The organism is Providencia sp. PROV130, assembly GCF_028482225.1.
In the GTDB taxonomy this organism is placed as follows: domain Bacteria; phylum Pseudomonadota; class Gammaproteobacteria; order Enterobacterales; family Enterobacteriaceae; genus Providencia; species Providencia rettgeri.
Genome location: NZ_JAMPQC010000019.1, coordinates 1 through 57,671, shown reverse-complemented (window position 1 = coordinate 57,671; position 57,671 = coordinate 1). Strand labels below are relative to the sequence as shown.

Sequence of the window (57,671 nt, the reverse complement as noted above, 5' to 3'; positions counted from 1 at the left end):
AGCTACCGAAAGAGGCTGACTATCGCAAAGCACCACTGTGCAGTGGTGACCCTGATGACCTCATTTTGAGCCTTGATGCAATGGAAGGTGAAAAGGTTGCAAAGGTAAAAGTTGGGCTCTATGAAGCTGTGCGTGATGGCATGGTGGTTAACTTATTGTTAGAGGCAGTTCCAGAATTGAAACTGCGCTTGGATGCGAATCGCAGTTGGACTCGAACAAAAGCCGACGGTTTTGCCAAGTATGTTAACCCAGACTATCGTGACCGTATCGCATTCTTAGAAGAGCCGTGCAAAACCCGAGAAGAGTCACTGCAATTTGCAGCGGATACTGGCATTAGTATCGCTTGGGATGAAAGTGTACGAGAAGAAGGCTTTATGGTTGAGGCACAGAAAGGCGTTTCTGCGATTGTGATTAAACCAACACTGACAGGCAGCTTGTCTTATTGTCGCTACTTAGTAGAAGAAGCGCATCGCTTAGGATTACAAGCCGTGATCAGTTCATCCATTGAAAGTAGCTTTGGTTTAACGCAACTTGCTCGTGTAGCACATTGGCTAACGCCAAATACCATTCCAGGCTTAGATACGGTATCACTTATTCAATCTCAACTGATACGGCCTTGGCCACAATGTGATATTCCGCTCCAGCAGTTAGAAGATTTAACGCTTGTATGGCAGAACTAGATAACTTTAAAGATTGGCCTTGGCAACACTGGGCCAATCTTCGTCCCAACTCCATCGCCCTAATAACTGAGTCCCAAAGTATGACTTGGGAAAGCGTAAGCCAACAAGTTACAGACCTCAGAACTTACTTTTCAATGCAAGGCGTAACGCAAGGGCAGTGTATCGTTTTGCGTGGGAAAAATTCAGTTGAATTATTACTGAGTCAACTGGCTCTTATTGCGTGTGGTGCTCGTGTTTTACCGTTAAATCCCCGTCTCCCAGAACGGTTGTTAGCAGAATTACTGCATCATCTTAATGTTAGCGCAGCCATTGATTTTACTGATGAATCAAATTTATTAGCCAATTATCGTCATTTAGATTATCAACTCTATGATCATTTTATTGGTGATGAAGAGGTTGCTCCGGTTGTTTTTCAAGAGGCTATTCAGCAGCCTGCCACGTTGATTTTAACATCGGGGTCGACAGGTCTACCTAAAGCCGCCGTTCATTGTGTTGCTGCTCACCTCAATAGCGCTGCCGGTGTTGTTAATATGATGAATTACCAGCAAGATGATTGTTGGTTACTCTCGTTGCCGTTATTCCATGTGTCTGGTCAGGGCATTGTTTGGCGTTGGCTTTTGCAAGGCGGCGCACTTGCGGTAAAAAATCTCCCTTTAGCTCAGGCATTACATGAGGTGACTCATGCCTCTTTGGTGCCGACCCAGCTATGGCGTTTATTGAATGATAACTCAATGGCGAATATCGCGTTGAAAGCCGTTTTATTGGGCGGAGCCAGTATTCCTTCAACACTCACGGATTTGGCACAACAACATGGAATTGCGTGTTGGAGCGGCTATGGGATGACAGAAATGGCTTCTACAGTTTGTGCTAAACGTGCAGATAGCAAGAAAGGCGTCGGTTTACCCTTAAAAGGTAAGCAAATTCGTCTTGTGGATGATGAAATTCAAATCCAATCAGACAGTCAAGCGCTTGGTTATTGGTTTGATGGGCAAATTCACCCTTTAAACTGCCTAGATAACTGGTTTAAAACCAACGATAAAGGGGCATTTGTCGATGGTGAATATCAGATCCTTGGTCGTTTAGATAATTTATTTATCAGTGGTGGGGAATGTGTTCAACCGGAAGATATCGAGTCAGTCATCAATTCACACACTGATGTCAGCCAAAGTTTTATTATTCCCATTGATGATGAGCAATTTGGGCAACGCCCTGTTGCGGTTATTGAAGCAAATGAGTCAGTGGATTTGCATCAGCTGGCGGGTTGGCTAAAAGATAAACTCGCGCCATACCAATATCCTATGGCATTTTATTATTTAGACCCTGAATTAAAAGCAGGGGGAATAAAAGTGTCAAGGCAACAAGTGAAAAAGTGGCTGTTAGCTAGAATGCAGGAATAGGGTGAAATAGTGGTGGGTTATCCCCACCACTTAATGAATTACACTATTTTAGTGCTTTTAATGCATTTTCAACACCAGCGCCATATTCTGGGTGAACTTGTTTAAATAGCTCGATTTGGCGCACTTGAGTGGCTTCTGTCGCGTCAATCAGTTCTCCCGCAATACGCTTAAACATACGTTGGTGCTCGGCATCATCTAATAACTCATATAATGCACGTGGTTGGCTGAAATAATCTTGGTCTTCGCGGTGATCCCAATGGTCAGCGGCACCTTCAATAGATAATGGCGGTTCGCTGAAGTCAGGTTGCTCTTGGAATAAACCGGCTTCATTTGGCTCATAGGTCACATGGTTGCCGCTATTACCGTCAACGCGCATTGCGCCATCACGATGGTAATTATGGAATGGGCAACGTGGGGCATTCACTGGGATTTGGTGGTGGTTAACCCCAAGGCGATAACGGTGGGCATCTCCATAGGAGAATAAACGGCCTTGTAGCATTCTATCTGGTGAGAAGCCAATACCTGGAACTACGTTAGCAGGGCTAAACGCCGCTTGTTCTACGTCAGCAAAATAGTTGTCTGGGTTACGATTAAGTTCAAAATAACCGACATCAATTAACGGATAATCTTTGTGCGGCCAAACTTTGGTTAAGTCAAATGGGTTATAAGGAACTTGGGAGGCCTCTTTCTCTGGCATAATTTGTACTTGCAAATTCCAGCGCGGGAAATCCCCATTTTCAATGGATTCAAACAGATCACGCTGTGAACTTTCTCTATCTTTACCCACTAATTGCTCAGCTTGTTCATCAGACAGATTCTGAATACCTTGTTGGCAACGGAAATGGAATTTAACCCAGAAGCGTTCATTATCACTGTTGATGAAGCTATATGTATGGCTACCAAACCCATGCATATGACGGTAACTTTGTGGGATACCACGGTCACTAGCATCAATGGTTAACTGGTGTAAAGATTCTGGTAATTGAGAGAAAAAGGCCCATTTGTGTTCCATTGTACGTAGGTTAGAGCGAGGGTCGCGTTTAACTACGTGGTTTAAATCAGGGAATTTTAATGGGTCGCGAAAATAGAACACAGGGGTGTTGTTACCCACCATATCCCAGTTACCTTCTTCAGTATAAAATTTTAATGCAAAGCCACGAATATCTCGTTCTGCGTCGGCAGCCCCGCGCTCACCTGCAACGGTAGAGAAGCGAGCAAACATTTCTGTTTTTTTCCCCACTTCAGAGAAAATTTTTGCACGGGTGTAGCGGCTAATATCATGCGTTACGGTAAATGTACCGAAAGCACCTGAACCTTTTGCGTGCATGCGTCTTTCAGGGATCACTTCACGGTCAAAATGGGCAAGTTTCTCTAAAAACCAAACATCCTGTAATAACATTGGGCCACGTTTACCTGCTGTCATCACATTATTATTATTGGCGACCGGGGCGCCAGAGGCGGTAGTAAGGCCTTTCTTTTTCATCACAATGCTCCTTTTTGGATTAAATGACTACACAAACCTAACTAATAAGTTAATTTTTTGTAAAAAAATAAAAATATGACTACAATGAACTTATAATTCAGTATAGTTATTATGGGATTGATTATCTAATTAATATAACCAATTACTGTGATTACCCGTGAAAAAAACGGTATTTATCGCACTTTTTCGCACTAAAATTTTTGATTTGTGAAATTTTGTAATGAATAAAGTCGGCTTTTATAGCAGCTATAGCGTAAATCTAGGTAAGAATGGCTGAAAATAGGGTGAAATTCGCGTAGTATCCATAGGTAATAATATCAAGAGGATAAAATAATGCGCAAATTATTATTATTAGCAGCAGCGATGTCACCATTGTTCGTAGGGACTGCCCATGCAGTTTCAGTCAGTGCACAAGCGGGTGAACATTTTACTGAGCTGTCTGCGGGGTTAGGTAACCAAAATGCAGGGTTAGCATTTAACGGTTCTTGGGCTCGTAGTGACCATGATGGGCAAACGGGTAGTATTGGTGCCACATTTGGCTTACCAGTCGGGCCTTTCTCTGCATTTGTAGGGGGTAAGGGGTTATATTTATCACCGGATCACAATAGTAGTGGTGCTGCATTAGCGGTTGGCGGTGGGTTAAATTGGCAGGCTATGCCTTCATTAAATATTTATGGTGAAGCCTATGGTGCTCCTGAGTCATTGACCTCAGGTAGCAAGTCTTATGTCGAAGCGAAAGCGGGTGCACGTTATACCGTATTTAAACCTTTATCTATTGATGCAGGTTATCGTTTGATTGAAATGAAAGGAACCCATGGCAATAGTAGCGATAAAGTTGCCGATGGCTGGTATGTAGGGGCTGGCCTTTCATTCTAATAGGGTTATCTTGTTCATGTCGCCCTTAGTTGCGTACATTAAATGTACGCCTAGGGCGAATTCTATGATGTAAACCTAGTTGAATATTTTTTAAATTAATAGGTTAAACTTCTAACTGCTTATCCACGCTATTCACTTTAGTTTTCATTGCATCACTGTAGTGACGTCAACTCATCAGGGCTCAATCCGGTACTTTTCATAATAATTTCAGGGCTAACACCATTTTTCAATAAATTACGGGCTAAGGTAGCTTTAGTTTTTTGAATGCCTTCTTGAATGCCTTCTTGTTTGCCTTTTTGAAGCCCCTCGAGAAGACCCTCTTGGTGGCCTTTATTATGTAAGCGTTGTGCGATATTCATAATCGTTTCCTTGTGTATTTCTGTTTGCGCTTCTAATGTGTAGATAAATTTTTCAAAATTAGTTGAGTCTAAAGCAGAAAATAGGTAATTGATGATAGTGATCACATCACTGTCGCTATTATAGTGTTGATTGAGCGCTTGTGCCAACAAAGGGATCACATGGTGAAACTCATCTCGCAACCGTTTATGTTTCATCGCTAATTCCATAACAGCAATTTTGCGATGATTAACTAATTCATCATCGTCTATGACAGTGATATCAACCAACGGGAATGGTTGTGTATATAACGTATTTGCTAGCTTGGGCAGAGGAAAACAATCTGTCCATAACTGAGTGTAAGGGTAAGGTGAACGAGTCCCGTGGTAGAAAAGAATAGGAACAACTAGAGGTAATAAGGTGTTTCCTTGCTGCATATGCTGATTCATTGCTAAAAACGCATAGTGCATTAAGCGCCACGCCATGAGCTTATCAGGGGTAGATTGATGTTCTACAAGTAGATAAATGTATCCTTGGCCTTGTGCTGTTTGTACGGAATATAAAACATCCGATAAGCGTGAACGTAACTGCTTATCAATGAATGATGAGTTAGTCAGCTTTAACGTAGTGAAATCACATAATGATTTTATGTGTTTTGGTAAGTGAATCTCAAAAAAGTCACGTGCACTGTCTATGTTTGTCATAAAACCTTTAAATGCAGCATCATGGGTAGCAGAAACATTTTTCCCTTTCATTCAACTCAATCCCTTAATTTACCTCTCAACAACAATAAAGCAAGCAGATAGAGATGTCATTTCGGTATTATTTACTATTTTATGATGCGACTAAAGATGTATATATTAAATGATGTGCAAATAATATGCATATATAGAATTAGTGGGAATGCTAAGTGATTGTTGATTGATGGCAGATATCAAACTATGAACGACAGTGGCTGGGAGGAAGGGGGAGTTAATTTCAGTTAAACAAAAGCCGCAATTTGGAGTTACCCAGATTGCGGCTTAATTTATCAATTTGTTAACCGACGTTTGGTAAAAATCCGGCAACAATCGAAAATTGGATGGCGATTACGGCAATACCACATACTAATACTAAGGCTAAAATAGGGGTACCGCCTTTAACTTGATACCCATCTTGAGTTTCTAATTTACGTACACGCAGTGTTAACAGTGCAGGAATAATCAGTGCTAAGACTGAGAGCGCGACAGCAGCATAAGTTAATGCTTGTACGAAACTACTAAAGAATAGGGCGGCCAATAATGGTGGAACAAAGGTAAGCAAGCCTGTTTGTACACGACCGATAAATTGATTACTCCGTTTGAACAAATCTGCGAGGTAATCAAATAAGCCCAATGCAACACCTAAGAAGGACGTGGCTAACGCTAAATCCATAAATAGGCTGACGGCAATATTGACTCGAGGTGTTGCGACAACATCGCGAATCGCGGTAAGTAACCCATTAAGGCCAGACTCTTGCGCTAGGATCCCGATAAAGGTGTGTGATGGAATAGACCCTAACGTTGCGATTTGCCATAGAATATAAGCTACTAAAGGAATTGCGCTTCCGGTAATGAAAATCATACGTAATTTACGTACATCTCCATTCATATAGTTAACTAAACTCGGCACGCTACCATGGAAACCAAAAGAGGTAAAAATAACGGGTACTGCGGCCAAAACAAGGCCTTTTTCAATCGGCATAGTGCTTAAGTTTACCGCTTCAGCATGCGGCATCATCACGACGAGCATGATGACCAAAAAAATCGTTTTTGCTGTAAATAAAATTCGGTTAATAAAATCGACTGAATGTGTGCCAATGCACACAACTGCACCACCAATAATAGTAAATGCGATAATGGCAGTGTTGGTTGAAATGTTAATTCCCCACCAAGAAGATAGGCTATCGGAAATTAATACGCCAGCCCCTCCGATGTAAGCGGTTGTTAATGCGTACATTAATAGCAGCATGCTAAGCCCAGTCACTATTTGACCAACAGGTCCAAGGTATTTTTTAGCGACAGAGCCTAGGCCCATATTCGCAGGGTTATGCTGATACACTTCGACTAATAGTAATGAGGTATAGCTCATTAACATCCATAATCCAACAAGCAAACAAACGATGCCTGTGAAACCGACTCCCGCAGCGGCAAGTGGCATTGCCAACATCCCTGCACCTATTGTTGTCCCTGCAACGATTAACACACTGCCAAGCGTACGATTCTTCACAAGTTCCTCTGATTGAATTTGAATAATTAACAAGTGATGCAGATTATGCGATCGCAAGTTCACTGTCAAATGTAAATTACAGATAGTGTAATTATAAGTTTACATCAATAATCAAGTAGATAGCGAAACTGAAGACAATAAGCAGGGTTAATTAAGTGAAGAAAAAATGATGATTTATGGTGACTAAAGGTAAATTTATATGGGATGATTTGTTAAAAATGGTATGGTAATCAGTTGATTTTTATTGAAATGATAGCTAACCGTACAGTATGTCAGTTACTTAATATAAATTATGTGATGAGGTCAAAATAAAAGCATAAAAAATAAAAGTAAATTGATTTTGAAGTTATCATAAATCAAATTAATGCTTGAAAATCATCCCGATAATATATGCAAACATATATATAAAGGATGGAACTATGGACTTTATGATTCAACTCGCCATTATCCTTGTTTGCTTATTCTATGGAGCAAAAAAAGGGGGAATGGCACTCGGGCTATTAGGTGGTGTTGGCCTAGTTATCTTAGTTTTTGGTTTTGGCTTACCGCCGGGAAAACCGCCTGTTGATGTTATGCTTGTTATCATTGCTGTTGTTGCCGCATCAGCGACGTTACAAGCATCAGGCGGTTTAGATGTCATGCTGCAAATTGCAGAACGACTACTGCGGAAAAACCCTAAGTACATTTCTATTGTGGCACCTTTTGTGACATGCATCTTAACCATTTTGTGTGGTACAGGGCATGTGGTATACACGATTTTACCTATCATCTACGATGCGGCGATTAAAAATAATATCCGTCCAGAAAGACCGATGGCCGCAAGTAGTATTGGCGCACAAATGGGGATTATCGCCAGTCCAGTTTCAGTCGCAGTTGTTTCATTAGTGGCAATGCTAAACGGCGTGACAATCAATGGTCAGTCCCTTGAATTCCTTGATTTATTAGCAATTACTATCCCATCAACATTAATTGGTATTTTAGCTATTGGTATTTTCAGTTGGTTTAGAGGTAAAGATCTCGATAAAGACCCTGTATTCCAAGAGTTTATCTCAGTCCCTGAAAACCATGATTATGTTTATGGTGACAGTGTGACACTGCTGAATACAAAATTACCGAAAATTAACTGGGTAGCGATGTGGATTTTTTTAGCCTCTATCGCAGTTGTCGCACTACTTGGCGCATTCTCTGAACTAAGGCCGCTAGTTAATGGTAAGCCGTTATCTATGGTTTTAGTCATCCAGATGTTTATGTTATTAGCGGGTGCGCTAATTATCATTATCTGTAAGACCAATCCTGGGCAAATTTCAAAGAATGAAGTATTCCGTTCAGGGATGATTGCTATCGTGGCGGTGTATGGTATCGCTTGGATGGCGGAAACCATGTTCGGCGCACACATGGATGAAATTAAAGGAACGTTAGGTTCTTTAGTGAAAGATTTCCCTTGGGCTTATGCCGTCATCTTGTTATTAGTTTCTAAGTTTGTTAACTCTCAAGCGGCTGCACTAGCCGCTGTAGTACCAATTGCATTAGGTATTGGTGTTGACCCTGCTTATATTATCGCTTCTGCACCTGCGTGTTATGGGTACTACATTTTACCAACTTATCCAAGTGATCTTGCGGCAATTCAATTTGACCGTTCTGGAACAACGCGTATTGGTAAATTTGTTATCAACCACAGTTTCATTCTACCGGGGTTAATTGGGGTGGGCGTGTCTTGTGTGTTTGGCTGGGTATTTGCAGGTTTATATGGTTATTTATAATCAATAAAGTAAGTGAATAAAAAGTGATTGCACAGGTAACGGATAAACCGCTGTGCAATCACCTATTTTAGATTAACCAATTTCAATATCCGATAGCGGATGGCAACAGCAAGGCAGAATCTCGCCATCTTGCACAAATGCGATAGGTTTTTGTTTATAACCCACTTTCCCACGTAATAATGTCACTCGGCACGAACCGCAGTAACCTTCACGACATTGGTATTCTACAGGGATACGACTGTCTTCTAAAGCTTCCAACAAACACGAATGAATGTCGGTATGGTAGGGGACTTGAACACCCTGCGTTAGCCGCAGGGTGATTTTATGGCTTGCCATGATTACAGTTCGAAGTCGCTCAAATCGTCGGTATCGACTTGAGAGTCAATCTGGCCGACTAAATAAGAACTCACTTCAACCTCTTGAGGCGCAACTTGTACGTTATCAGACACCAACCATGCGTTGATCCATGGAATTGGGTTTGAACGAGCTTCAAATGGCAATTTCAGGCCAACAGCTTGCATGCGAATGTTAGTAATATATTCAACATATTGGCATAAAATATCTTTATTTAAACCAATCATAGAGCCTTCGCTGAATAGGTAGTCAGCCCACTCTTTTTCTTGCTCTGCAGCTTGAACGAACAGGTCATAACACTCTTGTTCGCACTCTGCCGCTATTTCGGCCATTTCTGGGTCATCTTGCCCTGAGCGCAACAGGTTCAACATGTGTTGTGTTCCCGTTAAGTGCAGCGCTTCATCACGTGCGATTAGCTTGATGATTTTAGCATTTCCTTCCATGAGTTCGCGTTCAGCAAACGCAAATGAACAGGCAAAGCTAACATAGAAACGAATGGCTTCGAGCGCATTAACGCTCATTAGGCACAGGTACAGCTGTTTCTTCAATTGACGTAGAGAAACAGTGACTTGCTTGCCGTTGCAAGTATGCGTGCCTTCACCAAACATATGATAGTAATTGGTCATTTCGATCAGGTCATCGTAAAAACCAGAAATATCTTTAGCACGCTTTAAAATTTCTTCATTTTCAACGATGTCGTCAAAAATAATGGCTGGGTCATTCACGATATTACGAATAATATGCGTGTATGAACGTGAGTGGATCGTTTCAGAAAACGCCCACGTTTCTACCCAAGTTTCCAGTTCAGGAATCGAAATCAGCGGCAATAATGCCACATTAGGGCTGCGGCCCTGAATAGAGTCCAACAGCGTTTGATATTTCAGATTACTGATAAAAATATGTTTTTCGTGATCTGGCAGCGCATTATAATCAATACGGTCGCGAGATACGTCAACTTCTTCAGGGCGCCAGAAAAACGACAATTGTTTTTCAATCAGCTTTTCAAAAATAGGGTACTTTTGCTGATCATAGCGCGCCACGTTAACTGGTTGGCCGAAAAACATCGGCTCCAGCATTTGGTCATTTTTTTTCTGTGAAAACGTTGTATATGTGTGTGACATAACAATTCCTATTAAATTTTACACGCGCCGCCTTCGCAATCGGAATCCGCTGACTCAACAACTTCTTCCAGATCGCCCTGAACATCTTCCGCCCCATCGCGGGTGTTATGGTAGTAAAGTGTTTTCACACCAAACTTATAGGCGAGCAATAAATCTTTTAGCAATTGGTTCATTGGCACTTTGCCGCTCTCAAAACGAGTTGGGTCATAGTTTGTGTTAGCAGAAATCGACTGGTCGATAAATTTCTGCATGATACCAACGAGTTGTAAATAGCCACTGTTTGAAGGCATTTGCCATAGTAGCTCGTATGCGCCTTTCAGATTTTCGTAATCTGGCACCACTTGGCGCAAAATACCATCTTTAGAGGCTTTAATACTGATATAACCACGTGGTGGCTCAATACCATTGGTTGCGTTAGAAATCTGTGATGATGTCTCTGAAGGCATCAATGCAGACAGTGTCGAGTTACGCAGACCATGTTGTTTAATATCTTGGCGTAAGGCTTCCCAATCGTAATGCAAAGGTTCATTAGTTAACTTATCGAGCTCTTTTTTATAGGTATCGATAGGTAAAACGCCTTGTGCATAAGTTGTTTCATTGAACCATGGGCAAGCACCTTGCTCTTTTGCTAACTCATTCGAGGCTTTTAATAGATAATACTGAATGGCTTCGAATGTTTTGTGCGTTAAATTGTTCGCACTACCGTCAGAATAACGAACACCGTGCTTCGCGAGATAATAAGCGTAGTTAATCACCCCAATACCGAGTGTACGACGCCCCATTGAGCCTTGCTTCGCCGCAATGATTGGGTAATCTTGGTAGTCAAGCAGTGCATCAAGAGCACGAACAGCTAATATTGCCAGCTCTTCTAATTCATCTAGGCTATCAATCGCCCCTAAGTTAAATGCCGATAATGTACACAGCGCAATTTCACCGTTCTCGTCATTAATGTTGTTTAATGGCTTAGTTGGTAGTGCAATTTCTAAACATAAATTTGACTGACGAACAGGGGCAACCTGTGGGTCAAATGGGCTATGTGTATTACAGTGGTCAACGTTTTGAATATAGATTCGGCCAGTAGATGCACGTTCTTGCATCATTAATGAAAATAGCTCAACCGCTTTAACACTGGATTTGCGAATATTTTCATCTTGTTCGTATTTCACATATAAACGTTCAAATTCGTCTTGATCAGCGAAAAATGCATCATAAAGACCTGGAACGTCTGATGGGCTGAATAATGTAATATCTTGGTTTTTAATCAAACGCTCATACATTAGCTTGTTGAGTTGCACACCGTAATCCATATGGCGAACACGGTTACCTTCAACCCCACGGTTATTTTTCAGTACCAATAAGCTTTCAACTTCAAGGTGCCAAATAGGGTAGAACAAGGTTGCAGCACCACCACGAACACCCCCTTGCGAACAAGATTTAACCGCAGTTTGGAAGTGTTTATAGAACGGAATACAGCCAGTGTGGAACGCTTCACCACCACGAATTGGGCTGCCTAATGCACGAATACGGCCTGCATTTACCCCAATACCTGCACGCTGCGAGACATACTTCACAATTGCGCTTGAAGTGGCATTGATGGAATCTAAGCTGTCACCACACTCAATCAGTACACAAGAGCTGAATTGACGTGTAGGAGTACGTACCCCCGCCATAATTGGCGTAGGTAATGAAATTTTGAATGTTGAAACGGCGTCATAGAAACGGCGAACATAATCGAGGCGCGTCTCTTTTGGGTAATGTGAAAACAGGCAAGCAGCAACTAAAATGTATAAAAACTGTGCGCTTTCATAAATTTTACCAGTAACACGGTTTTGAACTAAATATTTTCCTTCAAGCTGTTTTACCGCAGCATAGGAAAAATTCATATCACGCCAATGGTCTATAAAGCTATCCATTTGCTCGAACTCTGCTTCAGAGTAGTCTTCCAGCAAATGCTTGTCATATTTCCCCATTTCGACGAGGTGTTTAACATGCTTATATAATGCAGGCGGTTCAAACTGGCCATAGGCTTTCTTGCGTAAGTTAAAAATAGCAAGACGTGCAGCTAAGTATTGGTAATCAGGTGTATCACCCGTAATTAAATCTGCTGCTGCTTTGATCATCGTTTCGTGAATGTCAGAAGTTCTGATCCCATCATAAAACTGAATCTGTGAACGTAACTCCACTTGAGAAACGGATACGTTACTTAGGCCTTCCGCGGCCCAGGTTATTACCTTGTGGATTTTGTCGAGATCAATGCGTTCTTTATGTCCATCACGCTTTGTGACTAACAGACTCTGGTTCATGAGCAAGTACACCTTGGTTGAACTACAAATGGGTTAAAAAAACATAAAAAAGCTCATGGTGTAATGCCATGAGGCTAGTAGTGTTATGTTTGCTTGTACCACTATATGTAGTAGTTTGTTTAGAATACCATAACAAGATAATGTTAATATGTGATTTTATCAAGTGAACAAATTAGAGGGATCTTGTGGATAACTGGTTGGATAAGAAAACAGATCATGTCGGTAAGCTGCATGGTAAAAGGCATTAATAAAAAAAATGCTTCCGACATGAGGACTAAAATAAATTTTGTAAAATGCGATCGTTTGCTGCTTTCTTAAACGTACTGCTTGTGATTTATTCTTTTCACGACTAAATGACTATTCGCTCACAGTATGCAGCATATAATTTACATCAACATTTGGCCCTAGCCAGAATTTATCCGTTAATGGGTTGAAGTGTAACCCTATGATATGTTTATCTTTCAGTGGTGTTCCGTCAATCCAGCCAATTAACTCAGAAGGGCGAATAAATTTGTTGGCATCATGAGTCCCTTTAGGCACGATTTTCATAATATATTCAGCGGCGACAACAGCCATTAACCATGCTTTTTTGTTGCGGTTAATGGTTGAAAAAATAACGTGTCCACCTGGTTTCACTAATTTAGCGCAAGCTCTAACGACAGACTGAGGATCTGGAACATGTTCAAGCATCTCCATACATGTAACAACATCATAGGCTTGAGGGTGCTTGTCAGCGTGCTGTTCGACGGTTTCTTGGACATATTCAACCGGAACACCGGACTCAAGGGAATGTAAGCGTGCGACCATTAAGGGTTCAGCCCCCATATCAAGGCCGGTGACTTCTGCACCTTCACGCGCCATACTTTCGGATAAAATGCCACCGCCACAACCAACATCAAGAATTTTTTTACCGAAAACACCGTCTACACGCTGCATAATATAACCTAAACGTAATGGATTGATGCGGTGTAGTGGGGCAAATTCCCCTTCTAGGTCCCACCAACGGGAAGCGATGGACTCAAATTTCTCGATTTCTTGTTTATCGACGTTAAGGTACGTTGGGGTCTGGGTGTCATTCATACAAAAAAGCTCCTATTTTTAACCTATTCCCTAAAGCCTATTAACGATAACTATATTTAAACTATGTTCAATAGGGGGGAAATAGCGGCCCGATAAGAATTGATGGCTAAAATATAAACAACAATGCAATTATTGCAGTTATTAATTGATAAACCCTCAAGTTTCGGACACATAAACTTAATTTTCCGCTATTATACATAGCTTGGAAGACAAATACCCGTCTCTTATTTTTATTAAATTGGCGAATTGTGGTATAGTTCTACTCTTTGAATCCGAAGTTATGAGGGACAGTGGTTCCATGAGCGAGATTGCCAGAGAAATCACACCAGTTAATATCGAAGAAGAGCTTAAAAGTTCGTATTTGGATTATGCAATGTCCGTTATTGTCGGCCGTGCACTTCCAGATGTTCGAGATGGACTGAAGCCAGTACACCGCAGAGTACTGTTTGCGATGAATGTATTGGGAAATGATTGGAATAAACCCTATAAAAAATCTGCCCGTATTGTTGGGGACGTCATCGGTAAATACCATCCACATGGTGATAGCGCTGTTTACGAGACAATCGTTCGTCTAGCACAGCCTTTCTCAATGCGTTACATGCTGGTTGATGGTCAGGGAAACTTCGGTTCAGTTGACGGAGACTCCGCAGCGGCAATGCGTTATACGGAAATCCGTATGGCGAAAATTGCCCATGAGCTACTGGCGGACCTTGAAAAAGAAACCGTTGATTTCGTTCCAAACTATGATGGAACAGAGCAAATTCCTGAAGTTATGCCGACGAAAATCCCCAACCTTTTGGTTAATGGGTCGTCAGGTATTGCTGTTGGGATGGCAACCAATATTCCACCTCACAATTTAGGTGAAGTGATTAACGGTTGTCTTGCCTATATAGAAGATGAAGACATCAGTATTGAAGGCTTAATGGAACATATTCCAGGGCCTGACTTCCCTACAGCGGCGATTATCAATGGCCGTCGTGGGATTATTGATGCATATCGTACAGGGCGTGGCAAGGTCTATATCCGTGCAAGCGCTGAAGTGGAAGTCGATGAGAAAAATGGTCGTGAAACCATTATTGTCAGTGAAATCCCTTATCAAGTGAATAAAGCTCGCTTGATTGAAAAAATTGCAGAATTAGTTAAAGACAAACGCGTTGAAGGTATCAGTGCACTGCGTGACGAGTCGGATAAAGACGGTATGCGCATTGTTATTGAGGTTAAACGCGATGCGGTGGGTGAAGTTGTACTAAACAACTTATATTCATTGACCCAATTGCAAGTTTCTTTTGGTATCAATATGGTAGCTCTACATCAAGGGCAACCCAAAATACTGAATTTAAAAGATATTATTGCTGCTTTTGTGCGTCACCGCCGTGAAGTTGTCACTCGTCGTACGATTTTCGAATTACGCAAAGCGCGTGACCGTGCTCATATCCTTGAAGCACTAGCAATCGCTCTGGCTAATATTGACCCAATTATTGAATTGATCCGTAAAGCACCAACGCCTGCCGAAGCAAAAGCAGGGCTGATTGCACGCTCTTGGGATCTGGGTAATGTTGCTGCGATGCTAGAACGTGCGGGTGATGACGCTGCTCGTCCTGAGTGGTTAGAACCCCAGTTTGGTGTGCATGAAGGGCAATATTTCCTGACTGAACAACAAGCCCAAGCTATTTTGGACTTACGCCTCCAAAAATTAACGGGTCTTGAGCACGAAAAATTACTGGAAGAGTACCGTGAACTTCTAGTGCAAATTGAAGCTTTACTGTTTATTTTACGCAGCCCTGAACGTTTGATGGAAGTGATTCGCGAAGAGTTAGAAATTATTCGTGATACCTACAACGACCCTCGTCGTACAGAAATTACAGAAAATACTGCAGACATCAATATTGAAGATTTGATTAATCAAGAAGATGTAGTGGTGACATTATCTCATCAAGGTTATGTGAAATATCAGCCTCTGTCTGATTACGAAGCACAGCGCCGTGGTGGTAAAGGTAAATCTGCTGCAAGAACTAAAGACGAAGACTTCATTGAGCGCTTATTGGTCGCCAATACACATGACACCATCTTGTGTTTCTCAAGCCGTGGTCGTTTATATTGGATGAAAGTTTACCAGTTACCAGAAGCGAGCCGTGGTGCACGTGGTCGCCCAATTGTTAACTTATTACCACTAGAGCAAGATGAACGTATTACGGCCATCTTACCTGTGCGTGAATATGAAGAGGGTTACAACGTCTTCATGGCAACGGCGAGTGGTACTGTGAAGAAAACACCTTTACAAGAGTTTAGTCGCCCAAGAAGCGCCGGTATTATTGCGGTGAACTTGAATGACGGTGATGAACTGATTGGTGTTGATTTAACAGATGGTTCAAACGAAGTCATGCTGTTTTCAGCTCAGGGTAAAGTTGTGCGCTTCGCTGAAGATGCCGTTCGTCCTATGGGACGTACCGCAACAGGTGTACGTGGTATTAAATTAATGGATAACGACAAAGTCGTTTCTTTGATTATTCCACGTGGAGAAGGGCATATCTTAACTGTGACAGAAAATGGTTACGGTAAACGTACTGAAGAAGCTGAATACCCAACTAAATCTCGTGCAACTCAAGGGGTTATCTCCATTAAAGTGAGTGAGCGAAACGGGAATGTAGTTGGCGCGATTCAGGTTGATGAAACAGACCAAATCATGATGATCACGGATGCCGGCACACTAGTTCGTACACGGGTGTCTGAAGTGAGCGTCGTTGGCCGTAATACTCAAGGTGTTACCTTGATTAGAACCGCTGAAGATGAAAAAGTTGTTGGTTTGCAGCGCGTTGCTGAAACGGATGACGATGAAAACAATGATGATGAGATTGCAAATGAAAACACTGAAGAAAATGGTGTTGATGATGCAAATATTGACGATCAAGAGTAATCATCGCGTTTAATTTAATGAACGGGTAGCGTAATTAGCTACCCGTTTTAGTTTCTAACCTTAATGTATTAATTTTAATACTTTTCATGTTAGTCGCTTTTTTATCATGTAATCGAGTATAATTAGCGGTCATAGTATCGAATATACAGGAAAGCGCTTGAGATATTTACCCTCGTTTAAAACATCACTTAGACTTTCTCGGGATTTATTTCGTATCCTCGGCTTGATGTTGTGGGGCATGGGCGTTTTTATCACTTTATTTTTCCTTTATTCGCAATTTAATGAATACAAATCAGATATTCGTCAACAGTTCTATTCAGGCTACGAAAACCTGCAAGCTTATATCCAACAAACGGGAGCGACACTTAATTCTATCCAGTCAATGACTGAGCTATATCGAGTAAAGCTGCAAGAATCAACAGACGTAAAGAATCTTCCAAGTAAATTTCTCGAATTACCGAATGCATCTAATTACTCTTTTTATAAATTAACGCCGAATACGGATTGTGATTATTTTAGGGATAGAGCAGAGAATTACTTACAAGCTTTTGAACAACTGAATTATTTTTGGAAAGAGAGTATTGCTGCACCTCAAGCTTTAAACCATGTCTTTTTAGTTGGTTCAAGAAGTTATTGTATGGTGGATTACCCGATCCGCTCAACAATATCTGATATCGAAATACTCAAAAAAGTCAGCTATGAAAGTGTGCGGACTTACCAAGGCTTGAGGTTACAAGGAAAAGAGCGTAATTTATTTACAATTATGCATGGCGCACAGCCAGATTATGGACAAGTTTACTTAATTCAGGCAATCAAGCACGATAACATGCTGCCTGCGTTTATTGGGTTAGAACGTTCAATTAACTTGAATCAGTTCAATATACGCCGAAATAAAGCTGTCGAAATACTCATAATTAACGATTATAACCAGCCTGTTTTATATTCTCCTATCGATATCAACCCTAAGAGCTCAGCATTACTCAATATTTCAGAACCTTCATTTTTTGGTTTTAACTCCGATTATTCAAAATTAATCTTTAAAAAGCGCTTATCACCTTCTCAAATTACGGTCATTTTCTCAATTGCGACGTCTGAAATATTAGCTAGCTTAGAAAATACTATTTTTTATGGCATCGTCCTTAACATTTTTACGGGAGGGCTAATTTTCTTTTTAATTTGGTTGCTTGAAAGGAAAATGTTAGAACCCGCAGAGAACACTGCGATACGGCTTGAAGAGCATGAACAATTCAATCACAAAATAGTGGCATCAGCACCTGTCGGCATTATCATTTTAAGGTTAACTGATGGAGGCAATATTCTCAGTAATGAATTAGCTCATGACTATTTTCGGTTATTAAATGATGATGATAAGCAGCGAATATTAACCATCATTCGCCAAAAAACGAGCAATTATATTGATGTGGTGACAACCAACGGAACACACTTACAAATTAGCTTTGTGAATTCGCGATATCAAAATGAAGATGTCGCTATTTGTGTATTAGTAGACATCAGTATTCGTGTTCAAATGGAAAAATCATTGCAAGATGTAGCCGATGCAGCGGAACAAGCGAACCATGCTAAGTCGATGTTCTTAGCGACAGTTAGCCATGAATTAAGAACGCCGCTATATGGCATTATTGGTAATATAGAATTGCTACAACGTTATGAGTTATCTGAGAAAGCGACACGCTTAGTTTCCACGATGGATAATTCATCGTCGCTTTTATTACAAATTATTAGTGATATTTTGGACTTTTCAAAAATTGAATCTAAGCAATTGAAAATAGAAAGTAAACTGTTTAATTGTCGAGAGGTTTTTGCATTTGTATTAGCGAACTACTTGCCATTAGTATCTAAGAAAAAAATATCATTATATTCTTATATTGAACCTAACATTCCTGATCTCATTTTGAACGATTCTGTGCGTTTACAACAAGTGGTTTCTAATATTGTTAATAACAGTATTAAATTTACAGAATCAGGTTTTGTATTGCTGTATGTCTGGAAAGATGAGAATTATTTAAAGATTGAAATACGTGATTCAGGAATTGGAATGACCCATGCCGTGGTCATGCAGTTGTTTGACCCATTTTTTCAAGTTCATGACCAAAATAATATCGGTCATAAAGGAACAGGGTTAGGATTAGCGATTTGTGAAAAACTGATTAACCTCATGGATGGTGACATTGAAGTCAGTTCCCAAATTGGACTTGGTAGCTCATTTACTATTCGTATTCCTTTATACGGTCAAGAATATATTAAGAAAAACATTCCAGAATACCGCGCACATTATCGTATTGCTATTTCGTGTCGAAATGAATTTTTAATGAACTTTCTTTTACGTTTGTTAAGCCATGAGCAATTTACGGTTGTCGGCCATAGCTCAATTGATAAAACACAAAATTATAATTTATTAATAACCGATTATGAGTATACAGAAGGTATAATCTGTGAAGATCATGTCCAGTTATCGAGTTTTTATGCCGGTGAGCTCTACGAAATAAAACCTAACCAATGGATTTGTAACACATATCAATTAGATAAATTACCTGTTTTAATTGATAAAGCCATCATGAAAACGATTGAGCAATCGCAGAAAAATAATATGGTAAATCAACCATTGATTGCTGATGATTCGTTAGGCGAATACCATGTGTTAATTGTCGATGACCACCCAATTAACCGAGCATTATTAAGTGAACAATTAGCGTCTATCGGTTTTACTACAGGAACGGCAATAGATGGGGTAGATGCACTAAAATACCTAAATAATCATCATGTTGATATTGTTTTAACAGATGTAAATATGCCAAATATGGATGGCTATCAGCTGGCAAAAGAACTGCGGCGCTTAGAGTCTAATTTACCGGTGATCGCATTAACTGCTAATGCAATGGCAGAAGAAAAGCAACGTTGTATTAATGCAGGAATGAATGATTGTTTATCAAAACCAACAACAATTGCAATTTTACGTGAGACCTTAACGCGCTATTGTTAAATATACTTAAAGATGAATGCAAAAATAAAAACCCATAACTGGGTTTTTATTTGTGTAGTCTTATCGTTGAAGTGAAGCTCACTCTGAAGGCGAGTTATCAATACTCACAGAAGAAAGGTAATTTAGTAGCGCAATATCATTTTCAACGCCTAATTTCAGCATGGCTGATTTTTTCTGGCTACTGATCGTTTTTATGCTACGGTTAAGTTTTTTCGCAATTTCAGTGACTAAAAAGCCTTCAGCAAATAAACGTAGTACTTCACTTTCTTTTGGTGATAAGCGTTTATCGCCGTAGCCGCTTGCATTGACTTTTTCCAGTAGCTTACTCACACTTTCTGGTGTGAATTTTTTGCCTTTCTGTAAAGCTGCTAAAGCTTTAGGTAAATCAGCTGGAGCGCCTTGTTTTAACACAATGCCTTCGATATCCAGCTCTAATATTGCGCTAAGAATGGCTGGGTTATTGTTCATTGTGAGAACAATGATTGATAGATCAGGATAATGCCGTTTGATGTATTTGATTAAAGTAATACCATCGCCATATTTATCACCTGGCATTGATAAATCAGTAACTAGCACGTCTGCATTTAAGCGTGCTAAGTTATTAATCAAAGAGGTTGAGTCCTCAAATTCCCCTACGATATTCACCCATTCAATTTGTTCAAGTGATTTTCTGATGCCGAAAAGAACGATAGGGTGATCATCGGCAACAATGACATTTAGGTTATTCATATTATTGGTTACCTTCTGGCATTAGTTTTTTGACTGAATTATCCAGCATGCTAATGCAATTTTTTATTTCCAATCCGTTTTCATCTGCTATGAAACGCTCCAAATCTTCACAAAGCTTATGAAGAAAAGTAAATTCGAGCATAGCAAAAACTCCTTTTAAACGATGTGCAGTGTTTTTTAATTCGGTCAAATCCTCAACACTTTCACTATTATACAGTTTATTAATATCTATCGGTACTGTTGTGATAAACAAATCTCGATATCCACTATTTGCTAGTATTAATTGATAACTTGCAATTGCATCTTCTATTGACTCATTCGAGGTTCGTGAAACCGTTTGAGCATCAACATTGTGAGAAATCAAATTATTAGAATGCTCATGTTCATGATCCGTGTTTTCGATCAGTAATGAGATGGCATCAATTAATTCATCAGCAAAATTATAGTTAGCTTCGATGTAATGAGGTTGTAATTGGTTTATTCCTGAAAGAGTACCATTTACTTTAACAATATTTTCAAAATATTCCTCATTATTATCAGTTATCAAGAGGTCCCAGTTGGTGTGAGGGGAACTCTCACTTAAGTCCAAATATTCTGCTCCATAATTAGTTAATATATTCCTAACAATCCGTGAGATATCGGCATTATGTATATTTAAGCGTATACAAATATCTTCCAATAAAGCAGGGTAATTCTTGACGAGTAGCTCTTTAGCAGCAGGAAGTGTAATTTCATAATGCGTACCGATTGCATCACTAGAGCGAATAGAAAAAGCGCCATTCATTTTTTTTACCAGTAACTTGCATAAATAAAATGTTATACCGGAACGAGTAAAGTTAGAGGAGTTTAAAATCTGTCCAGTAAAAGGGCTTTGCAAATTACTCAGTTCTTGATTGCTTACGCCAGTTCCACTGTCTTTAATACTCAGTAAGATGACATTTTTACTGGCATCATAAGATAACGTGAATGAAATTTTTCCAAAAGAGGTTGTTGCAATAGAATAATCCCAAATTAGCTGTATTAATTGCTTTAAATAATCCAGATTAGCCACGATAAGTGAATCTGGGTTGAGATTATTATGAAAATAAAGCGCTAACCCTTTGTTATTACACTGCGATAAGTTTTGCTTTAAAAATTGGCTTACAAGGTTACTGATAGAGACGTGCTCTGTTTTTACGGGGTCAGCTTGGGACTCAAGTTGATTTAATAAGTTAATATTTTTAAACCAACGATTAATATGAAAAAGCTGATTTTCAATTTCTAAAATAAATGCGCGATTATTTATATTGGAAATTTCGGATAATCTGGTTAGTTTATCATCTACTTTAATGAGTGAAGGTAATATTTCACTACACATATTCTCAAATACAACTTTACGCATATGAATATTTTTTTTGTATTCGCGATTCGCTAATTCTTGGCGTTTTTGGGTTAATGCTTCTTTATCTTTATCTATAATAATGAAAAGAACAGTATTGGGTTTTGATATGTTATTGACAAGAACAACTTCATAGACAATATTTTCGATAGAAACTTGAATAACATCATGGTTTTCCATCGCCATTTCTTTAATGTGAACCAGATCCATGGAAGGTAATAATTGATTAGTAATGTCATTGCTCAGAATTTTTTTGTTAGTGTTAAAGTCGTAAACTAAAATACCGTACGAAATATGGCTGATAATATCGCTAGTCAGTGCTTCATTAAAATTCAGTTCTTGCAGCATATTTGTATTGGGAGAAATCAGGCGTTTACGGATAAAGAGCATAATCAGCAAAGCAAAGAAGATCATGATAAGCATGCCAGTCATTAGCCATAAGTTATAGCTAATGACATTAAAAATAATGCTTTTTAATGAAACATGGTAATAAAGTTGATAACTGGTACCGTCAATAGGGTGGGAGAAAATGAGGTTAGTTCCAACCCAAGTTGTATGAGACTCATAGCTTCCTGTGCTTGCAGGGCGTGTATTAATGGTAAAAAAATCCCCATTTAAATTGGGGGGGATCAGTGAATTGATCGAGATATCAAAGGATATCACGCTCGTTAACTGCCCTGGGGAATTAAACATCAGCCGATAAGTATAGTAATAAAGGTTATCAGGGGAGTATTTTTGAATATTTGAAATTATTTCCCGTCGATCTAACAATGTTGATTGTGTCAACATATCAGCGCGCTTTTCTTCTGCCGTCAAGGTGAGGTAACTTTCTTTAAATCGTAGCTCAGGTTTAAGAATTGAATGGGTGGTCACTAAGACTAGTGTATTGTCTAAACCATTGAGATAATACATGGAGTTATATTCATTACGAGCTCCCCAGACAATCTCCATATAATTTGCAAGTTTAGAAGCTAAAACATTACTAGTTTGCTTATTATTACCAAATACAATGGCATCGATGGATTGGTTGGCGCTACTAAGCCAAAAAATATCATGGCGCATTCCTGTTACTGCGAGATTATCGGTAGGAGGAACCGATGCTTTGTCATTGGCAATTTTATAGATATGGCTTGCTTGATAACGATAATCTTCGATTTGATAGGCTAATCGACTCGCCATACTGTTCAAACTTGTCTGACGGCTTTGAACCAATGCTTGATAGTAGTTAAATAGTGATAAAAAAAGCATCACTATCAGCAACAGAATAAATGCTGCGAAAATACGGAAAAGAGTGTTTGGCTTTAATAATGATTGTTTGTACATAATTGTAGCAAGTCGTCCCGTCGGCTAAAATATTATTAGATTAAAAATCATACGCCTAGAGAAAGGATAGACACCGATTTTGCACAGATATTACCATTTTTCTTGGGAAAGAGAGAGAGATTGAGTGAAGATTAGCCAAACGAAGTAAAAAAATCAATTTTTTTACTTTCAGGGGTAGACAAGTTGCAGGGATTCCTCCATAATCGCGCCCCATGGAGAGATGGCCGAGCGGTCGAAGGCAGCGGTCTTGAAAACCGCCGATGGGAAACCATCCTAGAGTTCGAATCTCTATCTCTCCGCCATATTCGCCGGCTTAGCTCAGTTGGTAGAGCAACTGACTTGTAATCAGTAGGTCACCAGTTCGACTCCGGTAGCCGGCACCAAATAAGAACCCGTTACATTTCATAGATGTAGCGGGTTTTTTCTTGCTTATAATTCATGTCATTTTACCCCTTCTAGTTGTTAATAAACACATTGAGAACATCACCACTCAAATGATTTTAAAACAATGAGAAAGTAGATATGGCTGAGATGAGATTAAAATCTCAGATGGATATTCGGGTTAACGGCAGAATTGGTGAGGAGAATGGTGAGAGGTGCTTGTGGCATTCCTATGATAGGAGGAGCTACCCACTCTATAAGTGACTACAATCTTAGGCTAATTTACTGATGCTTATTTTTCCCATAGTAGTCTATGGTTGGTGGCATGAAGTTGCTAAGAATAGCGACTAAATTGACAAATATAAGCAAAATAATCCGTAAAATGACAAAAATGCATATTAATAATGAGATTAATTAACCCATATATGTGATAATTTTGTCAGTTCATTACTGTTTAAGTGATTACGTTTTTAGTTTAACCGGCGTATCGTTCTGAAGAGGAAAAAGAAACCCGACAGAACTTCTGGTTAATTAGCATACTAAAAATCAAATATTGCTTAATAGTTTTGAAAAGGTTATCCGGCCGTTATCTACTTAAGTAGAAGGTGAATTTTAAGGATATTCAGCTAGTTGTGGGTGAAAACCCATTTTGTTGTAGTAATCATGTTGAATTTAAAAGACTAAATATTGTCTAAAATAGCGTGCATTCTGCAAAGGCGAAGTATTGGGAGATATAATGTACGCCAAAAACCCATTTTCACTGAAATTGGTCCATCCGAAGTACTTAGTCACATGGATGGGGGTTTTTATCTTATTTTTATTGGTTCAATTACCTTATAAATGGCAGATATCGTTAGGTGCTTTTTTAGGTATCAATTCACGGTATTTTATTAAAAGAAGAGTATCAATAATTAAACGAAATTTAGAGTTATGTTTTCCGGACAAAAATAAAAATGAAATAGATATTCTGGTAAATGATAACCTAAAATCTTTGGGGATCGCTTTATTTGAGACTGGAATTGCCTGGTTTTGGAGTGATAAAAGAGTTAAAAAGCTCTTTCAAGTAAAAGGAATGTCTAATTATTTAGATGCGATAGCGAAAAACAAAGGTGTGATAATTGTTGGGGTTCATTTTATGTCACTTGAGTTAGGTGGCCGGATTATGGGCCTTTGTTTCCCTGTTAATGCAATGTATCGGCCGCATAATAATAAAGCGATGGAGTATATTCAAACAAAGGGACGGTGTCGTTCTGGTAAAGGAATGATTGACCGTAAAAATTTGAAATTTATGGTTCAAGAGTTAAAAAATGGTAAGTCCATATGGTTCGCACCCGACCAAGATTTTGGACGAAAAGGGACGATATTTGCGCCATTTTTTTCTGTCAAAAATAGTTCCACTTCAAAGGGAACATCAATACTTGCTCAATTATCTAAATCACCGACACTCACAGTAACATTATTGAGAAATAAGAACGGTGTTAATTATGATTTGATACTGGGAAAAGAAATATCTGGGTACCCAAGTTGTAATGCATTACAGGATGCAACAGTAATTAACGCGGTTTTAGAGACGGAAATTATGAAAGCGCCAGAACAATATCTTTGGGCTCACCGACGGTTTAAAACTAGGCCGGAAGGGGAAGTGTCACTTTATAGTTAGCCTTATATTTATCTATAGCAGTAAAGGCAATCGTAATTAAAAGGAATTAGTTAGCTTTCTACTGATAACTCTTTTGTATTATAGTTCTTTTAGATTCATAATATAAAACGAGATAAATGAATGTTTTATCTCGTTTTAATCATAAATTATTGTATTGTTTAGTAAGGGGTTTTTCGTTAGAACCAGCTGTGTAGCATAAAATATGATAATGAAAATATAAAAATTACCATTAGGTGTTGGAGTACTTTTAAAAACAAAAGAAATCTTCTTATTTGATTCATTGTTTCCTGCTTTGGCTAACAAAAAGTGCAGCTAATTAAAAGTCTTTTTCAGTGTAGTAACGCTAATTATAAAATACCAATTTTTATCAGAAATAATAAAAAAACGTGAAGTAAATTACACCTAATAAGTAAAAATAACTAAATAAATAAAAGCTAAAAATAACAAAACAATTGGATATTTACTGAGAAAAATAGAACCACCTTCAATAACGATATCAATCGAAGGCAATTCTATTATAGAGTTACTTTAGAATAAACTAAAAGCTTTTTTCATATTCTCGAGCTTTTTTATCGTCATAGTTATGTTCCCATTTGGCAATAACTAGAGCGGCTAGGGCATTACCTACCACATTAAGTGCCGTACGTGCCATATCTAGAATTCTGTCAACACCTGCGATGAAGGCTAACCCTTCTAATGGAATACCTACACTTCCTAGCGTGGCAAGAAGAACAACAAATGAAACACCTGGGACACCAGCAATACCTTTAGATGTGATCATAAGGGTAAATACTAAGATAAGTTCTTGCCCAATGGAGAGTTCGATACCATAAAGTTGGGCTATAAAAATAGCGGCAATACTTTGGTATAGTGTCGAGCCATCTAAGTTAAATGAATAACCAATTGGAATAACAAAGCTTGTTACAGACTTAGGCGCCCCGTATTTTTCCATTTTATCCATAATACGAGGAAGTACGGTTTCAGAACTGGCTGTCGAATAAGCGAGTAATAACTCATCTTTTAATATTTTCATTAAAGTGAAAATATTTATTCGGCAATAACGAGCAACTAATCCTAATATAACAACCGCAAAAAATATAATTGCGCAGTGGACGAGTATAACCAGTTTCAATAAAGGAACTAATGATGAGAAACCAAAGTTAGCAACGGTAACGGATATTAATGCGAAAACCCCGATTGGAGCATACATCATAATCATGTTTGTTACACGGAACATTGTTTCAGAGAAAGTTTGTAATACATTGAGCAATGGTTGTTTTTTTTCAGCAGGTAAAGAAGAAAGCCCTAAGCCAAATAATACAGCAAAAAAGATGACGGGTAGCATATCACCACTCGCCATCGCTGCGAAAATATTACTTGGAACTAAAGTGAGGATCGTATTAATGATCCCAGAAGGATGACTTTCAACTTCTTGGGTGGTTTTTTCATATTGTGAAATATCGACTTGAGTTAATTGCGACATGTCAATACCAACACCTGGTTGGAATATGTTGGCAAAAGAGATACCGACGATAATGGCAATGGTAGTAATAATTTCAAAATAAAGGATAGTTTTAAAACCGAGAGAACCTAGTTGCTTGGTATTACCAACTCCTGCTATTCCAACAATTAGGGTTGATATTACAATAGGAACAACAATCATTTTGATTAACTGAATAAATATTTTACCAGCCGGGGATAGAATATTTAAAATCAACCAATCTTTGTACTCTGTATTATCATGTAAAAGCGCACCAGCAATAACGCCCAAAATAAGAGCAACCAATATTTGCCATCCTAGGCCAAATTTAAACGGTTTTTTTTTAGTCACTTGGTTTAATGTCATAATGAAATCTCATTTTATATTAGTAATTCTTATGTATGTCTTTTTATTATCATAAATTTTATATCGAATATTCGAGAAAACTACAACTATTAACTCGATAAATTTGAGTAATTCCAATGTGTAATTTATATCAATATGTTTATTTTGTTAAATTATGAAGTGATAATAACTCTTTATGTTAAATGTTATGTATATGTATGAATTTTTGGTGAATTTTGAAGGTAAATTAATATTTAAAGCAAATGGAGTAAATGTTTTAAAATTGTTAATGAAATGGTTTTTTGTGGTGCTTGTTTTTCGCCGATAAAACTAAATAGAGTAAAAAATAGCCACTAAAAGTTTTATTTTTATTGGAAAGGTTTCTGAATGTGATTTTATGTTTAAATCATTCTATTTAATTGGTTAACAAAAATTGAATTTAATCTAATAAAATTATGGCTAAATAATGAGGTATTATTAAAATATAAAAGTCATTACTATAAATGACTTCTCACTAAAATTTATGTAATGAGATTAGTAAGGAATAGAGGAATTAAATAATAGACAAATCAAACTTCAAATAACTCAAAGAGCAGATTGTTTCCGTTTAAGTGCAGCGAGTAATGTGCGTTCAGAAAGGTCTAAGTAATTACGCAACATATTAGCCGCATCTAAATTTTGGCCAGAATCTAATAAGTTAAGAATAGAGTGGTTTTTATCAATATAGGGAGCATACAAAATTTTGGGGTCATTGAGGTGACCAAAGGCCAGTCGTAATTCAGCGGACACATTACGGTATAATTTAATTAAACGTTCGCTGTCGGATAACTCGACAATGGCAGTATGAAATTTCATATTTGCAGTACCTACACCTACCCAATTCTCTATCTTTTCATGCTCATGAGCTTCTTGAACAGCCTCTTTCATTTTATGAACAGATGGATGCAAGGCATATGCATGAGTTAATGCATCACACTCAATAAGTCGGCGAACTTGGTAGATATCGATAATGGCGGCCATATCAGGAACTGAGACAAATACACCCTTATTTGGGGCATAAGTTAATAAACCCTCCTGCGTAAGTACGCGAAATACTTCTCGCAATGTGTTTCGAGAGATATCGAGTTCTTCACTTAATGTTGTTTCAGATAAGCGCTGACCCGGCGTGATCTCCCCAACGGTTATCTTATAACGTATCACTTCTGCAATAGTGACAGATAAAGTTTGTGCAACAGGTTGTTTTTTCATAATAAAGGCTAACTTTAGTCTCAAGGGTAATAATTCGTTATATTCACATATTCAAGTTATAGCAGCAAGTTTCCTTTCTTTTTTACTCATCCCATTTCATATATTTGCACAAAAATAGTGAAATTATAAATTTATCGCACCAACTTGGTGCGAGCTAGTCGATAAGCAATATGCTTGTGCAGTGAAAATTGTTAAAAAAGTGATCTCGTCTTGATTTTTAAACGAGCAATTACGATTTTTATTGATTATTTATTCATCATTTAATACTAATTGTTCAACAATCCATTAAAGATGAATTAACAATATAGATAACAAGTAGAACAATGGCACGATAATTGCCTTAGTGATTGTGACATCAACAACTACATCAATAATTAAAACAATAACTATTAGAGGAGTATGCACATGGCCGCTCAAGAAAGTGCACCAACTACGGCTGAATATGTGAAAAGCCGCCGTTCATCACTGATAAGCGCAATTTTTTTAATGGCAACCTCTGCCATCGGGCCTGGGTTTATCACACAAACGGCTACTTTTACCGTGACATTAGGAGCCGCTTTTGCCTTCGGGATATTAGCGTCTATTGTGATTGACTTCATTGTTCAGCAGAACATATGGCGGGTTGTTACCCTGACTAAAATGCACTCATCCGAAATTGCAAATGCTACAATTCCTGGGAGTGGTTATTTACTCGCTATATTAGTTATTTTTGGCGGGTTAATCTTTAATATTGGCAATATTGCAGGCGCAGGGTTAGGGCTTAATGCCTTAGCTGGCTTAGACCCGAAATGGGGTGGTTTGATTAGCGCACTATTAGCCATTTATATTTTTTCCTCCCGTAAGGCCAGCACATTTATTGATAGGTTAATTATTGGATTAGGTGTAGTGATGATTGGCTTAACGTTATTTGTCGCTATTGCATCAAATCCACCTGTTGGTGAGGCGTTACGCCAAAGCGTACTACCTGACACGGTTGATTTTGCCATGATAACCACCATTGTTGGGGGCACTGTTGGGGGGTATATCTGTTATGCAGGCGCTCATCGTTTATTGGATAAAGGTGCAGTAGGTATTGAAAACATTAAAGTTGTTTCTAGCGCTGCGACAAAAGGTATCTTAGTTGTTGGCTTGATGCGTTACATTTTATTTTTGGCTATCTTAGGTGTAGTGGCAAGTGGTGTGACTATTGATATTTCTGGACATGCAGCTAACCCGGCATCGCAAGCATTTCAGGCAGCTGCGGGTAATTTTGGTTTACGTATCTTCGGTTTAATTCTATGGGCTGCAGCACTCACCAGTGTGATTGGTGCGGCGTATACCTCAATGAGCTTCTTAACGGCATTTAAGTCTTCTATCACAGAAAGGCAACGTAATGTCGCAACTATCATATTCATTGCAGTTTCTCTGATTGTCTATTTATTTATGGGAACAGCCCCTGCGGCATTATTGGTTTTTGCCGGTGGTTTCAATGGGCTAATTTTACCTATTGGTTTAACTTTATTTGTTTATATCGGCTGGAAACGCTCAGATTTAATGTCAGGTTACCATTATCCACGTTGGCTATTATGGTCTGGTGTTGTGACGTGTGCACTCACTTGGTATATGGGCGCAATGTCTGTCGGTGCAATCTTTAATTATCTGAAATAACTCAAGGAGAAGCCATGAGAAAGCAAATTGATTTAAATAGCGACCTTGGGGAGAGTTTTGGGCAATGGGAAATGGGGAACGATACCGCCATTCTTCCTGTTGTTAGTAGTGCCAATATTGCCTGCGGTTTTCATGCGGGCTCGCCAGAAGGGATATTAAAAACCCTTAAAGCAGCCAAGGAAAATGGTGTCGCTGTTGGTGCTCATGTTGGATATCCCGACTTAGTGGGATTTGGTCGACGTAATATGGATATTGCATCAAATGAATTAACAGCGGACGTGATTTATCAAATTGGTGCATTACAAGGGTTAGCAACCGCAGCAGGGACACAAGTTTTATATGTTAAACCCCATGGCGCACTGTATAACACGATTGCCTATGACCAACGCCAAGCAATGGCGGTGATTGATGCGATATTAGCCATTGATAAGCAGCTGATATTAGTCGCATTAGCGGGATCTCCATTAATTGAGTGGGCGAGAGAGTGTGGTTTAAATGTCGTCGCAGAAGCTTTTGCTGATCGAGCTTATAACAGCGATGGCACATTAGTATCTCGAAAATTAGCCGGCTCTGTATTACATGACCCACAGATAGTCGCAGACCGCATGTTACAACTAGTCATGGAGGGCGGTGTGATGTCAATTGATGGAAAATTTACACCTGTTGACGCGGGGTCAATTTGTGTTCATGGCGATAGCCCTGGCGCTCTTGAAATGGCAAAACAGGTGCGTAGCATACTAGAGAAACAAGGTATTGAAATTTATGGTTTTGCTCATAAAGGAGACCGCGAATGACACAGCTAATGAAGGCATCACTGCAGGCCATTGAAGCCGCTCGTCTTGCACGTCTTGCTATCCGCGAGGGGTATGACAAACCAACCGCAGGCCTTGCACCGGGTATGACTCAAGCCAATATGATTGCATTGCCACGTGATTGGGCATTTGACTTTTTATTATATGCTCAGCGTAATCCAAAGAGCTGCCCTGTTTTGGATGTATGCGAAGCAGGGAGTTGGCAAACTGTTTTGGCTGAAGGTGCTGATTTACGTACTGATATTCCACGTTACCGTGTGTGGGAAAATGGTCAGTTAACCACTGAAATTACGGATGCGACAGCGATTTATCAGCAACATCCTGATTTAGTGACTTTTTTAATTGGTTGCAGTTTTACTTTCGAAACACCAATGATTGAAGCCGGTATTGATGTACGGCATATCACCGATAAATCCAATGTTCCGATGTATAAAACCAATCGCTTTTGTCGCCCAGCAGGGCGTTTACAGGGGGAGCTAGTAGTTTCAATGCGACCAATACCCGCAAATCGAGTTGCGGATGCCGTGAGTATTACTGGCAGGTTTCCTGCAGTGCATGGCACGCCTGTTCATATTGGTGCACCAGAACAATTAGGTATTGTTGACATTATGCAACCTGACTTCGGTGATGCGGTTCGCATCGAAGAGGATGAAATTCCCGTTTTTTGGGCTTGTGGCGTAACGCCCCAAGCTGCAGTGATGAAATCAGGGATTCCTTTCGCATTAAGCCATGCACCTGGTTACATGTTTATTACGGATGTACCCGATGCCGCATATCATATATAGAGGTGCCAATTGAGATTTTTACCCGTCAATTTAAGTGCCTTTATGGTGGAGTTAGAAAGTCTTGAACAAACAATGGCATTGACTGATTCCTTAACAGAAATGCCAATTTATGGGATTGACGAAATTACGCCAGCAGCAAGGACGATTTTAATTCGCTATAACCCGATCAAGATTGATGTAAATGATTTGGTTGAAAAGATTTCGTTTAGGGATGTGTCAAGGATCGTCGGTAAGGCCAGCAAATTGGTCACTATCCCTGTTCATTATAATGGGGAGGATTTATCCGATGTTGCATTGCATTTAGGTATATCCACCGCTGAAGTTATACGTCGTCATACAGAAAATGAATTTCAGGTTGCATTTAGCGGTTTTGCCCCAGGTTTTGGTTACATGGTTTCGAAAGGCGCTAATTTGAATGTTCCAAGGCGTCAATCACCAAGGGTGCGTATTCCTGCGGGTTCTGTTGCATTAGCGGGAGAGTTTAGCAGTGTCTATCCACAAGCTAGCCCTGGCGGATGGCAGTTGATTGGTGTGACAGAGCTATTAATGTGGGATATCAATCGACCAGAACCTGCGTTAGTTCAGGCAGGAACGCGGGTCAACTTTGTCGATGCAGCGAAAAGCCAGATTAGCTATAGCTTGCCAACTAAAGTAGAAATTGAAACTAAATCTGAGAGTGCCACTGCGGATTTAACTGTTTTAGCGACGGGGTTACAGGTTTTATTTCAAGATTTAGGGCGTATTGGCCAATCGGCATTAGGTATTTCAGAATCAGGCAGTATGGATAAATCGGCATTGCGTAGTGCAAACCGTATTGTGGGAAATGAATCAGACACCGCTGTTTTAGAGATAACACAAGGTGGGTTTAAGGCTCAAGCGCACAAAGATCTCATTATTGCCGTGACTGGCGCGCCTTGTGTTATTGACGTTATCACGGCAGAACACGAACAATATCAAGTAAATATATATCAACCAATTCATTTAGTAAAAGGCGATACTATTAAATTAAGCCGCCCAAACAAAGGTGTACGTAGCTATTTTGCTGTGCGGGGTGGTTTTAATATAGAACCTATTTTATCAAGTTGCTCGTTTGATACATTAGCGCAAGTTGGTCCAGCCCCAATTGCAGCAGGTCAAACATTAACGGTTAACACTCATTCGTCTCCATTAGCTGTTTCATTGTTTGAAACACCTGCTTTTGATTATCCCGCTGAAAGCGACGTAGTGGTTTTGGATGTGGTATTGGGACCTCGAACGGATTGGTTTACAAAACAAGCCGTTGAGCAACTAACGAATCAATTATGGCAAGTCACTGCGTCATCAAACCGTATAGGCCTGCGCTTATTGAGTGAAAAACCGTTAGAGCGTGAACAATTACAGGAGCTACCGAGTGAAGGGACTTGCATTGGGGCAATTCAAGTGCCAGCAAATGGCCAGCCCGTTTTGTTTCTCAACGACCACCCTTTAACTGGCGGTTATCCCGTTATTGGCGCGGTATGTGAATACCATTTGGATTTAGCAGGGCAAATCCCGGTGAATGCCAAAATACGTTTTAATCCACTCGGTGAATTTAAAGCATTGCAAGGGAGCCATTGTGCTTATGAACATGAATAATAACAAAAACCATAAAGTATTGATTGCAAATCGAGGCGAAATCGCAGTTCGTATTATCCGTGCATGTCGTGATTACGGTTTTCAGTCTGTTGCCGTTTATGCGGATAGCGATATTGATGCACTCCACGTCAAAATGGCGGATGAAGCCTACGGGCTTGGAGGAAATTCCCCCACAGAGAGCTATTTGAATATTGAAAAGCTGATTAGTCTCGCTCAGCAATCGGGTTCGACGATGGTGCATCCAGGATATGGTTTTTTATCTGAACGGGCTGAGTTTGCACGTGCAGTTGAAGCCGCCGGGTTAATCTGGATTGGGCCTAGCGCAAACAGTATTGATATATTAGGAGATAAGGTTCAGGCTCGTCATATTGCAATGCAGGTCGGCGCACCGCTAGTGGTTGGCACAAAAGACCCGGTGAATAGCGCACAGGAAGTCCTCGAATTTGCCCATCAACATGGTTTACCTATTGCCATTAAGGCTGCGTTTGGTGGTGGAGGTAGAGGGTTAAAAGTCGCTTGGAAACTCCATGAAGTTGAAGAACTTTATCATTCGGCTGTACGTGAAGCGACCGCGGCATTTGGCCGTGGTGAATGCTTTATTGAACAATTCTTACACAACCCTCGGCACATTGAAGCACAAGTTATTGCGGATACGCATGGCAATGTGCTGGTAGTGGGAACCCGTGACTGTTCATTGCAGCGTCGTAATCAAAAACTGGTCGAAGAGTCGCCAGCGCCTTTTTTATCCGAAAGCCAACAACAACAAATTATTCAAGCCTCTACCGATATTTGCCGTAAAGCAGGTTATGTTGGAGCAGGAACCGTTGAATTTTTGTTAAGCCAAGATGGAACACTGTCATTTCTAGAAGTGAACACGCGCTTACAAGTTGAGCACCCAGTCACAGAGGAAACCGCAGGTATTGACTTAGTAATTGAGCAGTTACGAATTGCAGAAGGCTTACCTTTAAGTATTAAGGAGATGCCGATCCCACGAGGGCATGCTTTTGAATTTCGTATTAATGCTGAAGATGCTGGAAACGGGTTTTTACCGACCCCCGGCACTATTACCGTTTTTGATGCACCATCGGGGCCAGGAGTGCGTGTTGACAGTGGTGTAATGGCTGGAACAACAATACCGGGCACTTTTGATTCGTTAATGGCGAAATTAATTGTGGTGGGTCGTACTCGAGAGCAAGCTATTTCGCGTGCACGCCGTGCATTGGCTGAATTTACTATTGAAGGCGTTGCATCAGTTTTACCATTCCACCGTGCAGTAATAGAACAAGCTGATTTTTGTGATAATTTTAGTGTACATACGCGTTGGATAGAGACGGAATTTAATGTGGAAATTCCACTGGCAAAACGGCAAATTCCATTATCGGATCCTGAGATAACACGGACTTTCATTGAAATCGATGGAAAGCGTTGCGAGTTAGGTTTACCCACTCAATTGTTTTCTCGTTTTTCAGGTAATAACTCCGTAGCAGCCCATTCTGCGCCTCAGAAGGTTCACAATCCTGATGCGGTCAATGCCCCCATCTCTGGGATATTATTTAATTGGCTGATCCCTCAGGGAAATAATGTTTCAAAAGGGGATGTAATCGGTGTAATGGAAGCAATGAAAATGGAAGTGCAAATTGTTGCACACCGAGCCGGAACATTGAAACACGGAGCTATTAAAGGGGATTTTGTTGAAGCAGAGAGCCCGATAGCTGAAATTATTTAATTTGGAGCCTGTTTAGTTTGAGCTAAAGGTGTTAGCTCAAACTAACGGGAAAGCCGTTCTGGCAATGTTCTGAGAGGGAGATGCGGTGCGGGTATGGCATGTTTCTCTTCAGCGGTCATCTCATTGCTATCGCGATAAACCTCACCACAGAGAAAATAGAGGTTCGGTCGCTTGGATTCTAGGTAGTTTTTTCGGCTAATACATTGTTCTTGTGTAAAAATAGTTTCAGTCACTGGTAACGCATCACATGAATCTGTGCCACAAGGGCTAACCCATAATGCCCAACCAATGAGTACCATATGTCCTGCCATTTACATTGCCTTCCTTAATAAGAACCAATATGAACCGCTGAAAGTAATGACTGTAAGTAACTATCTAATTCACATACGCATTATAGGTTAAATTCTAACATTGAGTTAACCAAATGTATGTATTTAGGCATGATGAATTCTCTCATGCACACTAAAAAGCAAATCTTTATAAATTAAAAAGTTGTGAATTATTATAAATAGAAAATAAATGATTTAATAATAAATAACGCGGAATATTGTTAAAATTACCTTGTCGATAATGAGTATTTTTTTGGTGTTAGATCGCAAAAAACAAAATAATTATCTGCAATTAACCGATATTAGAGCTCAAGCCTGTCAATTAAGGCTATTTTTAACTAGGATTATGACAACCACTAATAAGAAAATAGATAGGAATAAATCATGAATGCCATGGAAGAAGTGCTTTCATTTTGGTTTGAGGAATCGACACCAAAACAATGGTTTGAAAAAAGCGCTAAATTTGATTTGACGATAGCACAACGGTTTGCGCATATTTGCGAACGTGCAGCTAAGGGAGAATTAGCTTATTGGCGGGGATCTATTCGTGGACGCTTAGCAGAAATTATTGTTCTAGACCAGTTTTCACGTAATTTATGGCGTGATACGCCAAGGTCTTTTGCTCAAGACACAATGGCTTTAGCATTAGCACAAGAGGCGATTAAGCAACATGATTATAATCTCCTGACATTATCACAGCGCAAGTTTGTTCTAATGCCATTTATGCACTCTGAATCGAGTTTTATTCATTTACAGGCAGTTGAGCTATTTCGCATGCTGGGTGACGACGGCACATTAGATTTTGAAATGCGACATAAAGCGATTATTGATAAATTTGGCCGCTATCCGCACCGTAATGAAATTTTAGGCCGTCCATCGACACAAGAAGAAATTGCATTTTTACAAGAGCCAAACTCTTCTTTTTAGGTTGAAACCAAATGAGCCCATATTTTGTTTAATAAACTCATTTGGTTTAGTCTTTTATTTAGCGGAATAATTCAGTATTGACTGGAGATAACGCTAATTCCAATTGAAGTGATTTAAGATAAATTTCAGTGAGTTGTGCAAGGGTAGGGTAAAAAGCAGTCTCTGTTTTGCTTTGCTGCACTAACTCTAAATAGCGGTATGCCCAAGGCAATAAATATTGTTCAAATAAAGTAATAATGGCGCTGTCGTCCTTTTGTTCCGCTAAAGCAGAAACGGCCATCATCATTAAGCCAAATTGGTCTTCTGGTTCCCGTAGCCCTGTATCAGTGACTAAGCCTTTCGTTTGCAAGAAATGGCGATAAGCCGATGTTGACTCACCCATAACCGTATTATCATGTTCTAAATACACTGAGCCCCATGGCGGAGCAGGCATACTGCCTTGTCCTTCGAATAAAATTGAATAATCATACGCAATATCATCAGGTTGTATTTTTGACAACAAAGTACAAATAGCCTGAATGTGCTCAGGGTTTTCCCAAGAATGTAATTGTGGTATTTCACCCAAGACAGGGTAGACGTTGCGTAAAGTATCCGATTGCGGAGGGTAGTAGAAAAACGCACCAAGGATGCGGATCATTGTAGTGTCAATCATATTATTTTATCCGTCTTATTTTGTGCTAAGCATGACATCATTATCTAATTTCCTGCAGTTATATTGATGCAGGGTGGTGTTGGGTTTCTAAACAAAGAACCCCAAAAGGAGTTCTTTGATAGGTCATCTTAACACAGCAACAACAAAGGGTTACATGGTGATTTGCCACAGATTATAGAATGCGATACGGCCAGCAAGTTCAGCTAATAATACTGCGGCAGCACAAGTCGCTAATGTCGCTTTTGGCGCGCGGTGCTTTAACGCCATACCAACGAATGCAGCTAAAGCAATGGCTAAGACAACGACTTGGAAGCCCCAGAAGCCAGTTTGTTCGTTGCTAAGAGCTGGACCAGTTTCGGTTAAGAAAGCTTGGTAACCAGCACGGCTAGCAAAAATAGCGAAAGTACCCATTAAGAATGAAGCAATACCTAGGCCACGAGCACCGATTGCAATGGCGAGTGCACCGCCTCCGACTAACATTGTCATCCACATTTGTAGCGTGGTGTAACCGGTGTTCCAGTTAGCAATAGTGGCGATGTTGTATACCTGAGGTATTGACCAAACAAATGCAAGTCCTGACACTACCGCGGCAATATTAGCTAGTTCACGTAATAACGTATGTTTGAAAAACAAAGTAAAAAATAACGTTGCAGCAGCGCATCCAACAAATACGCCACTTAAGAACGCTTCATTACTCATTGGCGAACGGCCTACACCCAATAGCATATTAAAGAAGCGTAGTGGTTGGCCAACGTGTAACCCACCGATACCTAAACCTATTATCATAATAATAAAGGCCACGATATTGGCAGTTTTTAACTGTTTATCGTCAATAGAACCCATTCTACGGCTGATATAAGCGAGTAAGAAAAGCCCAGCAGCTGACTGTCCTAAGACGGTGAAAAAAACGAGTGGTAATTCATGCATCTTATACCTCCGCAGGGTTCTTTAATTCGCCACTTTTATCGCCAAATGGCTTCGCGTCTTTATGTGGTTTGATAACAATATTTGGGTTCGTCAGGCTTGGGTCTGGCATTGGCGCAATACCACACTCTGTGCCGTGTAATTCACGAAGAACATTAATATCATCAAAATCTAAAGCACGCTGCGGGCAAGATTCAACACAAACAGGTTTCATTCCTTTTGCGACACGCTCATAACAGCCGTCGCATTTACTCATCAGTTTTTTCTTCTCATCAAATTGTGGTGCGCCATACGGGCAGCGCAACTCACAATAACGACAACCAACACAAATAGATTGGTCAACCACGACTAAACCATCTTCTTCACGTTTATGCATTGCACCGGTAGGGCAACCCGCGACACAAGTCGGGTTTGAGCAATGGTTACATGAAATAGAAAGATAGTAATTAAAGACGTTTTGTTGCCAAATGCCATCTTGCTTTTGCCAACTACCGCCTCCAAATTCGTAGACACGACGGAATTTTGGACCTAAATCTAAATCTTTTTCATCCTTACAACTGACTTGACACGTTTTACAGCCAGTGCATTTTGTGGAGTCAAAGTAAAAGCCATATTGTTTCATCATTCAACTCCTTAAGCGCGTTTAACTTCAACAAGGTTAGTATGTTGTGGGGTACCTTTAGCCAATGGCGAAGGGACATGCGAGGTCAGTGTATTGATACAACCACCGACATCTAGCCCATCATTATTGAGAGTACGCCATGCACCTTGTGGAACGGCGATAACACCAGGTAATACACGCTCTGTTACTTTCACTTTAATTTGAATACGACCACGATCATTAAATATTTCAGCTATATCACCATTGTTCAAGCCGCGTTGCTGAGCATCGATTGGGTTGAGCCAAAATTGATGTGGAATGGCTTCACGGAGCATAGCAACATTGTAATATGATGAATGCACATGGCCTTTATCATGAAAGCCCGTCATTAATAGCGGATGCTTTTGTTGGCTTGCTTGGGCTTCAACACCTTCTTTATTGAAGCAATACTCAGGAATGGCAGGAATACGCTGGCCTTCTGGTAACTCCCAATTTTTAACACGCTCAGCCAGTTGTTCTGAATAGATTTCCACTTTACCTGACGGCGTTTTTAATGGGTTATTGATTGGGTCATCACGAAATTTCTTCAATGCAATATTTTCTGAGCTGTTCAGGAACTTACGATCGATAATACCCGCACCGTCGGTTTCACTGAACTCAGGTAAATGCGGCATTTTTTCACGTGTTTTGTTATAACAGAACTCAATCCATTCAGCGTAGGTACGGCCTTCGGTAAATTGCTCTTTTACACCCATTTTTTCAGCAATTTCGGCTAAAACATCATAGTTAGGGCGGTTTTCCCACAGTGGCTCAATCGCATTTTGTAGGCGAACTAAATAGTGATACGCACCACTTGCATAGGAATTATTGATTAAATCGTTAGTTTCAACCGTTGTGACATCCGGTAATAATAAATCTGCATATTTTGCGGATGGGGTATCATGGTTATCCCACACTAAAATAAATTCACATTTTGATTCATCCGCAAGTATTTCATGCGTTTTATTTAAATCGCCATGTTGGTTACCAATGACATTACTGGAGTAACACCACATAAACTTGATGTCGTTGTTTAGTTTATCAACACCTTTAATACCACCATTTTCTGCGGTTAATTCTTTCCCGCGAACAATCGCTTCTGACCACATATAAGTCGGAATCAAGGCTTTTACTGGGTTAGGTAAAGCAAAACCCGCAACAGGGTAAGCATAGCTATTTCCCCACAGCCCAGTATTTGTTCCAGCACGACCAATATTGCCGGACATCAGAGGTAACATCATAATGGAGCGACAAGCTTGCTCGCCATTTTCTGTGCGTTGTAAGCCCCAGCCTTGTGAGATCCATGCTCTATTTGCATTGCCGATTTCACGTGCAAGTTGCTTAATACGTGCGACTGAGATACCGGTTAATTTGCTCGCCCACTCAGGTGTTTTAGCGATACCATCCGGGCCATTACCTAAAATATAATCTTTATATGATGCATTGCGCGGTGCAGAAGCAGGTAAGGTCGATTCATCCCAGCCGACACAATAATTTTTCAGAAATTCTTCATCAGTCAGCTGTTCTTCGATCATGACGTAGCCGAGAGCCGCAACTAATGCCGCATCAGTGCCTGGATAAATTGGGATCCATTCTGCACCAAGGGTTGTGACGCTATCGGTGCGACGCGGGTCAATGATAATAACTTTTGCTTTGCTTTTATCTAACGCATTGAGAGTTTCGTAAAATTGACCGCCACCAGACATACGTGTTTCAGCAAGGTTGTGGCCAAACATAACGACTAAGTCAGAATTTTGGATTTCAGATAAATAGGATTCTTCTACGCTACCATATACGTAAGGTGTTATTTCCATTAATTGAGCATATGAATATGTGCCATAATCACCCAAGAAACCACCGGTTAAGCTTAATAAACGTTTACAAGCGGCACGGCCGTGTAAGTTTGCGCCTGTTGAACCTGAGCCATATTGGTAATAAATGGCATCACTTCCATATTTATCAATAGTATACTTCAGTTTTTCGGCGATAATGGTTGTCGCCTCATCCCATGAAATCTTTTTAAATTTACCTTCACCACGTTTACCAACGCGAACCATTGGGTATTTTAAACGGTCTGGGTTGTAGGTTTTCCAACGCACTGAACGACCACGTAAACATGGACGGATTTGGTGTTCACCTAATGTTGAGTCGTCATACATCGTTTCATTGGAAATACGGCTGATAACACCATCTTTCACATGAACTTTTAATGGACAACGGCTACCACAGTTTACTAAGCATGCGCTATAGCTAATTTTTTCACTGACTTCGTCAGGCATGATTGCTGGTGTTTTTGCTTGAGCAGCAAAAGGAAGAGTGATTGAGCCAGCAACAGCAGCGACACCCGCAACGGTTGCAGAGGTTTGTATAAACTCCCTCCTGCTCAGTTCTCCAAATTGAGTATTTATTTTATTTTTATGCATTGACATTGCCTATATGTAAATAACAACATTACTTTCTTGTTTTATATGTTAAAAAAAGTTTCTGTTGAGTTACATGACTTACATCAATGTTATCCCTGATAAGATGAATGTATTTATTTAATTTATAAGGGTTTTTCATTAATCAGAACATAAATTAGTTTGATTTTCATTAACTATCGAAATATTAATTTTTATATAACGATGGGTCGAGAAGTAAGGAAAAAGAGGGATATACCCTCCTTTTAAATACCACTTTAGATGTAGATGAATAAGAAAATTTAACTAATTACTTAGTATTAATTATTTTTCTGGGGAATTGCCTATCATTCTAACATCATTTCCGGTAGGTGATTGATGTACCATCAGATTAAATTGCGGAAGGATTGAAAAGATATGATCAAAAATGTCTGACTGTATTCTTTCATATTCCACCCATACGGTTGTATTGGTAAATGCATATATTTCGATTGGGATACCATTTGAGTCAGACTCTAGCTGCCTGACCATGATCGTCATATTTTTGTGAATATTAGGATGTGATTTTAAATAAGCTTCAATATAAGCTCGGAAAGTCCCTATATTCGTCAAACGGCGTTGATTTAAAGGAACCGCTTTATCATCAGGTAGACTAGAATTAAAAACTTGAATCTCCGATATTTTCTGTTCGATATAGGGCTCAAGTAAATTTGCTTTAATGCATTGTTCTACTTCTTCAGATGTTAAAAAATGTACACTGCTGGCATCTAAGCGGACACTACGCTTAATTCTGCGGCCACCTGATTCAGTCATTCCTTTCCAGTTTTTGAAGGAATCAGAAATAAGGGCATAAGTAGGAATGGTTGTAACTGTGTTATCCCAGTTACGCACTTTTACTGTGGTTAAACCAATATCTACAACAGCGCCATCAGCGCCATATTTAGGCATTTCTAACCAATCACCAATATTAACCATGTTATTGGCTGAAAGTTGAATTCCTGCAACTAAGCCCATAATGGGATCTTTAAACACTAACATCATAACGGCGGTCATTGCGCCAAGGCCGCTAAGAATAATTAGTGGGGATTTACCAATTAATAGCGCAATTATCATGATGCCAATTAAAATTGTAGCAATCAGCTTAAGGCTTTGGAATATTCCTCTAAGCGGTAAATGCGCAGTTTTGGCGGCACGCTGGAGCACACCGAGTATAATATCAAGAACAGAATAGAGGGTGAGTAAGCCAAATAATAGGCACCATGCCTGTGAACCGACCTTTAGAACGGCTTGTGCAGTCGAACCTGAATGCAACCATAGCGTTGCTTGGATATTGACAACAACACCTTGAATAACAAAAGCAAAGCGATTAAAAAGATTATGTTGAGTGATTAAATGAACCCAAGTTCCTGCACTTTTTTGCCCGCGTTTTTCGAGTTGTGGAAGTAATATTTTATGTAGAATTAAATGTAATACGCAGGCGACGATCAGAATTAAACCGAGTACCATCAGTAAAGAGGCAAGGTTAGCGTAATCTTGGTTGAACTGACGTACCCAGTCTAGCAGTTGCTGCTGCATGGTTTCTCCTTCTTTAGGGGTTAGGAACGATTACTTATAAAAATATTAGATAGTCAAACGACCTTATCATATTAGTAATGAAAATTCATGGTGAACAATATTAAACTCCGTCCTAATTCTTATTGTTAGTTCTAAGTATTGCTTAGTATATGAATGCAATACTGATGATAATAAAGGTTATTATAAAGGAGGACGTTCGTTAATTTGATGGGTTAAGTAACATTTACATAACATTACGTGTGATAAGTATTTTCTGATTGTGAGTCTCTATAACTAAGCATAATGTTCTTCAAAATATTCCTAATATTATATTCACTTTGCAGGAATTTATTATGAACATATTTAAAAAGCCGCTTTGTTCAGTTCTTTTGCAGTATATCTTATTGCCTGTTATTGCTTGTACGCCATTATTCGCAAATTCATCTCCTAATGGCAATCAAGGTCAAGAGAATGGTAAAGGAAATCAAAAAATTCATGGAAATAAAGGAAATCAGAACAAAGATAAATCAAATAAAGAAAATAGTAATCAACAGCTAAAACATACCAAATCGAACAAGTATTACGATAAACAACGGGGTTCGAGTGTGAGTTTTAATGTGAGTTTTGGTCATGTAAGGCCTTTGGCCATTGAGTATGGTTTTACGGGATACCAAGGCTTGCCGCCAGGTATTGCAAAGCAAGTGAGTAGGGGAAAACCGCTTCCTCCAGGTATTGCAAAAAAAGCGTTACCTTCACCATTTTTAGCGCAATTACCTGTTTATGTTGGCTATGAATGGAAAGTAAGTGGTCAGGATCTTATTCTAGTTGCGATAGGGACAGCGGTTGTAGCTGAAATTATTGAAAATGTTTTTGAATAAAAAAAAACGACCTTGATTGCAAGGTCGTTGTGCAAAATAAATGCAATTAACGCTAATGATTAGGTAACTAAAAGGTTTGATTGACTACAAAATGATTAACTTGCTTACATAAAACGTTTAGAGAGTAATTCAACAACTTCTTGCACACTGCTGATAAATTCTTTGATGCTGTTCATCGGTAACTCCAAATTAAAATGTGATCCAGATCACGTGAGAGCATTTTAGCCATTAGCATGTTAATGTCAAGTTAATATTAAAAATAACTTTAAATATTAAACTATATTTTAATCTCTTTGCTGGCATTCATTTTGGTTGAAAGATACTCCGATAAGACGGATGAAAATCTATAAATGACTACAAAAATGTGAAGAATTGAAAGGTAATTTTTACAATATGGTGTATGGTTAAATAGAGAATAGGTAATGATTTGATTGATAAAGGAATACAGCGCATGATTGCTTATGTGAACGGCCAGTTTTTACCTGAAGAAGAAGCATCAGTATCTGTTTTTGACCGTGGGTTTTTATTTGCTGATGCAGTATATGAAGTGACAGCAATAATTAACGGTAAGCTAGTTGACTTTGAACATCATATGGCCCGTTTGCAGCGTTCTTGTACTGAATTACAGCTATCATTACCTTACGATTTAGCAGAATTAAAGCAAATTCATCTTCAACTAGTTCTACAAAATAATATAGAGGAAGGGCTTGTATATTTACAACTGACTCGCGGTAATGCAAGACAACGCAACTTTTTATATCCTGATAAAAAAACGAAGCCAACATTGGTCTTATTTACACAAAAGACGAAGATTGTTGAAAATGAAAAGTCTAAATATGGAATAAAAGTCATCACTGTCGATGATATTCGTTGGCAACGTTGTGATATTAAAACAGTCGCCTTATTAGCGGCTTCTATGGCAAAAGAATACGCTAAGCAACAAGGTGCAGATGACGCTATTTTTGTTAAAAATGGCTATGTTACGGAAGGAAGTTCCAGTAATTGTTTTATTATTACTCCTCAGAACCAAATACAAACACGAGGGCTAAGTAATAAGATATTGTCAGGTATTACCCGCCAAGCAATTTTACAGCTTGCTCGGGAGCAAGAAATAGACATTGTTGAAAAGCCATTTAGCATTGATGAAATGTTAGAAGCAAAAGAAGTCTTTATTACTTCTGCAACAACATTAGTTTGGTCAGTTATTATGGTGAATAACCAATTGATTGGGGAAGGTAAGCCGGGGAAACTTGCTACCCGGCTACGGGATATATACTTGCAAAAATTAAAATAATCTCATGAGATATCTAAGTGTTATTTTAATTGCATAAATTCTTTAACGGAAGAAACCGTTACCATTCCATCCAATGCCTGAATACTTTGCTGGTGGAGTTCTGGCGTTGGAGCGGCACATAAGTCTTCAAGTACGGTGACATAATACCCTAAGTCATGAGCCTGCCGAGCTGTACTTTCAATGGCTTTTACGGTACTAACTCCGCCAATAAACAATTCTGTAATGCCATTTTCGGTAAGCCATTTATGGAAATGGTTTCCTGCAAACGCAGAAACACCTTTTTTAATCATAACAGGGTCACGAAATGCCACTTCAAGGTCATGAGCCCAATTACACCCATTACCACTTAATTTTAAGGCACCAAGGCTTTTGGCTTGCTGAAACATTGGGGAGCCGGCAGGAACATCGTGGTAATTGTCTGAAAATCCAACTTTAACCCAAATAACTGGGATATGATGACTTCTTGCATATTGTGCTGCTTGATTGGCTTTTTCAACGATTTTGCGAGAGCAAGTCTGTTGATAGCTAGAATTAGATAAGCCATTTTTACCAATTATCTCTTCAATGAGATCAATAATAACTAATGCCTTGGACATTATTGCCTCTTTTAAGTGTACGTATATTAACTTATAAAAGGTGTATTCTAGCTAGAAAAATTAGTGAATGCTGTTAACTCAATAACATAATTAGATTTAGGGTAAGTCAATAATAAAACCAATGCCTCGATTGTCTAATCCATCAGTAACTCTAATTACTGCACCAATTTTATGGGCTAAATTATGAGCGATAGATAAACCTAAACCACTTCCGGTTTCCATTGTTCCAGGAACTCGATAAAAACGAGAAAATATAAGTTGACGGCTTTCTTCTGGAATTCCTCGGCCGTTATCTTGAACAGAAATAGTTCCACCAAATGGAGTTAGGTTTTTTAAAATAACTTTTATTTTCCCTTTTTCTGGGCAATATTTAATCGCATTTTCAATCAAATTTGTAAAAATATTACTCAGTGCAAGTTTATCAGTGAGGATATAAAACGATTTTGGGCTTTGTAGTTCGACATCAATGTCTTTGTTAATGGCGTAAGGTATATGTGAGGATATTAAGTGGCTGATTAATACGGGAAGGTCAACCTGCTCTTTATTTAATAAAAAATCTTCAGTTTCTAAGCGTGCTAAGTCAATTAATTGATGTGATAGAGAAGCTGCACGATTTAAAGTCTCTTGCATATCATTAATGATTTCTTCTTTTTCTTTTGGATTGTCAATTTGCATTAATAAATGTAATTGAGCTATGACAGCTGCAATCGGTGTTCGTAATTCATGTGCAGCATCTGCCATGAAGCGCTTTTCGCGTTGATTCGCAGCATCAACACGAGACATAAGGTTATTGATTGCTGCAATGATAGGCCTAATTTCTTTATATTGTTCTTTCGTTTCTATTGGAGTTAAATTGCCCGGCTGGCGGCTAGAGATTAGTTTTGCAGATTGCCTTAAAGGCCGTAGGCTAAAGTAAGCAGTAATTAAAATTGCTAACAGCATAATAGCCAAAATAAAAGCGAGAGGGATGGCGGTGCCTTCGGCTGGGCTACCTAATAAAGATTTACGGTCACTATAAGATTCGGCAATAACAACTTCAAAGGTTTTGTTGTCATTCCATGCAGACGTAAAGTGCCAGTCTTTATGTAATACAGCGAGCTCAGAGACGGATTTAATCGATGGAACGTGTAGCTTGTCACTGTTTCGATAATAGACATTCCCTTGTTTATCTCTAACAATCATAAATGGTCGATAACTAATATCGTCACCACTTTCCATCGCCGTAGAATAAAGTTCTTGTAGATTATCAGCAATTTTATTGAAATATTCTGGCTTATCAGCAACCACATCAAGAGTTTTAGCAAACCCTTGAGTGATGACGTTCTGTTGTTCATTTAATTCATCATGAATTGAAGGCCAATAAAAAAATTGTAGCCAACCAACTAATAACAGCCAAAGGAAAATAACTGAGCTGATTTGTAGCCCGAATGTATAAATAAAAAATGATTTAACTTTCACTTAGTGGTGCTTCTTTTTTTAATAAATAACCAATACCACGGATAGTAATTATACGCTCTTTACCTATCTTTCGACGTAAATTATGAATATGAACCTCTAAAGAGTTACTTTCCACATCGTCTAATCCGAATAGACGCTGTTCTAAATCTGTTTTTCTGACAACATTATCTGCATTTCTTATTAATTCATAGAGTAATAGATATTCTTTCCCGGAGAGCAATAGCAATTGTTCATTAAGGGTCACTTGGTGATTAAGAGGATTTAATTGCAGGTTACCAAGTTGCCATATTTCAGATGAAAAGCCAGCCATACGGCGGCTAACTGCTTTTACTCGAGAAATAAGCTCAGGCATAGCGAATGGTTTTGTTAAAAAGTCATCTGCACCTGAATCTAAACTAGAAACTAGGTTATCCATTTGATTTCTTGCTGTAAGAATAATTATTGGGATAGTTTCCCCCATATTACGCCAAGTAATGAGTTCTTCATGGCCATCGCCATCAGGCAAGCCTAAATCCAAGAGCATTAAGTCAAAATTACGGGAGGCAAGTTGTAATTTTGCGTCTGCAAGTAGCCTTACCCAACAAGGGTTAAAGCCTGCCAGTTCCAGTCCTCGACATAGTGCCTTTCCCAACTGAAGATCATCTTCGACTAATAGGATATTCATATTATCACCTCTACGAACAAGTATAAGCAGGCAGTGAGTGTCAGACAATATGCATTGTTCAAGTTTGAATCAGATTTAAGCATATCTTAAGGTTGGTTTAACTCATTTTTAAGGTACAAAGAAATAGATTGTTTATTATCATTTCATCACTCAAACAATAAGAGCATTGGTAATGAAACAAGCATTTTATGAGGTGCCATTATTTATAGTAGCAATCGCGCTTGCTTTAATATTTATGGGAAAAGATTTCAATAATTCACCCTCAGTTAGCTTATCAACTCTAGCGCTAAATGAAGTTTCTACTTGCGTGAATGTTGATAACTGTATTTCGCAGGTTAGAACAACTCGTGAAGGAAATAAAAAATTAAACCCAGTGAAAGAAATTAAAGCTTTTCTTAGATATAAAATCTATTAATAAATAGCGAGTAAAATTTAGACATGAGAAATTTAAAATAAGTAATTTCTTTAATAATCAATGCATTGCCTTAGTTTTATTCTCTTGCTAGTGGAAGTGTTTTTGTCGATGAGGCTGGGTTTAATTACGAGTTTTAGTAAAAGAAAAAGGAATGTTACACAATGGGTAAACATTCCTTTAAGTATTAGGTTAATCCACCGTTGTTTCTTCTGGGATCCAACCATCATCCATCCATATTTCTTCCAGTATCTCTTCAATACGAATTTTATCTTCCGTTATTTTAGTTCCAGAGATGTTAACGCGTTGTTGTGAGCTAAACCCAACCCGCGTTATCATATCAGGATATTGGTTTTGAAGTTTGCGTAAAATCTCAGTTTCAAGTGCTTGCAAAATAATTGAACTTGGTTTTTGTGGAGCGTTCTTATCAAATAATACTTCGATACGTAACATGATAGCCTCTAGTAAAGACTGTATTAATATACAGTATTTTTAGAACTATTAGGTAAAAAAGTCAATATAGAGCCACAAATATTTTTATCAGCGAATGAAGTGAAAAAATAATAGCAAGATAAAACAAAAGGTTAATATTATGAATTCACGATAAATAATTGTCAGAAAATTTAAAATAGGTATGCTAGATAATATTTTTTATAAGGGTGAGTTTTGATTAAATGTTACATGCTTTAAGAGTTTCAAGTGAAGATAGCCAATCGATAGCAATGATTAACCAGTTGTATGACACCGCTTTTCCGTTATATGAACAAAGAAGCTACCAAGGAAGAGAGGCAATATTAAATCATAGCGATTATTATTTACTCAATTTCAAAGAGAATGACACTTTTATTGGTTTCATTGGTTTCATTGGTTGTTGGAAAATCGAAGATTATTATTACATTGAGCACCTTGCTATTTCCCCCATATTAAGAGGGCAAGGTTATGGGCAAAAGGTATTAAAACTGTTTTGCCATGATGTTGGTAAAGTAATTCTAGAAATAGACCCCATTATTGATGAAGTTAGCCAAAAACGTTGGTCTTTTTATCAACATTGCGGTTTTCAGCAAAACGAATACGCTCACGCACATCCAAGTTATTACCCAGAAAATATACCTCATAAGCTTAGGGTATTAAGCTATCCAGAAGTGATAGCTCAAGAAGTGTATCAGCAATTTAATCGCACCTTGCAAACGGTTGTGATGAATAAAGCGCTATTATAGTTCACCATGTAGATGGTTTTAATCAGGTATATAGCAATAGATAAGTTCGGGATCATTATCATCTAAATTTTCAATGTAGCCACTAGGAATAAAGCCAGCTTTTATTAAGAGTTGTTGAGTGGCTGTATTTGATTGATTTGTAGATGTAAAAATTTTTTGGGTTTTACTCTGCATTTTTAGTTTATTAATTAAAATGAGACCAAGGCCTTGCCGACGATAGTTTTTATTTATCATTAATAACTCTATAAAGGCATGGGAATAGAAATGATAATGTAGAACACCATACGCCAATATTTCGTTGTTGGCTTCCAGTACATAACATATTCCTTGTTCGATCCATCGGATAATGTCTTCATAGCGTTCTGTTGTCGCAATGGTATCTATGGAAAATATAGCATTTATATCAATTAGTGTTGCTACTCTAAAGTTAGTTTTCATTATTAATCAGTTATTTGCCAATGCTAAATGTCTTAATTTGAAAATATTACCGCATAGGGTTGGTTTAAATAAAAGGTTAATATGAAAACTTAAAATAAGTTCATTATAGTTATTTTTCTATTAACCTATTGATTTTTAATATTATAAACAGTTAGCTGAAAAGCTACCATAAAGTTTGCTCTTTACTATCATTGAGTCGTTGTAAAGCGATACAGTGCTATTTCTTATCAAAATTAAGAAATATAGAATATGATAGCCTAAGTTTCTTATTATTGTGGGAATAGACCATGTCTCAAAATATTTATGATGATCCTGATTTTTTTGCGGGCTATGCAACATTGCCTCGCTCAGTCAAAGGGCTTAATGGTGCACCAGAATGGAGTGCAATACAACGGTTATTACCAGATTTAAATGGAAAATCTATTATAGATTTAGGCTGTGGTTATGGTTGGTTTTGTCGTTGGGCTAGGGCTCAAGGGGCAACACAGGTAACGGGTGTTGACCTCTCAGAAAAAATGCTAACAAAAGCAATTTCCATGACAGATGATTCAGCAATAATTTATTTACGTGCTGACTTGGAAAAGTTGAGCTTATCCACTGAACAATATGATTTGATCTATAGCTCGCTGGCACTACATTATGTGGTCGATATTTATTCTCTATTAGCTAAGTTGTATCAAGCTCTAAATCAAGGTGGAAGGGTGATTTTTTCAGCAGAGCATCCAATATACACCGCACCACTTATTCAAGAATGGTGTACAGATAAGTATGGTAATAAAGCCTGGCCGGTTAATCAGTACCAGCAAGAAGGCAATAGAATTAGCAATTGGTTTGCTGATGGTGTCGTGAAGCAGCACAGAAAATTATCGACTTGGATTAACTTACTAATTTCTGCTGGGTTTGAAATAATTGCACTGGACGAGTGGGGGCCATCATGCGAGCAAATTATAGAAAATCCTACATTAGATGAGGAAAAAGAGCGACCAATGATATTTATTATTAGTGCTCAAAAATCATAATTAAAATCTTATGTTTTGGTAAAGTTTAATACACATCACAAGGCGATTTATTATGGTTCTATGAATCGCTAAGGACTGTTGTTGGTATAACGCACACAATAGTACTAGTGACTATGGGAAATATAACCATGGTTAGTAATTGACAGGTATGTGTAATGACTGTTTGTTAGTAAGAGTAGTAAATAGCGTATACAAGATGAAAAGAGAAATGTTGTCCGCATATACGACAAACGTTGATGAATTGCCAGTGGTTAAAAGCTAGGAAATTGGCTGGGATTTTACCGTGGTTTTACCGTCATTTTACCTTTTTAAAATTACACATACAAAAAAACCAACCATAACAGGTTGGTTTTCTTAGGGAATTTTGGTCGGCATGATAGGATTTGAACCTACGACCCCCGACACCCCATGACCCCGATAGCAAGCTATAAACCACATTGATTTAAAAGGAAAATAAACCCATCGACTGTTCATGCAAACAGTGCTTAATATGCAAAACTTGCATTATATACATCAATTAGTTAAGTCGACTTTTACCCGGCCATTTAAGCTATTTCACAGTGCGGCACTTCAATCCAATCAACATGATTTTCGGTATAAATTTTTGTTGATTCAGCATCACTGTGGGCCATACGTGCCTGAGGATCAAACCCGCGTTGCTTAAACATAAATGCAGCCAATGCCCTAATTTCATGAAACGTCGGTCTTTCATCTTGTGGTAAATTAGCAGCAACACCAACACGATCCCTGAGTGATGAAAAAGCACGACTAAGATAATCAGGGGCCACTTGGGTAGGGTGATTAACTTCTTTGCTGATTTTATTCGGCAATCGAATTGGTAGTCTATGCACGATGTAAGGACTGGCTACACTGTCACGACTGTTATCAATTATTTCTTTTAGTTTTTTTCCAATAGGTATTGCTACATGTGATGCTTCTTTGTGCTGAACTTTTTGGCGATGTATGTAGATCATGCCATAAATGCCGTCTTTTTCTTCATCAAACCAAACGCAGCTGCAGGTATTAGCTTTTGGGGCTTTGATGTTGTATTTAATACGAGAAACTTCAAGTCTAGCTTGTGTTGTCTGTAAAGCTAAATCCATAGCTGTTCGTAACCAAGGTTCAGCTGATGCACGGATTTTAAGAAAGTCATCATAAGATAGGCGGCGGCGTTTTTTCCCATCGACACGTTTCATTTTCTTACGTTCTGCAGGATTATCTAGCATTAATGATTCATCCATTGCATAACTGAATATTTTCTTTAGAAAGCCAACTTTTCTATTTTGAACGTTCGCGGAAGCTTCAGCATGAAATTCATTAATGAACCCGTTCACATGCTCAAGTGTTACCTCAATTGGTGTGATATCATTGAAATAAGCCTTAACCCTTTCTAGATCTTTAGTCCAATCGCTAAGGGTGCTTTCCGATGGCTGTTCATCATTCACCATTCGAGCAAACAATTTATTCAGATGCTCGGAAAATGGCAGAGATTCGCCGTTTGTGCCGCCAGAATCAACAATTAATGATTTGACTGAAACAGCACTCTCAGGACGCATTATATTGTTATATTCTCTGGCTATCGCAATTGCCCTAGCTTTATCAGCGCCTATTCTTCTTCTGACGCCATTAACTAGTGTAAAGCGATATTGTTTCTCAGCTTTATCATAGTAAAGAAAGTCAGGCAAATGCCTGAACTCTCTTTTACGCGGTCTGCCTTTCATTTTATGAAGCCCTTATTAAATCACTTACGCATGATGCAATATCAGACTCAACACCCCACTTTTCTGAAGAATAAACCCAAGCCGCGCCATCAACGATCTTTCCTCGCACTTCACCAATCGTTACCCAGCGTTTTATGGTTCTATTATCGGGTATTGAACCATCCTCGAATTCTCTTTTGGCCCATGCGCTAGCTTTCATAAGTTTTCCTCTAGACATAATTATCTCCACATCTGCCGCATACAGATTTAAATATTAAATATCGTCGTTAACTGGTTTAATTAAATGCTGGTGGATAATGCTCACCATTAAGTGTTTATATTTCATTGCTAGTCCTTATCTATGGGGTGTATATTAAAATTACAGTTATTTAATTTAGTAACTTGTGCCAAGGAGGCTAAAATGAGACGTAATAGAAAAAATACAACCTGGGTTGATGTGGCATCTTGTCTATTTAGAGGCATTAGCTGTCTCATTGGTGCTTTGGCTATAATCATGCTTTCAGTTCTGATACTTTTAGCATTGTTTTACGGATTGAAATAAAAAATCCGCCCGAACATATAAGGTGTCAGTTGGGAACTCCCTGCTCGACCTCCAAGTTACATCGCCGCTATATAAATTAACTGGATATACAGGTTTATTTATCTCCTCTGGTTCAGGGGCAACCTGTAGCCATATTAATTCTGGTGCGGTAGGGCAATTAATGCTTTCTGGTAAGCTATTAATTAAACTCTCTCGTGATGCTTGCCAACTAATCCACATTAAATCTACATATTGGTCAGCGTAATTTGATCCGTTATTTGCACGTTTAAGTTTTAATTCAAATTCTGACGGGTCGCTAAGTGACTTTATTTCCGCTTCAAATTGCTGTCTTGATTTATCCATCACTCCACCTTTAATCTTCAGGTTGTACCCAGTAATCAATAAGCGACTCTATTGCATCGCTAATAATTACACCTTGCTCAGATTCAGTTAATTGGTTCCATTCAGCCTCGGTCATTCCTAAACCAGTTTCAGAATCAGAGCCAACCTTATTTGTCCTTGCAACTAAAACCATCTGCTTACTCATATTCATTCCTCTTCATTGCATCCATTTAATCGCTAGGATTAAAACTTTTCATGGCAAATATTTAATCATCACCTACACTTAAGCCCGAAAGATTAATAACAAGCTGTGCAACTTTCGCCGATTCTCCCTGTGTCGGCTTTTTTTTATCTACTTCCTTGCTAAATTCCATGGCTTAACTATTCTTAAATTGCTTACACAGAGAAACTATAAACATATCTAGACAATCCCTTGCCGTCCGCTCCGTGGCGGCATTTTTTTTGCGAATTATCCAAATAAAAGTATCTATTTGTTTGTATTAGTGTAATTTGGTTATCGAAGCCACGTGTAAGCTTCATTTAATGATTAATTCCCTTGTAGTAATTATACCGTCTAAGTCGGCGGTTTTTTTCATTGCATCCCTGCGAGCTAGTGGCGATTCTTTAATCCATAGTAATAACCACGCTTTAACCAGCGGTATATTTTCTTAACTGCGCCGGGCTTGGCTCTAATTTCCTCGTTAATATATAGGCGTCCAATTTTGTTGAATGGCAAACCTGTACAGCCATGGTTAGCGCCATCATTGATAAACAACCAGCGATAATTTTTTAACCATGCATCTGAGTTACATTTAGGGCATGGAATAGTTTCTATTGGTTCGTATAAATTTCCACTACCATCACAAGCATCCAAATCCCACAGATAACCATCAATACATTGACTATCAATATAGTGAGCGCCGAAGTCATAACCTTGATAATCACAAGCAACTTGTATTTTTTTCTTCATGTCAGCCACCTATGCGTGTAGCAGTTCTAATGCGCTCATAAACCTCACTAGCTTGGACCCGTTCATCACCAACATCACAGGCGCAGAAATATTCAAATGCAGCTTTTTCAGCTTCCTTATGCGCTTTGATGAATTTCGCCTTTAGTTTTGCTACATCTGGTCTTAGCCATGAACAAACAGGGCCATCTTCTGATTCAAAAATACCACCGATAAACCAACCATCACCTTGCGGTTTGCTCGGTACCCACCCTGAGATATCGCAATCACCATCTATAAAATAGCGTTTGAATGTTGGGTGACTTTCATCAATATCTCCATCCATACAGACACCGCAAATTTCAAGACAGTTGTTATCAAACCACTGTTTTAAAAATTCAATATCTTCACTTACAGGAATTTGAGAATGAGCCCAGTAGCCATTTTCGTCGCGTTCTACTAATTCAGGTTTAATAGACATATGCACCCCCTACACAATAATTCTGTAAACTGAATTAACTGTTTGTATATAACCATCAGTTAAATAAGTATCGATATTAACTACTGGTGATGTATGTATTTGAGCGCCATTAAAGAAGCGTTTTTTTGTGTCATTGTAAACATGGCCATCAGCACCATGGGCGTTAACTGATTCGAGCAATATATCTGCATCAAATTTAATTTCATTTGACATAATTAATACTCCACACAAAGTTTAGATAATAAGAGTCCGTCTCTTAATAAAGAGAATTAAATTCCTTGGTGTTGGTTAAATAGTTACTCTGATTCTTCTTTGTATTTTAATAATTCAATCAATAGCTCAATTGTATTAACCATGTGAAACATAAATACTGCGTTTGTGTGTCGATAGCGAAAAACTCTATCTCCGTCACAGTCAATTTCTACTAATGGTTTGATATTTTTAAAGTCAAAATCATCTGTGAGCTTAAAGCTAATATCAAAGGTACTTAATTCAATTAAACAAACTTTAAAATGACTATCAATTGAATCTTTAACTTGCTCACGAATTAAATTAAGTTCAGCATCATATTTTAGGGTCTCTAGCTTTTTATCAAGCTTACGTTGTAGCAAAAGGAAATTTCCGGGATAAAGGTCATGACCAAAGCACTCTGCTGGTGGTTGGTTATCAATGTGGTTAGATAACCGTGTTGTAATTCCATTTTTTGCATCATCAATGTGAAAAGTTTCAGTTTTTACAGTACCGCAAGCTTTCACCAAACTGCCTAATAGCGCTTGGTGGTCTGGCTTTCGCGTTGTGGACACAAACAGGAAACCTTTTTTAACATGGTAAAGAGCAGTGATGATTTTTGTTTTAGTTAAAGCGACCTTTAGCATTTCTTCTATTGCAATATGCTTTAGTTCAGCTTCAAGAAAATCATCGATACCTTGTTCTTTCAATTTCTCAATGCGTCTATTTACTTCAAATGCGATAGCTGCTTTCGGAAGTATCTTTTCATCAATACGAAAAGTAATAATATAGCCACCTTCAATTGGCGTAACTAATTCACCTGTGATTTTATTCGGAATAAAACCATAGCTAATAGAATGTGACTCTAAAATATCAACAAAGAGTAATTCTTTTAAATGATTTTCTAAAACGTCAGCGCTGGGTAATTCAGCTTTAAAAATAACACAGCTAGTAATTGGAAAACGTTTCATTTGTTTTTTCCTCAAATATAATTAACTCCACACATAATAAATAAGACCACTGACAAATAATGAATATATTTACCTAGTATGAACACTGAATATCAGTGGCCTTATGTATTATGAAAAAGGGCGGCACAACACCGCCAAAAACTACAAGGGTCAATCACTAGCAGTGGCAATACTATTTTCAGCTAAGATACGCTGATAAATTTCTTCACGATGTACAGCAACATCTTTTGGGGCTTCAATACCAATCCGCACTTGGTTACCATTCAGACCCAAAACAGTGACTTTAATATCATCACCAATCATTAAAGTTTCACCGACTCGACGAGTTAAAATAAGCATTCCCATACTAAACACTCCACACAGTTAATAAGGTTGCCTGATTATTTAGCCACATCAGGCGGCTGTGGTATTATTGTTATTCCGCAATAACAATAAGGTTTAAATATGTCTAAGAAAGATGATATCCCTGTATTTCCTATATCTGGCTACCAAATTGGACCTTTAAAAGGATATGATTCTTTAGTTATGAAACTACAGTATCTATCCTCGCCAATGCAGTCCTTAGACCAGGCTCAAGAAACTAATTTCTTTGCCTTAAGTCCTGCTGTTGTTAGGGGGATCATTTCTGACCTCCAAAAACATCTTGAGACCCTTGAAAAGTCCGAGATTCAATCGCCTCAAGGGAAGAAGCATTAACTGTTGGGAATGCACTGTAACCATGTTGGATAGTTTTTCCGAACGCATTTGCTTCTAGTTCTAAAGAATTTCTATCCAGCATTAAGACTTCAGTAGTTTTTGCGATAAATGACAAGTAATCCGCAGCTACTGCAACATCGGTTCTCAAATAACACACAGTGTCACCGTTAATTTTCAACTCAATAATATTTCCTGTTGTTTTATCTGCTTTATTCGACATAGCCAGAACTCCACACAATTGAATTCAGTTAAGCACTAACAGTAACTGCACACATATCCAAGCATTCTGCAATTTCATCATCGAGTTTTTCGAGTTCAGCTTGCTTGTTATCACGGTCAGTCTGTAATTGCTTAAGGCGATTAATCAATTTAGCCTTTGCTAGTATCCACTCGCGCACATCATCCTGCGACATTGGCACACTGAAAGTAACGATTGGTTCATTTGAATTGGTTTGCATGAGTTTCTCCTATTCCTTACGTGAAATAAGAATGCAACTAAAAGTAGATATTGTCAACAACTAAAAGTAGAAAATAAAGACAAAATAAAACCAGCAATTGCTGGTTTTCTAAATTATGCGAATTGTTTTAATGACATGGGCAAACTTCGAATTAGCTTTCCATGGAAATACAGCTCATGCATTTCATGATCTTCAATATAAAAGGGCGGGTAAAACTCATTATCAGACATGACGGCTAGTTTTCTACCTTTAACCCTTTGTAATCTTTTGATAAATGTAGAACCTTCAAAGTTAAAGACATAAATACCATCACCAGTGAACTGTTCAATCTTGGTATCTACAAAGAGCAAGTCTTTCGGGTTTAATGTTGGTGACATACTGTCGCCATCAGCGTTTATAATTACTACACCATCAAGGCTGTTTCTACCAAAAAGTTCATAAACCCTTTCTTTAGGGATTTCTATGGAACGAATTATCTCAGGGAAGGGATTATTAACGTAACCATTCCCAGCAGATGCAAATGCTTCGATTTGCCTCACTGTGACCGTGTCTTTTTCTTGTTCTTCGCCAAAGCTTCCATATATATCAACGCCATAATCGAGATAAACAGGCGTGGAATGTACTGTATTTGCTACTTGTTCCATTTTGTCATCTCTAGGCTTTGCTGTTCCAAGCGTATAACGTCGAGCCATTTCATAGGAAACACCAACATTCTCAGATAGTTGCTTAACATCAACACCAGCATCTCTCATACGCTCAGTAAGTCGCTTAGCGAAATCACTGTATTTTGTATTTTCTACCATAAGTAGAAGTTTATCTCGCACTTTAAGTATTGTCATTTCTATTTTAAGTTGCTTATTATCTCTACTTTAAGTAGTATTTGTTTATTCTTAATCGGAGAAGAAAAATGAATAAAGAAAATATTACAGAGAGAGCTATTAGAGCCGTAGGCGTCCCGTCATCTGTCTCGCGCTTATTCGGCTTCAATTCCCCTCAATCAGTTTTTAATTGGATTAAAAATAACAAAGTACCAGCGGAACGTGTAATTCAGCTCTGCAAAATGGGAGGGTGGGAAATTTCACCACACCAACTTAGACCCGATCTTTATCCAAATAAATTGGATGGTTTACCAAACGATACCAAAACCAACTAACTGAGTTAACTACAAACAAAACAACGGAATTGTAGATATGTGCAAACAAACATTAAAAGAAGTCGTAAAAGAAA

At 38.7% G+C, this 57,671-nt stretch carries 55 protein-coding genes and 2 tRNA genes (1 of these 57 running past the window's edge); 23 read left to right on the top strand and 34 right to left on the bottom strand.

The annotated features are described in order from the left end of the window. Both menC and menE read left to right on the top strand, forming a co-directional pair. Positions 1–680, top strand: the 3' portion of a protein-coding gene (gene menC, locus PSF28_RS13385) for an o-succinylbenzoate synthase (RefSeq protein WP_272685189.1). 292 nt of this gene lie to the left of the window's left edge; only the last 680 of its 972 coding nucleotides appear in the window; the start codon falls outside the window, past its left edge; the stop codon is at positions 678–680. Next, positions 668–2,077: an o-succinylbenzoate--CoA ligase gene (gene menE, locus PSF28_RS13380; protein ID WP_210837252.1), complete on the top strand. Its 1,410-nt coding sequence runs from the start codon at positions 668–670 to the stop codon at positions 2,075–2,077. Before menC ends, menE begins: the two co-directional genes overlap by 13 nt. Positions 2,078–2,120: 43 nt before the next feature. Here menE and PSF28_RS13375 read toward each other — a convergent pair whose 3' ends face one another. Next, on the bottom strand, positions 2,121–3,560 hold the full coding sequence (locus tag PSF28_RS13375) for a catalase (protein WP_210837254.1): 1,440 nt from the start codon (positions 3,558–3,560) through the stop codon (positions 2,121–2,123). Positions 3,561–3,893: 333 nt separating this feature from the next. Between PSF28_RS13375 and PSF28_RS13370 the strand changes: the two genes are divergently transcribed. Next, the gene (locus PSF28_RS13370; protein WP_004912202.1) at positions 3,894–4,436 is read left to right on the top strand and encodes a YfaZ family outer membrane protein; all 543 of its coding nucleotides are present in this window, start codon (positions 3,894–3,896) and stop codon (positions 4,434–4,436) included. Between the two features lie 152 nt (positions 4,437–4,588). Here PSF28_RS13370 and PSF28_RS13365 read toward each other — a convergent pair whose 3' ends face one another. Further along, positions 4,589–5,527 (bottom strand): Rpn family recombination-promoting nuclease/putative transposase, encoded by a 939-nt coding sequence (locus tag PSF28_RS13365; RefSeq protein ID WP_272685188.1) that lies wholly within the window; start codon positions 5,525–5,527, stop codon positions 4,589–4,591. Between the two features lie 283 nt (positions 5,528–5,810). Beyond that, positions 5,811–7,019, bottom strand: a complete 1,209-nt coding sequence (gene tyrP / locus PSF28_RS13360) for a tyrosine transporter TyrP (protein WP_210837258.1) — start codon at positions 7,017–7,019, stop codon at positions 5,811–5,813. 419 nt (positions 7,020–7,438) lie between these two features. Between tyrP and PSF28_RS13355 the strand changes: the two genes are divergently transcribed. After that, positions 7,439–8,779 (top strand): anaerobic C4-dicarboxylate transporter, encoded by a 1,341-nt coding sequence (locus PSF28_RS13355; protein ID WP_210837260.1) that lies wholly within the window; start codon positions 7,439–7,441, stop codon positions 8,777–8,779. Between the two features lie 72 nt (positions 8,780–8,851). Here PSF28_RS13355 and yfaE read toward each other — a convergent pair whose 3' ends face one another. The 4 genes from yfaE to ubiG form a co-directional block, all read right to left on the bottom strand. Beyond that, the gene (yfaE, locus tag PSF28_RS13350; protein WP_210837262.1) at positions 8,852–9,115 is read right to left on the bottom strand and encodes a class I ribonucleotide reductase maintenance protein YfaE; all 264 of its coding nucleotides are present in this window, start codon (positions 9,113–9,115) and stop codon (positions 8,852–8,854) included. A 2-nt stretch (positions 9,116–9,117) separates the two neighbouring features. Beyond that, on the bottom strand, positions 9,118–10,254 hold the full coding sequence (nrdB, locus tag PSF28_RS13345; protein ID WP_004912195.1) for a class Ia ribonucleoside-diphosphate reductase subunit beta: 1,137 nt from the start codon (positions 10,252–10,254) through the stop codon (positions 9,118–9,120). Positions 10,255–10,265: 11 nt separating this feature from the next. After that, positions 10,266–12,557, bottom strand: coding sequence for a class 1a ribonucleoside-diphosphate reductase subunit alpha (gene nrdA / locus PSF28_RS13340; protein ID WP_272685187.1), 2,292 nt, complete (start codon positions 12,555–12,557; stop codon positions 10,266–10,268). 357 nt (positions 12,558–12,914) lie between these two features. Continuing rightward, the gene (gene ubiG / locus PSF28_RS13335) at positions 12,915–13,637 is read right to left on the bottom strand and encodes a bifunctional 2-polyprenyl-6-hydroxyphenol methylase/3-demethylubiquinol 3-O-methyltransferase UbiG (RefSeq protein WP_210837266.1); all 723 of its coding nucleotides are present in this window, start codon (positions 13,635–13,637) and stop codon (positions 12,915–12,917) included. A 298-nt stretch (positions 13,638–13,935) separates the two neighbouring features. Between ubiG and gyrA the strand changes: the two genes are divergently transcribed. Both gyrA and rcsC read left to right on the top strand, forming a co-directional pair. Continuing rightward, the gene (gene gyrA, locus PSF28_RS13330) at positions 13,936–16,551 is read left to right on the top strand and encodes a DNA topoisomerase (ATP-hydrolyzing) subunit A (RefSeq protein WP_004912190.1); all 2,616 of its coding nucleotides are present in this window, start codon (positions 13,936–13,938) and stop codon (positions 16,549–16,551) included. A 214-nt stretch (positions 16,552–16,765) separates the two neighbouring features. Continuing rightward, a complete protein-coding gene (gene rcsC, locus PSF28_RS13325; protein WP_371031989.1) occupies positions 16,766–19,552 on the top strand; it encodes a two-component system sensor histidine kinase RcsC in 2,787 nt (928 codons plus the stop codon). 78 nt (positions 19,553–19,630) lie between these two features. On the opposite strand, the gene rcsB is transcribed toward rcsC, so the two are convergent. Together rcsB and rcsD are read right to left on the bottom strand one after the other, a co-directional pair. Beyond that, on the bottom strand, positions 19,631–20,281 hold the full coding sequence (rcsB, locus tag PSF28_RS13320; protein ID WP_004259923.1) for a response regulator transcription factor RcsB: 651 nt from the start codon (positions 20,279–20,281) through the stop codon (positions 19,631–19,633). Position 20,282: 1 nt separating this feature from the next. Further along, the gene (gene rcsD, locus PSF28_RS13315; RefSeq protein ID WP_272685186.1) at positions 20,283–22,982 is read right to left on the bottom strand and encodes a phosphotransferase RcsD; all 2,700 of its coding nucleotides are present in this window, start codon (positions 22,980–22,982) and stop codon (positions 20,283–20,285) included. Positions 22,983–23,196: 214 nt separating this feature from the next. On the opposite strand from rcsD, the gene PSF28_RS13310 reads away from it, so the two are divergent. The 3 genes from PSF28_RS13310 (at position 23,197) to lpxL (ending at position 25,023) form a co-directional block, all read left to right on the top strand. Then, a tRNA-Ser gene (locus PSF28_RS13310) sits at positions 23,197–23,284 on the top strand. A gap of 5 nt (positions 23,285–23,289) precedes the next feature. Continuing rightward, positions 23,290–23,365 (top strand) — tRNA-Thr (locus tag PSF28_RS13305). Between the two features lie 734 nt (positions 23,366–24,099). After that, positions 24,100–25,023, top strand: a complete 924-nt coding sequence (lpxL, locus tag PSF28_RS13300; RefSeq protein ID WP_272685185.1) for an LpxL/LpxP family Kdo(2)-lipid IV(A) lauroyl/palmitoleoyl acyltransferase — start codon at positions 24,100–24,102, stop codon at positions 25,021–25,023. Positions 25,024–25,561: 538 nt separating this feature from the next. Here the strand turns inward: lpxL and gltP are convergent. Then, positions 25,562–26,869: a glutamate/aspartate:proton symporter GltP gene (gltP, locus tag PSF28_RS13295; protein ID WP_210840513.1), complete on the bottom strand. Its 1,308-nt coding sequence runs from the start codon at positions 26,867–26,869 to the stop codon at positions 25,562–25,564. Between the two features lie 564 nt (positions 26,870–27,433). After that, positions 27,434–28,096: a GntR family transcriptional regulator gene (locus PSF28_RS13290; RefSeq protein ID WP_210839788.1), complete on the bottom strand. Its 663-nt coding sequence runs from the start codon at positions 28,094–28,096 to the stop codon at positions 27,434–27,436. A 405-nt stretch (positions 28,097–28,501) separates the two neighbouring features. Here PSF28_RS13290 and PSF28_RS13285 point away from each other — a divergent pair, with 405 nt between their 5' ends. The 5 genes from PSF28_RS13285 to PSF28_RS13265 are packed head-to-tail and all read left to right on the top strand — an operon-like array spanning position 28,502 to position 34,680. Beyond that, the gene (locus tag PSF28_RS13285) at positions 28,502–29,743 is read left to right on the top strand and encodes an NRAMP family divalent metal transporter (RefSeq protein WP_272685184.1); all 1,242 of its coding nucleotides are present in this window, start codon (positions 28,502–28,504) and stop codon (positions 29,741–29,743) included. Positions 29,744–29,757: 14 nt separating this feature from the next. Beyond that, positions 29,758–30,537, top strand: coding sequence for a LamB/YcsF family protein (locus PSF28_RS13280; protein ID WP_272685183.1), 780 nt, complete (start codon positions 29,758–29,760; stop codon positions 30,535–30,537). Further along, complete coding sequence (locus PSF28_RS13275; RefSeq protein WP_272685182.1) at positions 30,534–31,340, top strand: putative hydro-lyase; 807 nt, start codon at positions 30,534–30,536, stop codon at positions 31,338–31,340. Before PSF28_RS13280 ends, PSF28_RS13275 begins: the two co-directional genes overlap by 4 nt. Positions 31,341–31,349: 9 nt before the next feature. After that, a complete protein-coding gene (locus PSF28_RS13270) occupies positions 31,350–32,954 on the top strand; it encodes a 5-oxoprolinase/urea amidolyase family protein (protein ID WP_210839782.1) in 1,605 nt (534 codons plus the stop codon). Continuing rightward, positions 32,941–34,680, top strand: a complete 1,740-nt coding sequence (locus PSF28_RS13265; RefSeq protein WP_272685181.1) for an acetyl/propionyl/methylcrotonyl-CoA carboxylase subunit alpha — start codon at positions 32,941–32,943, stop codon at positions 34,678–34,680. Before PSF28_RS13270 ends, PSF28_RS13265 begins: the two co-directional genes overlap by 14 nt. Positions 34,681–34,721: 41 nt before the next feature. Here the strand turns inward: PSF28_RS13265 and PSF28_RS13260 are convergent, their stop codons facing one another. Continuing rightward, a complete protein-coding gene (locus tag PSF28_RS13260; RefSeq protein WP_210839778.1) occupies positions 34,722–34,991 on the bottom strand; it encodes a hypothetical protein in 270 nt (89 codons plus the stop codon). A 402-nt stretch (positions 34,992–35,393) separates the two neighbouring features. On the opposite strand from PSF28_RS13260, the gene PSF28_RS13255 reads away from it, so the two are divergent. Beyond that, complete coding sequence (locus PSF28_RS13255; protein WP_210839770.1) at positions 35,394–35,936, top strand: DUF924 family protein; 543 nt, start codon at positions 35,394–35,396, stop codon at positions 35,934–35,936. A 58-nt stretch (positions 35,937–35,994) separates the two neighbouring features. On the opposite strand, the gene PSF28_RS13250 is transcribed toward PSF28_RS13255, so the two are convergent. The 5 genes from PSF28_RS13250 to PSF28_RS13230 form a co-directional block, all read right to left on the bottom strand. Next, on the bottom strand, positions 35,995–36,588 hold the full coding sequence (locus PSF28_RS13250) for a TorD/DmsD family molecular chaperone (RefSeq protein ID WP_272664657.1): 594 nt from the start codon (positions 36,586–36,588) through the stop codon (positions 35,995–35,997). Positions 36,589–36,738: 150 nt separating this feature from the next. Beyond that, positions 36,739–37,515 carry a dimethyl sulfoxide reductase anchor subunit family protein gene (locus PSF28_RS13245; protein ID WP_210839766.1) on the bottom strand — a complete coding sequence of 259 codons (777 nt, stop codon included), beginning with the start codon at positions 37,513–37,515 and terminating at the stop codon, positions 36,739–36,741. A 1-nt stretch (position 37,516) separates the two neighbouring features. Next, positions 37,517–38,134 carry a DMSO/selenate family reductase complex B subunit gene (locus PSF28_RS13240; protein WP_110731999.1) on the bottom strand — a complete coding sequence of 206 codons (618 nt, stop codon included), beginning with the start codon at positions 38,132–38,134 and terminating at the stop codon, positions 37,517–37,519. A gap of 11 nt (positions 38,135–38,145) precedes the next feature. Then, positions 38,146–40,575 (bottom strand): DMSO/selenate family reductase complex A subunit, encoded by a 2,430-nt coding sequence (locus PSF28_RS13235; RefSeq protein WP_272685180.1) that lies wholly within the window; start codon positions 40,573–40,575, stop codon positions 38,146–38,148. Between the two features lie 300 nt (positions 40,576–40,875). After that, positions 40,876–42,126 carry a mechanosensitive ion channel family protein gene (locus tag PSF28_RS13230; protein ID WP_272664659.1) on the bottom strand — a complete coding sequence of 417 codons (1,251 nt, stop codon included), beginning with the start codon at positions 42,124–42,126 and terminating at the stop codon, positions 40,876–40,878. A 332-nt stretch (positions 42,127–42,458) separates the two neighbouring features. Between PSF28_RS13230 and PSF28_RS13225 the strand changes: the two genes are divergently transcribed. Both PSF28_RS13225 and PSF28_RS13220 read left to right on the top strand, forming a co-directional pair. Next, positions 42,459–42,983, top strand: a complete 525-nt coding sequence (locus PSF28_RS13225; RefSeq protein WP_210840319.1) for an anti-virulence regulator CigR family protein — start codon at positions 42,459–42,461, stop codon at positions 42,981–42,983. 451 nt (positions 42,984–43,434) lie between these two features. After that, positions 43,435–44,277, top strand: a complete 843-nt coding sequence (locus PSF28_RS13220; protein ID WP_210840321.1) for a D-amino-acid transaminase — start codon at positions 43,435–43,437, stop codon at positions 44,275–44,277. Positions 44,278–44,297: 20 nt separating this feature from the next. Here the strand turns inward: PSF28_RS13220 and PSF28_RS13215 are convergent, their stop codons facing one another. From PSF28_RS13215 to PSF28_RS13205, 3 genes are all read right to left on the bottom strand, one after another. Further along, the gene (locus PSF28_RS13215) at positions 44,298–44,873 is read right to left on the bottom strand and encodes a cysteine hydrolase family protein (protein ID WP_004912122.1); all 576 of its coding nucleotides are present in this window, start codon (positions 44,871–44,873) and stop codon (positions 44,298–44,300) included. A gap of 96 nt (positions 44,874–44,969) precedes the next feature. Beyond that, complete coding sequence (locus PSF28_RS13210) at positions 44,970–46,331, bottom strand: sensor histidine kinase (protein ID WP_210840320.1); 1,362 nt, start codon at positions 46,329–46,331, stop codon at positions 44,970–44,972. Beyond that, positions 46,321–46,995 (bottom strand): response regulator, encoded by a 675-nt coding sequence (locus tag PSF28_RS13205; protein WP_272685179.1) that lies wholly within the window; start codon positions 46,993–46,995, stop codon positions 46,321–46,323. The genes PSF28_RS13210 and PSF28_RS13205 overlap by 11 nt, the downstream gene beginning before the upstream one ends. A gap of 172 nt (positions 46,996–47,167) precedes the next feature. On the opposite strand from PSF28_RS13205, the gene PSF28_RS13200 reads away from it, so the two are divergent. After that, entirely contained in the window at positions 47,168–47,410 is a 243-nt protein-coding gene (locus PSF28_RS13200) for a hypothetical protein (protein ID WP_210836765.1), read from the top strand. Between the two features lie 189 nt (positions 47,411–47,599). On the opposite strand, the gene PSF28_RS13195 is transcribed toward PSF28_RS13200, so the two are convergent. Next, on the bottom strand, positions 47,600–47,860 hold the full coding sequence (locus PSF28_RS13195) for a DinI-like family protein (protein WP_272685178.1): 261 nt from the start codon (positions 47,858–47,860) through the stop codon (positions 47,600–47,602). Positions 47,861–48,081: 221 nt separating this feature from the next. Here PSF28_RS13195 and PSF28_RS13190 point away from each other — a divergent pair, with 221 nt between their 5' ends. Continuing rightward, entirely contained in the window at positions 48,082–48,624 is a 543-nt protein-coding gene (locus PSF28_RS13190; RefSeq protein WP_272685177.1) for a GNAT family N-acetyltransferase, read from the top strand. Between the two features lie 18 nt (positions 48,625–48,642). Here PSF28_RS13190 and PSF28_RS13185 read toward each other — a convergent pair whose 3' ends face one another. Further along, positions 48,643–49,062, bottom strand: coding sequence for a GNAT family N-acetyltransferase (locus PSF28_RS13185; RefSeq protein WP_210836767.1), 420 nt, complete (start codon positions 49,060–49,062; stop codon positions 48,643–48,645). A 287-nt stretch (positions 49,063–49,349) separates the two neighbouring features. Between PSF28_RS13185 and PSF28_RS13180 the strand changes: the two genes are divergently transcribed. Together PSF28_RS13180 and PSF28_RS13175 are read left to right on the top strand one after the other, a co-directional pair. After that, positions 49,350–50,081 (top strand): class I SAM-dependent methyltransferase, encoded by a 732-nt coding sequence (locus PSF28_RS13180; protein WP_210840133.1) that lies wholly within the window; start codon positions 49,350–49,352, stop codon positions 50,079–50,081. Positions 50,082–50,229: 148 nt separating this feature from the next. Continuing rightward, the gene (locus PSF28_RS13175) at positions 50,230–50,343 is read left to right on the top strand and encodes a DUF4113 domain-containing protein (protein ID WP_272664796.1); all 114 of its coding nucleotides are present in this window, start codon (positions 50,230–50,232) and stop codon (positions 50,341–50,343) included. Between the two features lie 283 nt (positions 50,344–50,626). On the opposite strand, the gene PSF28_RS13170 is transcribed toward PSF28_RS13175, so the two are convergent. The 9 genes from PSF28_RS13170 to csrA all read right to left on the bottom strand — a co-directional run bounded on the left by PSF28_RS13170 (position 50,627) and on the right by csrA (position 55,629). Continuing rightward, positions 50,627–51,802: a tyrosine-type recombinase/integrase gene (locus PSF28_RS13170; protein WP_272685176.1), complete on the bottom strand. Its 1,176-nt coding sequence runs from the start codon at positions 51,800–51,802 to the stop codon at positions 50,627–50,629. 1 nt (position 51,803) lies between these two features. After that, a complete protein-coding gene (locus tag PSF28_RS13165; RefSeq protein WP_272685175.1) occupies positions 51,804–52,019 on the bottom strand; it encodes a hypothetical protein in 216 nt (71 codons plus the stop codon). A gap of 297 nt (positions 52,020–52,316) precedes the next feature. Then, on the bottom strand, positions 52,317–52,685 hold the full coding sequence (locus PSF28_RS13160; RefSeq protein ID WP_112308306.1) for a hypothetical protein: 369 nt from the start codon (positions 52,683–52,685) through the stop codon (positions 52,317–52,319). 10 nt (positions 52,686–52,695) lie between these two features. Next, positions 52,696–52,869, bottom strand: a complete 174-nt coding sequence (locus PSF28_RS13155; protein WP_181489727.1) for a DUF7167 family protein — start codon at positions 52,867–52,869, stop codon at positions 52,696–52,698. 405 nt (positions 52,870–53,274) lie between these two features. Continuing rightward, positions 53,275–53,634 (bottom strand): hypothetical protein, encoded by a 360-nt coding sequence (locus PSF28_RS13150; RefSeq protein ID WP_272685174.1) that lies wholly within the window; start codon positions 53,632–53,634, stop codon positions 53,275–53,277. A gap of 1 nt (position 53,635) precedes the next feature. Next, entirely contained in the window at positions 53,636–54,091 is a 456-nt protein-coding gene (locus PSF28_RS13145) for a hypothetical protein (RefSeq protein ID WP_112308308.1), read from the bottom strand. Between the two features lie 9 nt (positions 54,092–54,100). After that, complete coding sequence (locus tag PSF28_RS13140) at positions 54,101–54,304, bottom strand: hypothetical protein (protein WP_112308309.1); 204 nt, start codon at positions 54,302–54,304, stop codon at positions 54,101–54,103. A gap of 83 nt (positions 54,305–54,387) precedes the next feature. Continuing rightward, entirely contained in the window at positions 54,388–55,290 is a 903-nt protein-coding gene (gene rdgC, locus PSF28_RS13135) for a recombination-associated protein RdgC (protein ID WP_112308310.1), read from the bottom strand. A gap of 150 nt (positions 55,291–55,440) precedes the next feature. Then, positions 55,441–55,629: a carbon storage regulator CsrA gene (gene csrA, locus PSF28_RS13130; RefSeq protein WP_071548870.1), complete on the bottom strand. Its 189-nt coding sequence runs from the start codon at positions 55,627–55,629 to the stop codon at positions 55,441–55,443. A gap of 105 nt (positions 55,630–55,734) precedes the next feature. On the opposite strand from csrA, the gene PSF28_RS13125 reads away from it, so the two are divergent. Further along, positions 55,735–55,986, top strand: coding sequence for a bssS family protein (locus PSF28_RS13125; protein ID WP_336297840.1), 252 nt, complete (start codon positions 55,735–55,737; stop codon positions 55,984–55,986). On the opposite strand, the gene PSF28_RS13120 is transcribed toward PSF28_RS13125, so the two are convergent. The 3 genes from PSF28_RS13120 to PSF28_RS13110 form a co-directional block, all read right to left on the bottom strand. After that, on the bottom strand, positions 55,910–56,206 hold the full coding sequence (locus PSF28_RS13120) for a hypothetical protein (protein ID WP_272527641.1): 297 nt from the start codon (positions 56,204–56,206) through the stop codon (positions 55,910–55,912). The genes PSF28_RS13125 and PSF28_RS13120 overlap by 77 nt on opposite strands. A gap of 28 nt (positions 56,207–56,234) precedes the next feature. Next, positions 56,235–56,444, bottom strand: coding sequence for a hypothetical protein (locus PSF28_RS13115; RefSeq protein WP_187710597.1), 210 nt, complete (start codon positions 56,442–56,444; stop codon positions 56,235–56,237). Positions 56,445–56,557: 113 nt separating this feature from the next. Next, positions 56,558–57,247: a LexA family transcriptional regulator gene (locus tag PSF28_RS13110; protein WP_272685173.1), complete on the bottom strand. Its 690-nt coding sequence runs from the start codon at positions 57,245–57,247 to the stop codon at positions 56,558–56,560. A 104-nt stretch (positions 57,248–57,351) separates the two neighbouring features. On the opposite strand from PSF28_RS13110, the gene PSF28_RS13105 reads away from it, so the two are divergent. Then, entirely contained in the window at positions 57,352–57,597 is a 246-nt protein-coding gene (locus PSF28_RS13105; protein ID WP_217008395.1) for a transcriptional regulator, read from the top strand. Positions 57,598–57,671 lie beyond the last annotated feature (74 nt).

Bases quoted from the DNA above. Each gene is read 5' to 3' on its own strand.
- menE (WP_210837252.1), top strand. From the start codon at position 668: ATGGCAGAACTAGATAACTTTAAAGATTGGCCTTGGCAACACTGGGCC.
- PSF28_RS13375 (WP_210837254.1), bottom strand. From the start codon at position 3,560: ATGAAAAAGAAAGGCCTTACTACCGCCTCTGGCGCCCCGGTCGCCAAT.
- PSF28_RS13370 (WP_004912202.1), top strand. From the start codon at position 3,894: ATGCGCAAATTATTATTATTAGCAGCAGCGATGTCACCATTGTTCGTA.
- PSF28_RS13365 (WP_272685188.1), bottom strand. From the start codon at position 5,527: ATGAAAGGGAAAAATGTTTCTGCTACCCATGATGCTGCATTTAAAGGT.
- PSF28_RS13355 (WP_210837260.1), top strand. From the start codon at position 7,439: ATGGACTTTATGATTCAACTCGCCATTATCCTTGTTTGCTTATTCTAT.
- yfaE (WP_210837262.1), bottom strand. From the start codon at position 9,115: ATGGCAAGCCATAAAATCACCCTGCGGCTAACGCAGGGTGTTCAAGTC.
- nrdB (WP_004912195.1), bottom strand. From the start codon at position 10,254: ATGTCACACACATATACAACGTTTTCACAGAAAAAAAATGACCAAATG.
- nrdA (WP_272685187.1), bottom strand. From the start codon at position 12,557: ATGAACCAGAGTCTGTTAGTCACAAAGCGTGATGGACATAAAGAACGC.
- ubiG (WP_210837266.1), bottom strand. From the start codon at position 13,637: ATGAATGACACCCAGACCCCAACGTACCTTAACGTCGATAAACAAGAA.
- gyrA (WP_004912190.1), top strand. From the start codon at position 13,936: ATGAGCGAGATTGCCAGAGAAATCACACCAGTTAATATCGAAGAAGAG.
- rcsB (WP_004259923.1), bottom strand. From the start codon at position 20,281: ATGAATAACCTAAATGTCATTGTTGCCGATGATCACCCTATCGTTCTT.
- rcsD (WP_272685186.1), bottom strand. From the start codon at position 22,982: ATGTACAAACAATCATTATTAAAGCCAAACACTCTTTTCCGTATTTTC.
- lpxL (WP_272685185.1), top strand. From the start codon at position 24,100: ATGTACGCCAAAAACCCATTTTCACTGAAATTGGTCCATCCGAAGTAC.
- gltP (WP_210840513.1), bottom strand. From the start codon at position 26,869: ATGACATTAAACCAAGTGACTAAAAAAAAACCGTTTAAATTTGGCCTA.
- PSF28_RS13290 (WP_210839788.1), bottom strand. From the start codon at position 28,096: ATGAAAAAACAACCTGTTGCACAAACTTTATCTGTCACTATTGCAGAA.
- PSF28_RS13285 (WP_272685184.1), top strand. From the start codon at position 28,502: ATGGCCGCTCAAGAAAGTGCACCAACTACGGCTGAATATGTGAAAAGC.
- PSF28_RS13280 (WP_272685183.1), top strand. From the start codon at position 29,758: ATGAGAAAGCAAATTGATTTAAATAGCGACCTTGGGGAGAGTTTTGGG.
- PSF28_RS13275 (WP_272685182.1), top strand. From the start codon at position 30,534: ATGACACAGCTAATGAAGGCATCACTGCAGGCCATTGAAGCCGCTCGT.
- PSF28_RS13265 (WP_272685181.1), top strand. From the start codon at position 32,941: ATGAACATGAATAATAACAAAAACCATAAAGTATTGATTGCAAATCGA.
- PSF28_RS13260 (WP_210839778.1), bottom strand. From the start codon at position 34,991: ATGGCAGGACATATGGTACTCATTGGTTGGGCATTATGGGTTAGCCCT.
- PSF28_RS13255 (WP_210839770.1), top strand. From the start codon at position 35,394: ATGAATGCCATGGAAGAAGTGCTTTCATTTTGGTTTGAGGAATCGACA.
- PSF28_RS13250 (WP_272664657.1), bottom strand. From the start codon at position 36,588: ATGATTGACACTACAATGATCCGCATCCTTGGTGCGTTTTTCTACTAC.
- PSF28_RS13245 (WP_210839766.1), bottom strand. From the start codon at position 37,515: ATGCATGAATTACCACTCGTTTTTTTCACCGTCTTAGGACAGTCAGCT.
- PSF28_RS13240 (WP_110731999.1), bottom strand. From the start codon at position 38,134: ATGAAACAATATGGCTTTTACTTTGACTCCACAAAATGCACTGGCTGT.
- PSF28_RS13235 (WP_272685180.1), bottom strand. From the start codon at position 40,575: ATGCATAAAAATAAAATAAATACTCAATTTGGAGAACTGAGCAGGAGG.
- PSF28_RS13230 (WP_272664659.1), bottom strand. From the start codon at position 42,126: ATGCAGCAGCAACTGCTAGACTGGGTACGTCAGTTCAACCAAGATTAC.
- PSF28_RS13225 (WP_210840319.1), top strand. From the start codon at position 42,459: ATGAACATATTTAAAAAGCCGCTTTGTTCAGTTCTTTTGCAGTATATC.
- PSF28_RS13220 (WP_210840321.1), top strand. From the start codon at position 43,435: ATGATTGCTTATGTGAACGGCCAGTTTTTACCTGAAGAAGAAGCATCA.
- PSF28_RS13215 (WP_004912122.1), bottom strand. From the start codon at position 44,873: ATGTCCAAGGCATTAGTTATTATTGATCTCATTGAAGAGATAATTGGT.
- PSF28_RS13205 (WP_272685179.1), bottom strand. From the start codon at position 46,995: ATGAATATCCTATTAGTCGAAGATGATCTTCAGTTGGGAAAGGCACTA.
- PSF28_RS13200 (WP_210836765.1), top strand. From the start codon at position 47,168: ATGAAACAAGCATTTTATGAGGTGCCATTATTTATAGTAGCAATCGCG.
- PSF28_RS13195 (WP_272685178.1), bottom strand. From the start codon at position 47,860: ATGTTACGTATCGAAGTATTATTTGATAAGAACGCTCCACAAAAACCA.
- PSF28_RS13190 (WP_272685177.1), top strand. From the start codon at position 48,082: ATGTTACATGCTTTAAGAGTTTCAAGTGAAGATAGCCAATCGATAGCA.
- PSF28_RS13185 (WP_210836767.1), bottom strand. From the start codon at position 49,062: ATGAAAACTAACTTTAGAGTAGCAACACTAATTGATATAAATGCTATA.
- PSF28_RS13180 (WP_210840133.1), top strand. From the start codon at position 49,350: ATGTCTCAAAATATTTATGATGATCCTGATTTTTTTGCGGGCTATGCA.
- PSF28_RS13175 (WP_272664796.1), top strand. From the start codon at position 50,230: ATGTGTAATGACTGTTTGTTAGTAAGAGTAGTAAATAGCGTATACAAG.
- PSF28_RS13170 (WP_272685176.1), bottom strand. From the start codon at position 51,802: ATGAAAGGCAGACCGCGTAAAAGAGAGTTCAGGCATTTGCCTGACTTT.
- PSF28_RS13165 (WP_272685175.1), bottom strand. From the start codon at position 52,019: ATGTCTAGAGGAAAACTTATGAAAGCTAGCGCATGGGCCAAAAGAGAA.
- PSF28_RS13160 (WP_112308306.1), bottom strand. From the start codon at position 52,685: ATGGATAAATCAAGACAGCAATTTGAAGCGGAAATAAAGTCACTTAGC.
- PSF28_RS13155 (WP_181489727.1), bottom strand. From the start codon at position 52,869: ATGAGTAAGCAGATGGTTTTAGTTGCAAGGACAAATAAGGTTGGCTCT.
- PSF28_RS13150 (WP_272685174.1), bottom strand. From the start codon at position 53,634: ATGAAGAAAAAAATACAAGTTGCTTGTGATTATCAAGGTTATGACTTC.
- PSF28_RS13145 (WP_112308308.1), bottom strand. From the start codon at position 54,091: ATGTCTATTAAACCTGAATTAGTAGAACGCGACGAAAATGGCTACTGG.
- PSF28_RS13140 (WP_112308309.1), bottom strand. From the start codon at position 54,304: ATGTCAAATGAAATTAAATTTGATGCAGATATATTGCTCGAATCAGTT.
- rdgC (WP_112308310.1), bottom strand. From the start codon at position 55,290: ATGAAACGTTTTCCAATTACTAGCTGTGTTATTTTTAAAGCTGAATTA.
- csrA (WP_071548870.1), bottom strand. From the start codon at position 55,629: ATGCTTATTTTAACTCGTCGAGTCGGTGAAACTTTAATGATTGGTGAT.
- PSF28_RS13125 (WP_336297840.1), top strand. From the start codon at position 55,735: ATGTCTAAGAAAGATGATATCCCTGTATTTCCTATATCTGGCTACCAA.
- PSF28_RS13120 (WP_272527641.1), bottom strand. From the start codon at position 56,206: ATGTCGAATAAAGCAGATAAAACAACAGGAAATATTATTGAGTTGAAA.
- PSF28_RS13115 (WP_187710597.1), bottom strand. From the start codon at position 56,444: ATGCAAACCAATTCAAATGAACCAATCGTTACTTTCAGTGTGCCAATG.
- PSF28_RS13110 (WP_272685173.1), bottom strand. From the start codon at position 57,247: ATGGTAGAAAATACAAAATACAGTGATTTCGCTAAGCGACTTACTGAG.
- PSF28_RS13105 (WP_217008395.1), top strand. From the start codon at position 57,352: ATGAATAAAGAAAATATTACAGAGAGAGCTATTAGAGCCGTAGGCGTC.